The organism is Niastella sp. OAS944 (assembly GCA_024809215.1).
GTDB lineage: Bacteria > Bacteroidota > Bacteroidia > Chitinophagales > Chitinophagaceae > Niastella.
Genome location: JANUBW010000001.1, coordinates 1,326,445 through 1,384,115, shown reverse-complemented (window position 1 = coordinate 1,384,115; position 57,671 = coordinate 1,326,445). Strand labels below are relative to the sequence as shown.

The following is a 57,671-nucleotide window of genomic DNA, read 5'->3' as shown; positions in this document are numbered from 1 at the left end:
CTTTACCAAAGAACGTTTCGATCTCTTCTATCCCAGTTATGGCGATACCTATCCGTTATACAAAGGAGCCATTGGTATGACGTATGAACAAGGCGGCCATAGCCGTGGGGGCGCCGCCGTTATTAACCGTGATGGTGATACGCTCACCCTGTGGGACCGCTTATATCATCACTTTACCACCGGAATGAGCACCATTGAAGCCACTGCGCAAAATGCGCCAAAAGTGGTATCGGAATTTAAAAAGTATTATGATAAAGCGCGTACCACACCGCCCGGCGACTTTAAAGCGTATGTGATAAAGGCCGATGAAGGAAATAAGATCATGCGCCTAAAAGAATTGCTCGATCGAAATGGAATTCGATGGGCAGAAGCCAACAATGGCAGTTTAACCGGCATAAACTACTTCACCGGTAAAAATGAACCGGTTAAAACAAACAACAGGGATATTGTAATAAATGCCAATCAGCCCAATGCCAATTTGGTAAAAGTGCTTTTTGAAAGAAATTCGAGGCTCAGCGATACCGTAACATACGATATTACCGCCTGGTCGGTGCCTTTTGTTTATGGCCTCACTACATATGGAATGGCCAATTATATTACCGGTGTGGTTAACAGCCAGCCGGCCGACCGTGATACCCTGTTTACAACACCCAAAGAGTCGACCGTAGCATGGATCGTACGCTGGAATGGGTTGAACAGTGTACAGTTCCTGAGCACCATTTTGCAGCAGAAGGTAAAAGTGCGGTATGCCGAGCAGCCATTTAAATCGGGCAACGAAGAATTTGATAAAGGCACCCTCATTATTACCCGTACCAGCAATCAGGGCATTGCTTCTTCGCTAAACAAGATCATAAACGATGCTGCGCGTAAAGCGGGTATCGCATACACACAGGTTGCCTCTTCCTTTGTTGATAAGGGTTTTGATTTTGGGTCAGAAAAAGTACATGGCATGAAGGCGCCCCGTATAGGTTTACTGGCAGGTGACGGTGTTAATTCACTAGGCATGGGCGAAGTATGGCATTTCTTTGATGTGCAGATAGGCTATCCCCTGAATGTTATTTGGGCAAACGATCTTTCAAAAAACAACCTGCGCGAACTGGATGTACTTATTATGCCCGATGGCAATTATCGTTTTTTGGCCGATAAACAAATGAATGAAGCCCTGAAGGACTGGGTAACCAATGGCGGCAGGTTGATTGCCCTGGAAAGCGCCGTAGGGCAGCTATCCGCTGCGGATTGGGGCATTAAAAGCAAAAAAGGTGACGACGACAAGGATAAGGACGATAAAAAAGAAGATTATAGCGCATTGCGCCGCTATGAGAATCGCGAACGTGATTTTATTCCAGGCTATAACCCCGGGTCTATTTATAAGGTAGAACTGGATAATTCGCACCCCCTGGCATTTGGTTACGATGACGCATATTATACCCTCAAACAGGACCCTACCATATATGAGTTCTTTAAAGAACTGGGCTGGAACGTAGGCGTGATCAAAAAAGACAACCAGGTGGCCGGTTTTGTAGGCTCAAAGCTGAAAGATAAACTGAAAGATGGGTTGCTTTTTGGTGTTCAGGACATGGGCGAAGGCAACGTCATTTACCTGGCCGATGACCCGCTGTTCAGAAGCTTTTGGGAGAATGGAAAGCTGCTGTTTAGCAATGCGGTGTTTATGGTTGGACAGTAGATGTTAAAATTTATCAGCGGATTGGCACACTGCCCCGCATTGTGTTATTTTGCCCCCGGTTTCAGATCAAAACTATAAGAATGAATGATTTTTACTCCGGGCGATTACTGTTACTAATTGCTTTGCTATATGTATTGCCAGTTTCAGCGCAAACGCCTGCTACGAATACATCGGCCGATATTTTCCTGCAATTAAAAAAGCTCAAGGTGCTGGGATCGGTGCTGTATATGGCCGCCCACCCCGATGATGAAAATACACGTTTATTAGCCTGGCTGGCCCGGGAACGATTATACCGCACCGGTTATTTATCACTCACCCGTGGCGATGGCGGCCAAAACCTGATAGGTGACGAACAAGGTATAGATCTGGGTTTAATACGCACCCAGGAGTTACTCGCCGCCCGCCGTACCGATGGCGCCGAACAATTCTTTAGCCGCGCCTTCGACTTCGGGTTCAGCAAAAGCACAGACGAAGCCCTGGAAAAATGGGGTAAGGATAAAGTGTTAAGCGATGCCGTTTGGATCATTCGCAAATTTCAACCCGATATAATAATAACCCGTTTTCCTGAAGATAGCCGCGCCGGCCATGGTCACCACTCCGCTTCCGCAGTAATTGCCCATGAAGCATTTCGCGCAGCCGCAGACCCCACTAAATTTCCCGAACAGCTAAAAGATGGGGTTCAACCCTGGAAGGCCAAACGCATCTACTGGAACACCTTCAATTTTGGCAGCACCAATACTACCAGCAACGAGCAATTGAAAATAGATGTAGGCGGGTACAATGCATTGGTTGGTAAAAGCTATGGGGAAATTGCCGCCGAAAGCCGTAGTCAGCATAAAAGCCAGGGCTTTGGCGTACCAGGCAGCAGAGGCACACAACTGGAATATTTTTCATTTACAGAAGGTGACGCCGCCCAAAACGATATTATGGAAGGCGTGAACACCAGCTGGGCTAAAGTAGAAGGTGGCGCAGCCATTGAGGTAATGATCGATGATATTATGAAGAACTATTCCATTGCCAATCCGGAGAACTCAGTGCCTGCACTGGTTAATTTATATAAAGCATTGCAATCGCTGAAAGATGGATACTGGAAGAAACAGAAGATGGAAGAAGTACAACGCCTGATAGAAAACTGCAGCGGTTTGTTTATGGAAGCAACCACAGGTAATGAACAGGCTGTGCTGGGCGATTCAATAAGGGTTAATATCGTTATCAATAACCGCCTCGGTGCCCCCGTTCAGTTAAGTAAGCTCAACCTCGATGTGTTGGATACTACCATGGCGCTTAACCTCGATAAGAATCGCAACTTTAACCTGCAGCGCACCTTTTATGTGTTTACTACCAAGCCCATTTCGCAACCTTACTGGCTTGAGCGTAAAATGAGCGATGGTTCTTTTACAGTAAATGATCAGCAATTAATAGGCAAGCCACAAAACGATGCATCTTATCAGGCGCGTTTTGAACTGGTGATTGCAGGCCAGGCATTTACTTACATAAAGCCGGTGCAATACAAACATACCGACCCCGTAAAAGGAGAGTTGTACCAGCCATTGGTGGTAGTGCCATCTTCAACAGTAACTACCGATCCCAGCGTTATCATCTTCCGCAAAAACGAAAAACAAAGCGCTGAAGTGGCCGTTACCGTAACCGCCAATAAACAGTTTGCCGGTTATACCGCTAAGATCTCAAAGCGGCTTACATATGATAACAGTATAAAGACCGATTCCAATTTTAATTTACAGCCAGGCACGCAACGCCAGTATATTTTCAATATCGACAATGGCATGCTCAAGGATAAAGAAACAGATTTTGTACAGGCCTTTGTTGAATTGAAGAATGGCAAAGAAGAACAGCCGGCTTACCTGAACCTGAACAATATTCGCTACGACCATATTCCACACATCCATTATTTTTACCAGGATGCTATTAAAGTATTGAACATAGACATTAAGACCGTTGGTAAAAAAATAGGTTATATTGAAGGGGCGGGTGATAAGGTTACCATTGCACTACAGCAAATGGGGTATGAGGTTACCATCTTAAAAGAAAAGGACCTTACACCACTTACCCTGAAACAATTTGATGCTGTGATCACCGGCGTGCGTGCATACAATGTGCACAATTACCTGGAGGGAAAGTACGACGTACTGATGGATTATGTAAAGAATGGTGGCAACCTTATTGTTCAATATAACACCAGCAACAATATAAGCTCGGTAACTTCAAAAATAGGGCCCTATCCGTTTTCGATATCGCGCAACCGTGTTACCGATGAAAAAGCTACGGTAAACTTTCTGTTGCCCGATCATGCCGTTTTAAACTATCCTAATAAGATCACCGCAAAAGATTTTGAGAACTGGGTGCAGGAGCGGGGTATCTACTTCGCCGAGCAAACCGATGCCGGTTATGAAATGCCTTTGTCAATGGCCGATCCAAATGAGAAAGACCAGAAGGGCAGCCTTATCATCGCCAATTATGGTAAAGGAAAATTCGTATACACGGGGCTGGTATTCTTTCGTGAATTGCCTGCGGGCGTGCCAGGTGCATACCGGCTGCTGGCAAACATAATTGCATTAAATAAAAAGAAAGGATTTTAGATGTTATCAAAGCGTGAATGGTTTTTTATTATCGCTATAGGCATCGGAATTATTTTAGGCAGGCTGCTGAAGAAAATGACCATTGGACTGGCCTTAGGTGTACTACTGGCTATTATGGCGGTGATGATCGTTTCGAATAAAAGAAAGTAAACCATCAAAACAGCTACACATGTCAACAACTGATAATGAGCAGGCGCCTGTATTTAAAAAATGGCGGCACTGGTATTGGCTGGTGATCGGTTTTCTGTTTATACTAATGGTTTTATTTTATTGCTTCACTAAATACTTTGCATGAATTTTTCCCGGTTAGACTGGACGGTGCTTGTTGTCACCCTGCTACTTATAATAGTATATGGGGTGTACCGTAGCCGTACGTCAAAGAACCTGGAAGGATATCTGTTAAGTGACCGCCAAATGCCCTGGTGGATAGTGTTACTGAGCATCATGGGCACACAGGCCAGCGCCATCACTTTTTTAACCGTGCCGGGGCAGGCGTATAGCGATGGCATGCGGTTCGTTCAATATTATTTCGGACTGCCTTTTGCCATGGTAGTGGTGTGTATCATGTTTGTACCCGTATTTCATCGCCTGAAAGTTTTTACCGCTTACGAGTACCTTGAGCAACGGTTTGATGTAAAGACCCGCCTGCTTACTTCATTCCTGTTTTTATTATCACGTGGCATTTCAACTGGTGTAAGCATCTTGGCTCCTTCTATTGTATTACATAGCATGCTGGGTTGGGATATAGCAAGCACCAATTTGTTTATGGGTGGGTTGCTGATCATTTACACTGTAAGCGGTGGCGCCAAAGCGGTGGCCTATACCCAACAGTTACAACTTATAATTATTTACGCTGCCATGTTCCTGGCTGCCTGGTGGGCGGTTAAAATGTTACCCGAAGGAATTGGCTTTACCGATGCATTGCATATTGGCGGCAAATCGGGCAAACTGAACGTGATCACTTCTGGCTTTACCGATAAAGGGTTCGACTGGAAAGACCGGTATAATATCTGGAGCGGTGTCATTGGTGGTTTCTTTTTAGCCTTAAGTTATTTTGGCACCGATCAAAGCCAGGTAGGCCGTTATTTAACAGCCCGTAGTGAGCAGGAAAGCAAACTGGGATTACTGATGAACGGATTGGTTAAAGTACCCTTACAGTTTGGCATTTTGCTTATAGGCGTTTTATTATTTGCGTTTTACCAGTTCAACAAAACGCCGGCATTCTTTAATCTTGCCCAGGAACAAACCTTACGAAAAAGCGCCAATGCCGGTGAATTTGCCACTGCCGAACAAAAGTATCAGCAGGTGCAGGAGGAGAAAAGAAAAACGGTAGTGGCATTGGGCAATGCACTACATGCGAATAATGAAGCGCAGGTTGATCAGCTACGTACGCGGTTGCAACAACAACAGCAACAAACACAACAGGTGCGTGATTCTATTTCCAATATTGTAAAGAAAACCATTCCAGGCAGTGATGGCAACGATACCAACTATGTGTTCCTTCGTTTTGTTGGCGATTTCTTGCCGAATGGATTGGTAGGGCTTATTATAGCGATTATCTTTCTTGCATCGTGGAGCAGTATTGCTGCAGCTCTGCATGCATTGGCTTCCTGTACCATGATAGATTTTCATAAGCGGTTTACAAAGAAGGCGGCTACACCCCTGCAGGAATATCGCTGGTCGCAGGCTTATGTATTGATCTGGGGCGTATTTTCTGTTATCGTTGCGCTGTTCAGTTATAACCTGGGTAATAGTTTGGTTGAGGCTGTTAACATTCTGGGCTCCTGGTTCTATGGCACTATCCTGGGCATATTCCTGGTGGCCCTGTATTTAAAACGGGTTGGCGGCCATGCCGTTTTCGTTGGTGCTATTATTGCAGAAATAATTGTTATTGGTGTATATTATCTTAACCTGCTTTCTTTCCTTTGGTTGAATTTAATTGGCGCCTTGGCGGTAGTGATCTTCAGTTTTATAATACAGGTAATATTTTGCCGCAGGGCAGGTGCACTGAAAAATGAAAAAGCATTACAAGGGGTAAAGTTGTAATGCTTTCGATACTGAGTTAATTACTGTATTATTTGATCACCAGCTCCATTTGAATATTACAGCGTTCGTACGGCGTGGCATGACCTATTACTTTCTGAAAACCTAATTTGTGGTACAGGTTAATGGCAGGTTCCAGAATAGTATTGCTTTCGAGGTAGAGCTTTTTTGCGCCCAGCGATCTTGCTTTATCAACAGCTGCTTTTCCCAAAAGCCAGCCAATGCTTTTTCCCTGTACGGTGGGCGATACTGCCATTTTAGCCAGTTCATATTCGTAAACCGGATCATCCATTTTCAGCAACGCACAAACCCCAACAGGCTCGTTGTTATACAGGGCTACAAGAATGTATCCGCCTTTATCAATAATGCTTTTCTGCGGGTTATCCAGTGCTTTATGATCTGCCGCTTCCATTTTGAAATACTTCGATATCCATTGTTCATTCAGCTCCCTGAACGCTTGTTGATAGGCAGGGGTATAATCAACAATCTGCACATCGCGGCTTTCACGTAACTTCTTTTGCTCCTGTACCCGGCGCAACAATGATTTTTGATTTAACAAAAACTCCCATTCTTCAATGGCTTTCCACAGGTCGTGCCTGGTTTGCGACAGTGCTTCTTCAATAGCATTGGTAACATCCAGGTATTGCGGGGCAATAGCGTTTACCACTTCTTTTCCTTTTTTTGAAAGGGCTACCACTGTTTTACGACCATCGAGTTTGTCTTTTTTTTCAACCACAATGCCCTGTTTTACCATTTCTCTAATAATGGTGCTAACGGAAGGGTGTGAGTGGCCAATCTCTTCTGCTATGGCGGTTATGGTTTTATCCTGTCCCTGCGAAAGGGCATGAAAAACCGGGAACCATTTTGGTTGCAGCGATACATTGTACATTTTGTACACCTGGCCGGCATCTTCTGTTATCTGATCACTTAGGCGGCGCAGCCGGCTCCCCAGCGCCATTTTGCCAACATTGTTGTAAAAGTCCATTGTTTAAGCAATTATGTAATTGATTACGTAATTTAGGACGATTTCTGTTCCTGGCCAAAACTTTATGTGTGTTTAACATATTTGGTTAACAAGTTGACGAGTTAACACGTTGACAAGCAGTTGAAAAGGTGATAGAGGTGACAAGGTGATAGAGGAAAGGCAAAAATGAAAAGGGGGTGAGGCAGCTTACAAGTATAGGGGCCGCGGGTAAAAGAAAAGGGCTTCTGATTTCAGAAACCCTTCGCCTTTCAAAAAAAGTTACCTGGATATTACTTTAAAGTAGCCAGCAGCTTTTGGTTCAGGGCCACATAATCATCGTTCTTGGCTTCTTTTGCCAGTTCAATCGATTTGTTGGCCGATTCAATAGCTTCCTGTTTTTTGCCCAGTTTAGCCAGGCAGTTGGCTCTCTGGTGAAGTATCCAGAATGCTTTGGGATTTTGCTCTGCAGCTTTGTTGAACCAATCCAGTGCCTGATTCAGATCTTTACCGTTATCCATGTAGTACATGGCGGCGCCGAAATAAGGATGGCTCTTTTTATCTTCCTTTTTCATCAACTCATCGATCTGTGCCATTACTTTGGTTTCGATGTCGGTAGTGATGGGAAGAACTACATCTGTTTGATCCCACATTATATGCAATTCAATGCTGGTTGATTTTACATTGGCGAATTGCATAGTGAAGGTCTCTGCTTTTTTGATGCTTTGTGGTTTTGCCTGTACACGCACTACATCATTCTCTTGTTTATAAGCAGCGGGTGATGTAATATCCAGCTGCTTGGTGATGATGAGCGTCCACGCACTTTTGTCAGGAATTGACACTAAACCGTATTTACCAGCAGGTATTTTAGTACCGCCAATAGTTACCTCATCGGCAAAGGTAAGTGTGGTTGCCTGGTTGGCACCGGTACGCCATACTTTCCCAAAAGGCACCAGGTCGCCATATATTTTGCGGCCTTTGATGTTCGGGCGGGAGTACGACAGTTCAATGGAACCCAGACCAAAATCCTGTTTAATGGTTTGTGTACTGGAAGGCGCAGGTGTTTTTAATTGCGCTTTAGTAATAAAAGCAAATGCGAGCAAACATCCAATCATTATAGTCTTTCTCATGACGAACAAATTTGCGCGAAAGTAAGATATAATAGATTTGCGCGATAAGAAGTTGGGATGAACGGAACATTAAAATTTTACCATAACAGTAATACGGGCTTTGCGTCCGCTACGCAATTTCCAGGAGGGGCCTTGCTTAATTAGCCTGATGGCTTCTTCATCGTGTGCTTTTGATAGTGACTGTTCTATTTTATAGTCAGATAACGCACCTTTTTTATTTACTTCAAATGATACTATAACATTACCGGTAATATTTTCTGCACCAGCTGGTATTATTTTATTTTTTTCGAGATATTGCCCAAACGCTATCCATCCGTATGCAGGTTCTGCATCGTATAACATTACATTGGGAAACTTATAATTGTTTGCCAGCTGTTTTTTATTATTTATAGTTGCTGTTGGCGAATAATAATCATCTGAATAATTCGCGGGCTGTAACTGCAACTGGTTTAATGCCGCATTGTTCTGTAACGTAAAATTTTGAGTTCCATAACCACTTACGTTCACCGCAACATCTACCACCGAATCAGATACAGGTATTTTAAAGTATCCATATTTATCTGTAGTTAAATTATTAAGTAGATGATTGTTGGTAGCTTTTTGTAATTGTACCTGCACATATGCGTTAGCAACGGGATTATTAAAAGGATCAGTTACCTGGCCTTTTATAAAACCCGACAGGTTTTTATCTTTTGCGGCTGCTCTTCTTGATTTTACATCGCTTCGGGCAATAGTGATCAGCTCGGTTTCTGCTTCTCTATCCTCTTTTGCCTTTTCTTCAGCCATTCTTAAGGCCTTTGCCTTTGCCATAGCAACCGGTGGGGCAGCAGCAGGTGCGGGCTCGGTATTCTTATTAGCCATAACCTCCTTCTTTTCCGTTTGGGCGAAATAGGTAGAAGCATCATTTACCTGTGGGCTGGCTGCTGCGACAGGCGCTCTTTCTGTAGTAACGTTCGCGTTTTTATAAGACTCCTGCATTTTAGGTGCCTGAGCTTTGGGCTTTCCGGTAGCTATCTTATTTTCATTAGGGTGGGTATTCGCAGCAACTTCCGTTGTGCTTATTGAATCTTTATTAATGCCCGTTTTGTCACTATCGGCTAACGATGGCGCAGATTGTTGTTGAGGTTGTTCGGTCTTTGCAATAGCAACAACATCCGTTTGTTGCGAGGGTGCATTTTTATTAAGGCTGAACAGCCATACGCCGGTAATAATGAATACCACGGCAGCGGCTGCCGCTGCCTGCCAATACCGGAATGGCTTAAACGCTACAACCCTGGCAGTGCGATTGGTACGGGCATTGAACTGTTGCTGTAATTGTTGTATCTGCCCGGTAACAACATTTTCTTGTTCTTCGTCAAAAGCCTGTTGGTAACCTTCAATGGCATCGGCCAGGAACGGATCGTCAAGCGCCGCTTTTTCCATAGCGTGCATTTCTGCGGCAGATAATTTCCCCTGCACATATCGTTGAATATCTGCTGCCGAATACTGACTTATATGTTCCTTATGATCGTTCATGACTGGTAATGCCTGGTCATTCTTTAATATCTAATATTTTTTACGCCCACCTGTTCCGTTTCCGGCTCTTTCTCCATACATATTTTTAAATTCCGTCTGCCATTCTGAATAAAGCTGCGGACCTTATTCCATTCAATACCGGTGGCTTCTGCAATTTCCTTATAACACTTATTTTGCAAATAGAACAATTCCACGGCTTTCTTTTGCTCCGGGGAAAGGGTCTGCAAACAGCGCTCCAGCTTTTGCAGGTTCTCTTCCTTAACCTGTATGCCATTCAGATGCATTTCTTCCTCTAATTGCATACCGTCTGGATTAAATTCTGTTGTTTTCAGGTTTTTAGGAGTGCGTAACTGCATGAGACAGTAGTTCTTAGCCAGGGTATACAACCAGCTTTTAAAATTATCCACCTCATGTTTGGGAAGCTTGGCCACCAGTTCTTCAAAGATCTGCATTACAGCATCTTTGGCCGGTTCTGGCTGTTTCAGGTACTTCAGACAAACACCGTACAGGAGGTCCATATACCGTTGAAACAGCACTGCCAGCACCTCCATATTTCCGGATGTGCGAAACAGGCTGACCAATTCCCTATCGGGCAACTCGCTGGTTGGTATGTTCTTTAAAAATGCCACCGACGGTTAAAATTAACAAAAGATATAACAACTTGGTTGTGTAATTAATAAGACGGTATTCCTGCGCTTTGGTTGCAACCTTTTTGCCCGGGCCAACCGCCTGCTGAGCTTAGGTTTAAATATTTTTATTTAGGGGTTATGTAATTTTTTGGCCGGCTACATCAATATTCACAAATACGTACTTATGCCAAAATCTTTACAATTAAATATAGCCGAACCCTGCCATGAGAACTGGCAAAACATGACCCCACAGGAGCAAGGCCGTTTTTGCGGTGCCTGCCAAAAGACCGTAGTTGATTTTACCAAGATGAGCGACCAGGAGGTATTGAACTATTTCTTAAAAGCAGATCATAATGTATGCGGTCGTTTTGCCGATGATCAGTTAAACAAGGAATTAATAATAACAGAAAAGAAGAAACGCTTTTCCTGGGCGTATGTTTGGAATATTCTGGTGGCAACCTTGCTGGCAGTTAAAGCCGATGCGCAGGCGTGCCCACCTATAAAAAAGCCGGTTGAACCTGTAAAAGAAGTTCATATAAAAGTAGGAAAGGTGGCTTACGTACCGCCAGCAAACTCCGGTAAACCAGGTATAATATCTGGTACTGTGATCGATGAAACCAATAACCAGCCGGTTGGTGGAGTAAGCATTAGTATCAAAGATGCCGGCATTGTTAGCATCGCAAATACTACAGGAAAATTCAATTTGAAACTGGAAAACAAAGGGGGGCTGCAGCTCGAATTCAGCGCTGTAGGTTATGAAACAACAACCCTTGTTGTTGATGAGCTGGCCAATATGCAGGACCTGCAGATATCGTTGAAGCGTTCACAAGCTGAGCTAAAGGAAGTAGTGGTAGTTGCTGGCGTGGGGTATACACGAAAAGGCTATACAAATTGTGGTTATAGAATAACAACAGGCGAAAAAATACTAAGAAATTTACCCGCTGTACTTAAGAATGATGTAAAAGTATATCCCAATCCGGTTGTACGGGGTAATAGTATTACAGTGAGTTTGTCGTTGAAACAGGCAGGTGCATACAAGTTAGAAGTATTGAATGCCGCCGGACAGGTTATGCAGGTTCAACCGTTGTTGATGCAAACAAAAGAACAGGTGATCGATTTGCATACACAGGTTGCGTGGAGTGCCGGTATTTATTGGTTGCGCATTTCATCGCCCAATACAAAAAGTGTTTATCAAAGTAAGTTGTTGGTGAAATAAACGTTATGCCAAAAGCTGTCCAAATTCACATTCAGCAACCTTGCCATGAGAACTGGCAAAATATGACACCCAATGAACAGGGCCGATTTTGCAGTGCCTGCCAGAAAACGGTAGTTGATTTTAGTACCATGAATGATAAGGAATTGCTTGAGTTTATTACTACTATACCTGGTTATACCGCTTGTGGGCGTTTTTCAAAGGACCAGTTGAGCAGAGATATAAAAGAGGTTGATAAAAAACGGCGGTTTTGCTGGGCTTATATCTGGAATATTATACTGGCCACTTTTATGATAACAGAAGGGAATGCACAGGTATGTCCGAAAAAGAAAAGAGCCCTCGTGCCGAGCACAGTTATGAAACCCGATACGGTTAATACGGCGATCAGTACAAACGGTTATAAAGCCCAAATGAATGATGTAAAAGATAACGTTATCGAGCAACATCCTGTATTAAATCCTTTACTAGAACTAAGGGGACATGTAGGAGGTGTAACGGTTTTTGAAAGAACACCGGTAAAAGAAAAGGTAAGCAGGTTTGTAAATAGCTGTATTCCCACTTCGTTGAAAAAGGATGTAATCATATTTCCTAATCCAATAGTAAAAGGAAATATTGCTCTGGTAAAGCTGAAGTTGCCAATAGGTGATTATAAGCTGGAAGTATTGAGCACATCGGGACAAATAATCTTGATACAGCCATTATATATACAATCAAAAGAACAACAGGTTGAACTTTCTACACAGATTGCCTGGAGTGCCGGTATATACTGGTTGCGCATTTCATCGCCCAATACAAAAAATGTTTATCAAAGTAAGTTGTTGGTGAAATAAACGTTATGGAATTATACTGCCTCTGCATCTAAATACAAATAGCAACTATGTCAAGATCCGTACACATAAAAGTTCCAAAGCCTTGTCACGAAAACTGGAACAATATGACGCCCGATGAACAGGGAAGATTCTGTGGTTCGTGTCAAAAAGTAGTGGTCGATTTTACAGCAATGAGCGATCAGCAATTGCTCGATCATCTTTCCAAAACTGCCGGGCAACACGCTTGTGGGCGTTTTTCAAGCCATCAGTTAAACAGGAATATAAAAGCAATGGAGAAGAAGCGGCGTATTTCGTGGGCTTATGTATGGAATTTGTTACTGGCCACTTTTCTTGTTACCGAATCATATGCACAGGAGAAGCCGCAGATAAGCAAAAAGCCCGATGTACAATTACCCAGCCTGTCTCCAACGGTAGGCACATTTGCGGTGAAGGAGCCTGATACAATGCCTACGAAGGAAATTCGTGGCACTATCAAGGACCAGGATACGTATGAACCCATTGCCAATGCAACTATTACGGTAAAGGGTACTGCCATAGGAACGGTTACTGATTCGCTTGGCCGGTTTAAAATAATGGTAAATGACAAAAGCCCTATTACATTGGAAATAATGGGCCTCGGTTATGAACCCCAAACCGTTGTGATGAATAAAAAGAAGAACTGGCAAAATGTAAAAGTGACCATGAAGGGTAACGAAGCAATCGTTGTGGGATTAATGGTTTGCACGCCCGAAGAAAACTAAGCATAACCCAGGTTAAATAAACAATATGTCAAAAGTCTTACAAATAAAAGTTCCAAAGCCCTGTCACGAAAACTGGCACAACATGACGCCCAAAGAGCAGGGAAGGTTTTGCGGTTCCTGTGAAAAGGTAGTCATTGATTTTAGTAAGATGAGCGATAATGAAATGCTTGATTATTTTACTAAAACAGCCGGGCAATCAACCTGCGGTCGTTTTGCCAATGATCAGTTGAACAGAAAGGTAGAAGAAACAATAACCAAACCACGACGGTTTTCAATGGCTTATGTTTGGAACCTGTTGCTGGCATCGGTATTATTTTTTGAATCGTGTAATGAGGCTACAACAGGTGAAGTGGTATGCGAAAAGCCAGCCGTTCAACAAGCCATAACAGAGGAACCCCTTATGGGTATAGTAGTTGCTGAAGATACTACGGCCCAGCCCAAGCCGCAAGCTGAAATAAAAGGAAAGGTATTTAAAAGAGGAGATGAGGCGAGTTTAAAAGAGTTGCAATTCGAAGAAGCATATATAAAGGGCGAAATTGCTGTTGAGGATGTAAGTGGTAATAAGAAAGATTGTAAAAAAGAAAAATAATATTCCCTTTACTTTTTTTATACGGGTTCATCAGGAATTAAATGAGGTAGTGATCATTTCTATTTCATGGTTCTATACCGGCCGCAAGGCCGGTATTCTGTTATAAATGAAAAAGCCATCCTAACAATGTCGGGATGGCTGAATAAAATTGAAAAATCTTATCGTTTTAGATCGTCTAAGTTCAGCTGGGATAACACTCTATTGGCTTCCGCCAATTTCTCAGGGAAATGTACTTTTTCAGATGGCCTATCAAGGACGGTTAGGTTTAAGCCCAAGGAAGCGGCAAACTTAATGATCCGTTCCTTCTCTCGCTGTTGTTCCTCCTTGTTCATTTTCTGCTCCATAAAATATAAGTTTATATTTCAATTTAAAGTTAGGTCTTTTTGCCACGTGTGTGTATTACTCAACTACTTAAACGCCGGATGAAACTGTTGCAACGTATCGCGTAAGAACTCTCTGTCAAGATGCGTATATATTTCAGTGGTAGTAATGCTTTCGTGCCCCAGCATTTCCTGCACGGCACGAAGATCGGCGCCGCCTTCAACAAGATGTGTGGCAAAGGAATGACGAAAGGTATGTGGCGAAATATTCTTTGTAATGCCTGCTTTCTTTACAAGATCTTTTAACATTAAAAATATCATTACCCGCGTTAGCTTGGCACCGCGCCGGTTTAGGAATACGTAATCTTCATTTCCTTTTTTTACCGGCATATGCACACGAATATTCTTTTTGTATATCGTTATATATTTCACGGCGCTATCGCCAATAGGTACCAGTCTTTCTTTATCACCTTTACCTGTTACGCGTATAAAGCCAACGTCGAGGTACAGGGCCGATAGCTTCAGGTTTACTACTTCGCTTACCCGTAGGCCACAACTGTACATGGTTTCAAGAATGGCTTTGTTTCGCCCGCCCTCTGGTTTGCTAAGGTCTATTTGGGCAATAATGTTCTCTATTTCTTCAAACGTAAGCACATCGGGTAACGCACGTTTTAATTTGGGCGCTTCCAGCAGGGTAGTTGGGTCTTTTGTTACAATGTTCTCAATAAGGCAATACTTATAAAATGAGCGAATGCCCGAAATTATCCGTGCCTGTGAAGTCGGCGTCATGCCCAACTCGCTCACCCAGCGAATGAATTGCTGCAGATCGGGCAGGGTAACATTGGCCGGACTGGTAACATTGTTTTTTTCCTGCAGGAACTGGGTCAGCTTTTCAATGTCGCGCAGGTATGCCTCCACCGAATTATCGGATAGCGATCTTTCCAGTTGAAGGAAAGCTTTAAAGCCTTTTTTATACGGGTCCCACATAGTGTATGATTAAAGCAACATAAGGTTATGGCAACAAGGGCTGCAGGCCGTAACAAAATTTGCTATATTCGTTGCTCAAAAATAACGTATCCACATTATTGGCCACTTTTTAAATCAACTGTTCCCATGCTGCTTAGTCTAAGTAAGATGAAGAAAAAGATGCTCCTTAACCGGTCGCTTTTCAGAAGGTTCCTTACCAAACTGGAGAAAGATCCTCCTCGTGGGCTCGATAACCTGGCGGTAAAGACCGATAAGCTGGTATGGGCAGAAACCGATTGCCTGGCTTGCGCTAATTGCTGCAAGACCATGACCCCCACTTTCACCAACACCGACATCAAACGTATTTCGGCTCATCTTAACATGACCGAAGATGCATTTAAAAAGAAGTGGTTGAAAAAAGACCGTGCCGGTGACTGGATCAATACCAAACAGCCATGCCAGTTTTTAAACCTGAAGGATAATAAATGTTCCATTTATGATGTGCGTCCTAAGGACTGCTCAGGTTTTCCCCATCATACCCGCCGCCACATGGTTGACTATATTCATGTGTTCAAACAAAACGTGGAATACTGCCCGGCTACCTTCCGCCTTATTGAACGTATGATCGAGGGCACAACCGGTAAATCGGAAGTGGTTATTACCAAGTTGAAGGAAGAAGGTAAAGTTCAAAAGGCTAAGACCTCATAAGAAAACATCCTCAATAAAAAAATACTCCACCGGCTGCCCTGGCAGCATGGTGATCGATAAAATATTCAACTGAACCTGCTGCCATTGCGGGTTCTTATTCATATATGCCCTGGCCCCCCGAAGCAGGTTGTTTATTTTCTTTTTTGAAACGCTTTCTTCAGGGTGGCCAAACTGCAGGTTGCACCTCGTCTTTACTTCAATAATGTGCAGCAAATTATTGCGGGAAGCAATAACATCGATCTCATAATGGGCATAACGCCAATTGCGATGCAAAATGGTGAATTGCAGATTCTGCAGATAATCTACAGCCATGTCTTCACCTTTTTTACCGGTATCATGATGCTGATAGCTCATTGCATTTTTGTATCATTGCAAATTACTGAAGATATATGGCGAACAATACTAAAATATTCAAACTACAGGGCAAGGTTCAACATTATACATGGGGCGGGGCAGATTTTATTCCCGCTTTGTTGCACTTACCTAATACCGATAAAAAGCCTTTTGCCGAATACTGGATGGGCGCTCACGATAATGTGCCATCTGAAGTGGTGCTGCCAAACGGTAGCCTGCAACCGTTAAATGCTTTTGTAAAGCAGGAGGCTACAGGTGTATTGGGCAAAACCGTAAACGAACGTTTTGGCCGGCTGCCTTATTTGTTCAAGGTGCTCGATGTAAAAGATATGTTGTCTATTCAGGTGCACCCTACCAAAAAAGCGGCTGAGTCGGCCTTTGATGCAGAAAACAGAAAGGGTACTCCATTAAACGCGTCTAACCGTAATTATAAGGACGATAACCATAAGCCAGAGCTAATGCTGGCATTAAGCGATTTCTGGTTATTGCATGGTTTTAAATCGCCACAGGCGCTGGTGAGTATTCTTATGCAAACACCCGAGCTGCAATTCCTGGTGCCGGTGTTCGATGGTAAGAATTACCACGCTTTGTATGAAATGGTAATGACCATGGACCAGCATGAAGTAGATGATCATTTGCAACCGCTGCTCGATAGAATTGTACCTCTGTATGAGAAAGGATTTTTAAACCGTAGCGAGGAAGACTTCTGGGCTGCGCGGGCTGCTAAAACTTTTTGTGAACCCGATAAGATTGACCGGGGTATTTTCAGCATCTACCTGTTTAACCTGGTGAACCTGAAACCTGGTGAAGCTATTTTTCAGGATGCCGGAATTCCGCATGCCTATTTGGAAGGTCAGAATATGGAGTTGATGGCCAATAGCGATAACGTATTGCGCGGCGGGTTAACCAATAAATATATCGATGTTCCCGAGCTCATGCACCATACAAAGTTTGAGGCGGTGGTACCTGATATTTTAAAGGGCACCGATGGACCGGTAATGGGTGAAACCGTGTTTCTTACACCGGCTGCCGATTTTGAGCTGCACAGGCTTATTGTAAAGGCGGGTTCGCCGGTTACATTAACGGCTGCCACGGCTGAGATCTTTTTTGTGTACGAAGGCGTTGTAGCTGCCAACGATGGCAGTAATGAAATTAGCCTGGGTAAAGGCGAAACCCTGTTGGCAACAGCCGGTGCTACCTTTGAATTGAACCCATCGGAGGATGCAGTTGTGTTTAGAGCTACGGTACCCCTTTAGAAGGGTGCTTTTAGCATATGGTTTTTTTAGTACTGGAATTGAATTTCAATTTTTTTAGATAAAGAAGTAAGTAGGAGGTAAGAAGTAAGAAATACAGAAAGCCCGAATGTCAGGTTCTTCATACATCTTACTTCATACTTCCTTTCCCTGCACCTTGGTCTTGCCTTTGTGCTATGATATTTCTACTTTTAGATTAACTTTGTATATATTCTTTAGTTATGAAGATCAACAAATCAATCATCTGGTCGCTTATAGTAATGGTAGTGGTGACCGCCTTGTACCGGGTAATTCCTGGCCGCCCATTTGGGTTTGAACCACAAATTGCCTTGGCCCTGTTCAGCGGTGCGGTTATAAAAGATAAGAAACTGGCATTTTTGTTACCGCTGGTATCTATGTTTATTTCCGATGTATTGTACCAGATCCTATATAAAGCCGGCGTTTCGAGCATTTATGGCTTCTATCCCGATCAGTGGATCAATTACCTGTTATACGCTTCTGTAGTAGCGTTCGGGTTCTTAATAAAGAGAGTTCGTGTTGTAAATGTGCTGCTGGTTGCACTGGCTGCGCCTACTTATTTCTTCCTGGTGAGCAATTTCCTTACCTGGGCAGGTGTAGGTGGTTACGATATGTACCCTAAAACCGCGGCCGGTCTTTATAGCTGCTATATTGCCGCATTACCGTTCTACGAAATGGGCCTTATCAGCTGCGTTTTATTCAGCGCCGTTCTTTTCGGTGGCTGGTACCTCATCAACCGCCGGGCCCAAAAGCCGGTTGTTGCCGCATAGGTTTTAATTACACCAACATATTCTTAGCCCCGACGGTTCCGTCGGGGCTTTTTCGTGTCTGAGCTATACCTGGTTAACTATAACTATGTACTAAAAGCTTGCTAAAGCAGTACCAAGACCGTGTTTAACACGGACTTGGTACGGACTTGATGCGAACGAGGTATTAACCAGGTATTAATGAGGTTTTAATTAAACCGCCATGCAATGGTTATGAAATACCATAGCAGTTCAGGCTCTTGTAGGGAGCCTGTTTTATGTGCCCAGCATGTAACAGGTAATTTTGCCTCTACAGGTCTTCTTTGCCAAAGCCTACATCTTCCTGCAGGTTACCGCCGTCGGCGGCAGCGGTGGCCAGTTGATCGCAGCGGTTATTGAATGGGTTATCGGCATGGCCTTTTACCCAAACGAATTTGATCTGGTGTTTTTGCATCAACTTATAAAAGCGGGTCCAAAGGTCTTTGTTCTTTTTACCGCCTTTGAAATCTGTTTTGATCCAGTTTTTTAGCCAGCCTTCCATAACGGCTTTAACCACGTATTGGCTGTCGGAGTAAATGGTGATGCTAAGTCCTTCGCGGGTGAGGGCCTCCAGGGCGGCTATCACCGCCATTAATTCCATACGGTTATTGGTTGTGCGTTTATAGCCACCCGATAATTCTTTACGGCTATTGCCCCATTGTAATATGGCCCCGTATCCACCAGGGCCGGGGTTACCGCGACTTGCACCATCAGTATAAATTACCAGTCCTTTATTCTCAGAAGTTGCCAAAATGAAAACAGATTATTTATTGAACCGGCAATATACTATACCTGAATGACACCCGTATTAAAAGGTGGAATAATAGGATTGTTATTGGCTGCGGAAATACTTTCTGAAATAATGTTCCTGGTTTGTGCAGGGTCAATAATAGCATCAACCCATAAGCGGGCGGCTGCATAATAAGGCGTGGTTTGTTTTTCGTAGCGGCCTTTTATATCGTTCAGCAGCTTTTGTTCATCTTCGGGCGATACTTCGCTGCCTTTGGCCTTCATGGCGCTTACCTGTATTTGTAACAGTGTTTTGGCTGCCTGTTCGCCACCCATAACGGCGATCTTTGCGCTTGGCCATGCATAAATAAAACGGGGGTCGTAAGCTTTACCGCACATGGCGTAATTACCGGCGCCATACGAATTGCCTACAATGACAGTTATCTTTGGCACTACCGAATTGGCCACAGCATTCACCATTTTGGCGCCATCTTTTATAATGCCGGAATGTTCGCTGCGCGAGCCTACCATAAAACCGGTAACATCTTGCAGGAACACAAGGGGTATTTTCTTTTGGTTACAGTTCATGATAAAGCGGGCTGCTTTATCGGCACTATCGTTATAAATAACCCCGCCCATTTGCACTTCGCCTTTGGCGCTTTTTACCATGGTGCGTTGGTTGGCAACAATGCCTACAGCCCAGCCATCGATGCGGGCGTAACCGCACAGAATGGTTTTCCCATAATCCTCTTTAAATTGTTCGAATGTACTGTCATCAACGATGCACTCAATGATCTGCAGCATATCGTAGGGGCGGATGGCAACAGCGGGCATAATGCCATACATATTTTGCGGGTCTTTTTTAGGGGCCTTAGCTTTTATTCGATCGAACCCCGCTTTGGGTGTGGCGCCCAGTTTCGACATGATCTTTTTTACCTGGTCGAGGCACTCCTGTTCGGTTTGAAATTTATAATCGGCAATGCCACTGATGGCATTGTGAGTAACTGCACCGCCTAGTGCCTCAGCATCGATGGTTTCGCCAATGGCCGCTTTTACCAGGTAGGGGCCGGCGAGGAAAATGGAGCCATTGCCTTCTACCATTAACGTTTCATCGCTCATAATAGGCAGGTAGGCGCCGCCGGCAACACAGGCGCCCATTACGGCTGCAATTTGTGTAATACCCATGGCGCTCATGCGGGCATTGTTCCTGAATATTCTGCCAAAATGTTCTTTATCGGGAAATATTTCATCTTGCATTGGTAAGAAAACACCGGCACTATCTACGAGGTATATAACTGGTAAATGATTCTCCATGGCTATCTCCTGCAAACGCAGGTTCTTTTTGCCGGTAATGGGAAACCAGGCGCCGGCTTTTACTGTTTGATCGTTGGCAAGAATAATACATTGCCGGCCGCTTACATAACCTACGCCTGCTACTGTGCCCGCCGATGGACAACCGCCTTGCTCTTCATACATATCCCAACCGGCAAAAGCGCCGATCTCTATAAATGGGGTATCGGCATCGAGTAAATAACTGATGCGTTCACGCGCTGTTAACTTGTTTTTTTCTTTCTGTTTGGCAATCGCTTTTTTTCCACCGCCCAGGGCTACCTGCGCAAAACGCTGTTGCATTTCGCTAAGCGCCCGTTTCATTATGTCCTCGTTACGGTTAAATTCAATGTTTATATTACTCATGTAGTTTTGTCGTGATTAGTGAATCTTTATCGTGAATCGTGAAACGGCAAACGCGAAACGTGAAAGGCCCTCCTATATTCGGGATCGCCGCCTTTGTAGGCAGCATGCTTATTTGTTAGTATTTCCTTCCTCTGTATTCCATTATCACATTAGCTAATTATTTAACAACAGCAATAGCCATTCCATCATACTCCTTTACCCCAACCATTTGAAGAATGGTGGCGGTAACGGCGGAACTGGCGCCAAGTACTTTATTAAAACGTTGGGCGCCGTTTACAGCGGCATCGGTACTGTTTTCATCCAACACCTTTCCATCGCGTATTACATTATCAACAACTATAAGTGTGCCGGCACGCGATAATTTAAGTGCCCATTCAAAGTATTCGGCATAGGGTGGTTTATCGGCATCAATGAAGATCATATCAAACGGACCAGCGCCTTCGCTATGTAATTGTGGCAAGATGTCGATGGCTTTGCCGGTTTTTATTTGTACCTGACCGGCTACACCTGCCCGCTCAATATTCTTTTGTGCTACAGCGGCATGTTTGGGATCAAATTCAAGCGTTATAAGTTTGCCATCTTTAGGTAAGGCCCGGGCCATCCAAATGGTGCTGTAACCCGCCAGGGTTCCCAGTTCAAGAATATTTTTAGCATTGCATAATAAGGCAAGCACCTGTAAGAATTTGCCCTGGTTAGGCGAAATGCTGATGGCAGGCATGCCTGCCTCTTTTAATGATTTGGTGGCAGCGATCAGTGCATCGTCTTCATGACCCAGCAGGTTGCTGATATAATGGTCAACCGACTCAAAAATTTCATTATTCATTTTTGTTATCCGGAATTTTTTTAATGAATTCAACCAGTGTAATGATGTTATTATTCTGACGGTAATGTTTTAGTTTTTCCTGTATGGCGGGGAAGTCGGAAAAGAAGGGATACAGGTTTTGTTTGGCCTGTTCATATTTCTTTTCGTGCATTTTTGTCAATACAGGAAAGGCGGCATATTCCTGTTTGTCGTCTTTGGTCTTTTCAAAAATAATATTGGGATAGGTGTTTATACAACCCTGGCGGGCATCGAAGCCATAATACAGTACGTAGTAAATATTGATGGTGCCGGTATAAATGATTTGGGCGAATGATTGCGGAAGCATCGACAGCTTATTACGTAAAGCAAAGTCTTCACCATATACAGTTAAATTGGTGAGTGTTTTGAACTGCAGGCTATCGGTTGCAAAGCCCTGCAGATCGGCAATACCGAACTTTTCTTCCTGTTCCTCATTTTCTTTGAACCGGAGCTTTTCATTGGGTGAAGGGAACCATTTTATCAGCCCCTTTTTTTGAGTAGCATCATTCAATGTTATAGTACCGGGAACAAATTGTTTGGCAAACGGGTAGTTTTGCGCGTTTACAGACCAGGTTATGAATATACCAACAATAAAAAATAAACTTTTCATAGTAGTATTGTTATTGTGAATATAAAGAATAATGGGATAATGTGCTAATTTGCTGATGTGCTGGTGAATACAGGCTATTGGGAATTAGCACATTAGCCAATTATCACATTAGCAAATTAACAATATTATGTGGAGGAAAAAGTCTGCCTGGTTTGTACTATTAGGATTGGCAATTTGTATTAAAATCTTTTCTTTATTCCCCAATGCAGTGGAAAAGTATTATGCTTTGGGGATCTACCCTGTTATTTCAAAATTACAGCGTATACTCTTCGGCTGGGTGCCTTTTAGCGTGGGCGATTTCTTTTATGGTTTTGTAATTGTGTGGTTGATATATAAACTATATAACACCATAAAGCGCATAATAAAAAAGCAAACCAATAAAAAATACTGGCTGCATGCCCTGTTGCAAATAGGCTTTGCTGTGGTAGTAGTATATGTTTCGTTCAATTTATTATGGGGGCTGAATTATAATCGCCGCGGGGTGGCGTACCAGTTAGAGTTGAAAGTGCAACGCTATACAAAAGATGATCTGGAGCAAATGATGCAACAGATCGTTATTCGTTTAAATGCGCTTGATTCTGCTTCCCGGGTAAACCGTGAATTTATACAACGAAAACGTAATTTATTTGAGGGGGCGGCGGCAGCGTACGACCAGCTTGCACTTAAAGAAGCTGTTTTTACCTATTCGTTCAAATCGGTAAAGCCTTCTTTATATAGCTACCTGGGAAATTATCTTGGATATACAGGATATTATAATCCATTTAGTGGTGAAGCGCAGGTAAATACCACCGTGCCGTTGTTTGTACAACCCTTTACAACCTGTCATGAAATTGGTCACCAGTTAGGATATGCCAAGGAGAATGAAGCCAATTTTGCGGGATATCTTTCTGCCAAATCATCACAAAATGCTTTATTCCGGTATTCTGTGTACTTCGATCTGTACAGTTATTCAAGATATTACTTATATGCGCAGGATTCAGTGGCAGCCAAAAAGCTCGATGCCCAATTGCCATCAGGTATAAAGACCGATTATCGTGAGCTAAGGGAATTTGTGATAAAATACCGAAACCCTATTGAGGCCATCATCGATCATTTATACGGCCAGTACCTAAAAGCCAATAACCAGCCGAGTGGAAAGCTTACCTATAATGAAGTGGTGGCGTGGTTGGTGGCATACTATAAAAAGTATGGAGCCTCTGCTATATAAGTGTGCCTCGTTTAAAGTATTTATTATTACAGCAACGTAACAAATGTGCTAATTTGCTAATGTGCTACAGTAGCCTATATTCAATTAGCACATCAGCACATTAGCAAATCGGCACATTAGAATTTATTCTTCCACATCATGCTTTCAACCGGTTTATCGGGTTGACCGCTGTATTTGGCGTTCTTTTTCTCGTTGTATTTTACTTCAATTTCTCCTTCAACAGGGAAATAGATCAATTGACCAATGGGCATGCCTTTGTACACTTTTACGGGTTGTTTTACTGATATTTCCAGCGTCCAGTTGCCGCAAAAGCCAACATCGCCTTTACCTGCCGTGGCGTGAATATCAATACCCAGGCGGCCGGTTGATGATTTTCCTTCCAAAAAGGGCACATGGGCATGGGTTTCGGTATATTCTGCTGTTACGCCCAGGTAAAAAACATGGGGGTACAGAACGAAACCATCGTCGGGAATTTCGAAATACTCAATTTCATTGTGTTTTTTGGCGTCCAGAATATGTTCCCTATAGGTGGCCAGGTACTTTCCCAGGTGCACATCATAGCTGTTACTGCCCAGGCATTCACGTTTATAGGGTTCAATGCGGATGCTGCCTTTCTCAATTTCTTCCAGTATGCGTTTATCCGACAAAATCATGTGATGTGATTAGTTTATATTTGATTGTTGTTTTCCAGACTATTAGCTGCGGCCTGAAAATTGGTGCAATGTAAAATCTAAAACGCTACTGTGGCACTGTTTTATACACATAATATTAACGAACAAACTAAATTGGGCATCTGGCGAATAGAAGAGCCGGAAGCGTTTTACCTCGAAAAAGTTCCCCTGAAGAAGGGTGTAAGCCATCCGTACAAGCGGTTGCAGCACCTGGCGGGGCGGTTTCTGCTGCCAACTTTGAAGGAAGATTTTCCGCTGGAAGAGATACTGGTGGCTGATACCCGCAAACCCTTTTTGGAGAGCGAGAAATACCATTTTTCCATTTCTCATGGTGGAAATTTCGCCGCAGCTATCGTTAGCAGCACCAGCAGGGTGGGGGTTGATATTGAATTGGTTTCGTCGCGTATTGTGGCTATTTCCCATAAATTCCTGCACCACAGCGAAAAAGTGTTCCTGAACGACTGGCTGCATCTCACCAAAGTGCACCTGGAGCTAACCACTGTAATGTGGAGCGCCAAAGAGGCCATTTACAAATGGTATGGCCATGGCGAGCTCGATTTCAGGCAGCATATGCAATTATCCGGGCCTATTACCTTTAAGGCCGATGAAACCATTGTACTGCCGTTTGTGTTCAAAAAGCACGAGCCCATTCATGTTACGGTAGAGGCCCGGATCTTTGATCAACTGGCGCTGGCCTGGGTGATGACGGGGAGTTAGTTCACAGTTTTCAGTTCACAGTTCTGGTTTTTAACTCTTTGGTTCTAAGTTACTGGTTATCGAGTTGTTCAGTTATTCAGTTGCTGGCTAATTGCCTGGTTCGCTGTTGGGCCGAAAGGCCGGCTTGCTTCGCGAGCCGATGCCGAAAACTAATAGTAATCTGTGCCAGTAGCGAGCCTTTCACGTTTGCCGTTTCACGTTTCACGACTCGCGAGGCTATAATTTTCAGGAATCATTGCCGATTGCCGATTCACGATTGGTGAGACTTACTCCTCAACCAGCAAGGCATCTGTATCATCTATCAGATCCAACTGAATATTATCGTTACCCGCAATGCCTTCAATGGAGCCTTTGATATGGGCGGCGTTAAGCAATACTTTCTCCAATTGCTTTTCGCGCATCTTCCACAGCTTTTCCATGGCGTCGCGTTCCTTTTGAATGCTTTGTTTCATGGCCTGAAAGCCTTCCCTGATGGCATTCCATTGTTCACCAAACTCATTGCTGGTTAAATATGCATATAACATATGCATTTTATCGCCCTTATTTTCCTGTGTTTTGGTGGCCATGAATATTTTAAGAATGCTGTCGCGCAACACATGTACCAGGGCAAGGGCATCGCTGAATGAGCAGATCCAAATGCCGTCGAGCTGGCCAAAGGTGGGCACCTGGTCGGGCAGGGCTTGTGTAACAATAATACCAATATCTGCCGAGGTGCTGCGCATATCGGCTTTTAGCTTTTCAATCCAGTTCTTATCAAAGTGTTTGGTGCGTTTGCTTTCAAAAATGATCTTCCCGCATTCCTGTCCCAGGTTATTCCGGATGATCAAAATACAGTCGGCCCCACGCACCCCTTTACCCACTTCACTAACAAGGTCGAAGGGGAAACTGGCTTTCAGCATTTCTTCCAGAATAAGTTCCTGTACCTCACCCTGTAATTGCATGGAACCCTGTTCGGCCTTGCGGCGCATTTCCTCGGCCAGTTTTTTCTGATCGTCGAGTTGTTTTTCCAGTTCGCGTACGCGAAGCTGGTGTTCCATGTCCTTGGCAGCGGTCTTTTGTTCTTCGAGTTTGCGTAATTCTTCCGATAATTTCGACCGCTCTTCCTGTAGTTTGCGCTGTACAGAAAGTTCCAGTTCGGCTTCTTTATTTTTAAGGGCCTGTTCTTTTTGCAGAAATTCCAGTTCTTTTTGACGGGCCTGCACCAGTTTATCTTCCTGGTCTTTATTGGTTTGCTGCAGCAATTGCATTTTGGTCTCGAAATCGGCCGCAATGGTTTTGCGCAGATTCCCTTCTATGGAATGTTGCAGCTGGATCTTTTCTTCCTGCAACTTTTTGGCAAAATCCGCTTCTTTATTTTGAGCCAGTTGTATCAGTTCTTTTTCACGTTTTGCAAATTCATCTTCTTTCTGTTTTAGATAATGTTGCATTTTCTCCCGCAGTTCTTTCTTAATATCTTCAGAAACAGCATCTTCAATAGCAAACTTATGTCCGCAACTAGGGCATTTGATATCTGTGGCCATGCACGAAATTTGTGCGCAAGTTAAGAAAAAGAGAAGGGATGAAAACGGTTGGGCAGGGTTTGCTACTATAATTGGCTGTTAGTAAGAAGAAGTTACATATTGGAAGAAGTTAACATGGCCTGCCCCGATGAAGCCGGGATTGACGAGTAGACAAGGTATAGGATCTGGTAACTTCAACATATACCGTAAAACCCTTACCGTAAAACGACCACCTTTAGTCGTAACACTGATTTATTTTTCGATTCAAGAATCTTTTTACTACTTTCGTATACGCCTGCACAACAGTTCCCCGTGCAGGACCCCAACCAAATAGCGAAACAGAGATTGCCAATAATTCTATATCCCATCAGTTCGATGCAATCAGCCTTGTCCATGCAACATGTATTTTAAGTCATTCCTATTCGTACAATATGTTTACTACGGCGTTATGGCTTAGATACCACTGGTTTAAACCTCAATACATATTTAAAGAAAGTGGCACTGTTTTAAAAGATCAGGCAGCTCAAACATGAAGGTTGTTTCCCGAATTTACCAATGGATGTATGCGTAAGATAAAATTGTATTTGCACGTATAGTAACAAGTTATATCTAACGGTTAATCTTATTTGTGTATTAAACCCTTCGCCGTGGCTACGAACAGACATATTGCTGAGCTAATTATCAAACACCGTAAGAATTCGTTGAGCGCATATGAAAAAGAAGAACTTGAAACATGGTGTGACCATTCTGAAGAGAATCAGCTGCTTTTTGACAGATTGAGTGGACCAGGGTACGACAATATGGTGGAGTTGTATAACAGTTTAGCTACAACCGAAAATAATGTAGCGGTGTGGCAGCCGCAAAGAAAGCGTGTGGTTGTTGCCATGGTATATATGTCCATCATAATATGTTTACTATTTGCAGGCATGGCAGTGTATTCGGTCTTTAGCAAACAACGGGATAGGAATAAACGCAATACGTTGGTGCAACAAAAACCAACAGACGTTATAAATAACACCCAGGTTCCGGATGTGCGCCGGGTTCAGTTAAAACTGGCCAGTGGTGATATGATTTATCTTGATAGTAGTGTAAATGGTCACGTTGCCTTACAATACCGATCGGTAATATTTAAACGGGGCGATATGATACGGTATGAATGGTCAACCGGAGATGCGCAAACCGAACTGGAGTACAATACACTAATAACCCCACCGGCAAGGAGGTTTATGCTGGAACTGCCCGATGGCAGTAAAGCCTGGCTTAATGCTTCTTCAAGCATCACTTATCCTACAGCATTTATTGGTAAAGAACGCACCGTGCAGGTGACCGGTGAAGTATATTTTGAAGTGAACCATTACCCCGGTACGTTGGGAAGCCATGAAAAGAAACCGTTCATTGTGTATGTTAATTCAATGCCGGGGAGTATGGGGGTTGGCGCCAGGGTGGAGGTATTAGGAACACATTTTAACGTGAATGCTTATGACGATGAGCTGGTTATAAAAACCACATTGTTGCAGGGAAAGCTAAAAGTAAGTAATCAATTGCTACAGATAGCGGGCGCCGATAGAATTGTAAATGAACCGCAGTTAAAAATTGAAGATGAGCCGGCATTGAAAACAGTTGTTTTAACCCCGGGGCAACAGGCGCAGGTGAGTGGTAACGGTAAACTGGAAGTAATTAAGTATGCAGATATTCAGGAGACAATGGCATGGCATAAAGGCCTGCTGATCTTTAACGATCGGCCAATAAAACAGATCATGAAGCAACTTGCCCGGCAGTATGATTTTGATGTGGCGTTTAATGATGAGGTTGATGGGCATTACACCCTTACGCTTACTCAGGAAGCGCCACTGGACCAAGTGTTGCAGGTGCTTGAGTTTTCGGGCGGCGTGCATTTTAAAGTTGATGGTCGTAAGATAGTTGTTTCGCAATAAAGTGTAATTAGTTCAATAGGTAAAGCTGGTTGCATGTGTTGTAAGGATGTTGAATTATGCGAGTTGTTCCCGGACGGGGACAGGTAATTTGGTTTTTTATTAGTGTAATATTAGCGTTAAGCTAATCACAAAGACTAGGACATGAGTAAGATTTTTTCGTTAATGCTTTGTTTGCTGGCGTTTGTTGGGGTTTATGCACAATCGCAATATAATATATCGGCCGACAATGTTCCGGTTAGGAGAGTATTTAAGCAGATTGAGCGATATAGCGAGTATTACTTCACATTCAGGTCTGATGTATTACCACATGATACACGGGTTACGGTGCATGTAAAAAATGGTACTATTGATGATGTAATGAAACAGGTGTTGAAAGACCTGAAGTTAATTTACCGCATCTATGGTAATATGATAACCGTTGCCCGCGATACTAGTGAGGCACAAATTCAAAAACAGGAATTTTTGACTATATCCGGTAAGGTCCTCAACGAAGCCGGTGAACCGTTAGATAATGTATCTGTAATGGTAAATGGTTCCAAAGCAGGGGTTACCTCCCAAATAGACGGAACCTTTCATATTACTGTTAAGCCCAATACAGTATTAAGCTTTTCCAGTGTTGGTTATGAATCTGCCGATCGTTTTATAAAAGAAAAGGCATTTATTACCGTTCAAATGAAACACAAGGTAAGAGACCTTGATGAAACGCTTATTATTGGTTATGGCAAAACCTCTAAACGATACAACACTGGCTCCGTATTCAAAATAAATCAGGGTGATATTGCCCGTCAGCCGGTAAGCGATCCTTTAGGTACATTAGCGGGTCGCGTGCCGGGTTTGCTCATTACACAAAGCAACGGTGTTCCAGGTTCTACCTATAAAGTACAGTTACGCGGCCAAAGTTCTATTGGCATTAACCCCAGTCAATTACCACCTAATGATCCCTTATTTATAATTGATGGAGTACCCTATGCGCCCAATAATAATTCCATAATAGGCGTTACGTCTGGTTCTGCATTAGGCGATGCCGGTAGAAGCCCACTCTCTTTTATTAATATAGGCGATATAGATCATATTGAAGTATTGAAAGATGCCGATGCCACGGCTATTTATGGCAGCCGTGGATCGAATGGTGTAATACTTATCAGTACCAAAAAAGGAAAAGCTGGTACCCCTGTTTTTAACATGAATGTAAATACTGGGTGGAGCAGGATAACCCGCTATGCGGATATGATGAATACTGCCCAGTATGTGCTAATGCGTAAGGAAGCTTTGAAAAATGATAACCTGGATGTGGATATAACAAATGCGCCAGATCTGATATCCTGGGATACTACCCGATATACTGATTTCAAAAAGATGCTTATTGGCGGGCAGGCGGTATCAACTAATGTGCAACTCTCATTGGCTGGAGGAAGTAACCGATTGCAATATTATACAAGTGCAGGCTATCATCGTGAAACTACTGTATTTCCGGGCGATATCAAAAATGAACGTTTCTCTGGTCATGCAAATCTGCATTATCAAAGCAAGGACACGAATCTGAACATAACATTATCAATGATCAGTATGTACGATAGGAACTGGTCGATAGCTAGTGATCTTACCAACTATATAAGCCTGGCGCCGCATACACCGGTGTTATATGATTCAACTGGGAAATTAGTATGGGAACAGGGGGATTTGAATTTTACAAACCCATTATCATATCTGCAGCAGCCGTATGAATCAAAAGCAACCAACCTTTTAGGTAATCTTGATATCAGTTACCGCATCGTAAAGAATCTTACTTTCAAAATTAGTCTAGGGCATAATTGGTTACGATTTAATGATCTAAGCATTAGACCAAGCTACAGCCAACGTACATCTGGTGGAGTTGTTCCCAAAGGCCTGGCTAATTTTGGAATGGTAAAATATAATAGTTGGATAGCTGAACCGCAGCTGGAGTATAACCGATATATGGGGTTAGGAAAAATAAGTGGTTTGGTGGGTGCGACTATGCAGGTACAAAAGCATTCAGGTTCTACTATTGAAGCAAGTGATTTTTCCAGCGATGATGAGTTGCGTAATGTAAATGCTGCCGGTGTTCAGAAACCTGCATATTTAAATACAGAATATAGATATGGCGGGGTATTCGCCCGATTAACAAGTGTACTGTGTGACAAATATTTGATCAACCTTACAGGGCGTATTGATGGAAGCAGCAGGTTTGGCCCAGGTAAAGAGGTTGGAATGTTTTGGTCAGCCGGTGTGGGTTGGATTTTTTCTAATGAACCGTTTATAAAAAGTATACCCTTTATAAGTTTTGGGAAATTAAGAACCAGTTATGGCGTTACAGGAAACGATCAGATTGGGGATTATAAATACCTCGATAAATGGCAGGATATTACCGGTGCTGCTTATCTGGGCCGTACAGGAATTTATCCGTTTCAGTTGGCCGATAGCAATTACAGTTGGGAAGTAAGCCGAAAATTGGAAGCAGCTATAGAATTAGGATTATTCAAAGATCGCGTGATGATCACAGTAGCACACTACCGGAACCGAACCGGCAATCAATTGATCGCATACGTTTTGCCTAGTATAACAGGCTTTCCCAGTTACGCCGCAAAAAATTCGTCGGCCCTGGTGCAAAATACCGGCTGGGAACTGCAATTGCAGTTTAAAAATAAATTAAATGAACGTTGGAGATTGGATGGAAACTTGATGTTTACAATACCGCGAAATAAATTGATTGCATTTCCTAATCTTAAGTCTTCTACTTATGCGAGTTCTTTGGATATAGGTCAATCACTTTCTGTATTTAGGGGATATGCATATGCCGGTGTGAATTCTACAAACGGTCTATTCGAATTCATAGATCAGAATGGGGATGGAGATATTAACTATCCCGATGATTATCGCATACTCGGTCATGTTGATCCTAAATGGTATGGTTCTGTACAGGCCAATATACAGTATAAAGGTTGGCAACTCGATATATTCTGGGAGATCAGAAAACTTCGCGCCAAAAGTTATTTGTATTCCATGTACGCTTTTCATCCGCCCGGATTCATATTAGAAAATCAACCAGTAATGGCGCTGCACCGCTGGCCGGAATGTAATAATGGCTGTGCCATGCAACAATACACTACAGGCGTCAATGATGTTACTAAAGATGCTATTGTTCAATTTGTGGCATCTGATGGTTTTATCAAAGATGCATCTTTTGCCCGTTTAAAAAATATCGAACTTTCATGGCAGTTGCCGGCACAGTGGATGAAAAATATAGCAATCAGACATTGCCGGTTTTATATGCAGGGGCAAAATTTATTAACTATTACACGTTATAAGGGGTTTGATCCCGAAACGCGAAATGTATCTGCTTTACCGCCCTTGCGAACCATTGCCATTGGTGTTGAATTGGGCTTTTAAATATCGTGTATGAAAAGAATTTGGTTAAAATTTAGTAAATGCATTTGTCTTGCTGCTGTATACAGTATAATAACTGTTACCGGTTGTAAAAAGCTGGTACAGGTTGATGAACCGGATGATTCGCTTACTTCTGCGGCCGTTTTTTCCAATGATTCCTTGGCGCAAGCAGCAGTAACTGGCTTGTATATAAAAATATTAGGGAGCACAAAATTTTTACTGAATGGTGGTATGAGTCTGTTCCCCGCTTTGTCTTCAGACGAATTGGTCCGAAATATGAACACCATTTTTGAAGATCAGTTCAATGGGAATGCGCTCAATTCAAGTAATCCATTAGTGAATAGTAATTTGTGGAAGGCTGCATACGTGTATATATACCAATGTAATATTTGTATAGAAGGATTACAAAAATCAACCGGAGTTAAAACAGAAATAAAAAAGCGATTGTCGGGGCAAGTAAAGTTTGTGCGGGCGCTGTGTTATTATTATCTGGTGAATTTATTTGGCGATGTGCCCCTGGCACTAGGTACCAATGCAGATGTGAATGCGATGTTGTTTCGGGCCCCCGTTAACGACGTTTATAAACAAATGGAAACAGATCTTATAGCCGCCAAAGAAGCTTTAATAAATGAGAACGAAAATACTTCTCCAACTTCTTATGCAGCGCAAGCCTTACTAGCGCGGATATATTTGCATTTGAAAAATTGGGGGAAGGCGGAAGAAGTTGCATCAGCAGTTATCAATTCGGGGTTGTTTGTGTTACAAAGCGATCTTACAACTGTATTCAAAGTAAAAAGCAAAGAGGTCATTTTTCAGTGGGCTCCTGTTCAAAATCGAGTGAATGCTCCTGAAGGTTTTATGTTTGTGCCACCTGCCCCTAGTTTAAAGCCTGCTTATCTTATATCGTCAGAATTATGGAATGCTTTCGAAATGGGTGATCTGCGTAAGGCGAATTGGATAAAATCTGGTCCATTGGGTAACTACCCATACAAGTACACCACATATTTATCGGCAGCAGGTAGTTCACCTATTGAATACAATGTAGTATTAAGACTGGCCGAACAATACCTGATCCGGGCTGAGGCAAGGGTAAACCAAAATAGGATAGAGGAGGCGGCGGCCGATATTAATATAATTCGCACCCGGGCGGGGTTGTCTGTATTGGCAACAACTATCAACATAGAGCAATGTTTGCAAGCCATAGAACAGGAACGGCGCACCGAATTGTTTGCTGAATGGGGACACCGCTGGATAGATCTAAAGCGTACTAATAAAGCCGATGGCATGCTGGGGGCTATAAAAAGCAACTGGAGTCATAACGATCAACTGTATCCTATTCCGATTAGTGAATTGGAATCCGCCCCTAATCTTAAACAAAATCCTGGCTACGAGTAATGTTTATGTAAAAAGGCGTATCACGCCTTTACGTAACCAGCATTTATATTAAATATCATGCATGGACATACGTATTTAAACATGATACGCCCCGTTAGTGTGGGAAATCAGGGGTGTGAATAAAGCGCTTTATCGGGTGTTTGTGATAGAGGATGAGGAACACCCCATTGATCGATGGAACAATTGCTTGGGGCCCAGCCTTTTTCTACAAGCGTTTTAGGGTTGCCTGTACTTTCATCGAGACCTGTTAGTGCAATTTCATTGGCAACAGTGTTTTGGCGGCCAAGCCAGTTGCTTGCAGGGTCAAACCAATAATAATTAATCTGTTTGTTCATCGGATTGGATCCATAATTAGGTGTTACGGCTGATAGGGATGTCAGCATTATCACAAACGCCAACACGAACAAGGTTAGTTTTGTTTGTTTCATAATGTTGCTGCTTTTATTCTTCAAAAAGCAGGAAAAACATTGAGTGTATGTAATGATTATTGTACCCGAATAGTGCTGGGCATAGGTTTCCCGCTCCGCTGTTTAGCAGCAGAAAAAAATGTGATGGCAGTAACGCAATTGGAGACGTTTGTAAGGGTTCGGAACGAGAGAAAAAGGTTATGAAAGAATATGGCTTGCTTGAAGTGGTATAATGGGTACGTAGAGGTAAGTAAGGAAGGTTATTGAAGTGAATTCAGAGCATCAAATTCACTTTCGTTTCTTAAAGTTAACAGAAAGAGAATAGAAACTATAATAATATTTAATTATTGATTACTTGTTGATAAAAGACAAAATATGACTAAGGAAAATATTTAATGTCTACCTCCAAAACCTTCATTTCCCGCTTTTTTCTGTTTTGGATTTCTGGAAAGTATTACGCACAACCCGAAATTTAAATTGTAAACAGTCCTAATTAATTCAAAATCAACTAATATATAATTAGTTATCGTTGCAACTATTATAGATAAAATTTTTCTGTCTCTCCTTTAGTAAAAACGGGCATTATTGGTGTTTTATATAATAATGGAAAGTATTAGAAACTTTCCATCGCTTTTAGAAAGATCGCAGTTACAAAAATGGAATTTGTTTCACAACGGGAATGTAAAGCAAATTGATGCAGCATAATAGTTAACAGCTTACTCGATACCACATAAGCAACCGTATTATCACATGGAAGAACGCACCGGTTGTTTGGCCATAGGGCCTGCAGCCGGTCTTTTAAGGGAAACCTGTATCAACCTCCATATATCCGCTTAATGAAGCCATGATTAAGAACTTATAGCGACACTTCAAAAACTACATGATCATGAGGAATGCAGACACTCTTGCGAATGAGAAAAGCAAACGCCTTAAACAACAAAGATTACCAGAGTTCGAAAAAGTATTTCATTTATTCAATCCCGCTCTTTGTTTTTTTGCCCGCCGCCTGGTCAATGATTCCGCTATAGCCCAGGATATTGTTACCGATGTATTTGTAAAGCTCTGGCAAAAGCAATCTGATTTTAATACGGTATACGCGGTAAAAGCATTTCTGTACATCAGCACCCGCAATGCCTGTCTCAATCATAATCAACAGTCTTCATACCAGGCACGTGTTAGAGAAAACATTCGCCTGCAATCGAACGATATTGAAGCCGAGGTTATGAATGAAGCTATTCATGCCGAAGTATTACAACAGGTATATAAAATTGTAAATGAACTTCCCGAAAAATGTAAGGAAGTAATGTTACTCAGCTATACCAAAGGCCTCGATTGTCATGAAATAGCCCGCCAAATGCGACTTTCTGTTCATACCGTTCGCAATCAAAAAAGCAGAGGCGTTCATTTAATAAAAAACCGCTTCCGGTTTACCGAAGAGTTTGTTCCAATATTATAATTTTCAGCTTATCATTTATACATAAAAAATACCCATCATAATCTGAAAAGTTATGATGGGTAGTACTAATTATAATTGTTCCTTATTTTCTTCTTCTTCCTTCCAGTATTCGATAAAATGAGCGGCTTCGTATTTCATCGATGGTTAACCCCGTAGCGGTTGCTTCTTCTTCTGTAATAGCTCCACAGTTCATGGCTTTTAAAAAGAAATTAAGCAAGCCCTGTCCGGTTGCTGCATCATCGAAAATATCTTTGGTGAGCGTAGAAATGGCGGCACGTTCAACAAATGTCTTTAACCGAAACACGGCGTCGTCATAACTGTTTAAAAAGAAATTATACGTAGCTGCATATCGCATCGGCAATTGGGCGGGGTTCAAATCCCAGCCCTGGTAAAAACCATTGATGAGTGAATGCATTGTATGATGAAAACCGGTGCGCCAGGCCTGATGCACCGATTCGCGGTTCTCGGTCATTTGTTCATAACTTAGTTCATCGCCCCGGTGTGGGCCAATGGGCATTACATTGGTGGCACCGTCTGATAAAAAAATACCCGTACCGGCCAATGCCACCTTGGTCATGTGGTGGGCAAAATCACATACAGGATGCGCCATGGTTTGATATTTGGCCGTAATGCCGCATGATGCTGTATAATCATATGTTCCAAAATGCGCTGCTATACATCGTCCTTCGCTGGCTTTAATAATTCGTAACAATGGATTTCGGCCTTCATCATCCATAATGATCTGCGTAGCTTCTACCATGGTTTCCATTTTCAGAGAACCCGGCGTTAATTGATGCGCTTTTTCCAGTATTTCAAATAAACGCACAAGGGTCACTACTTGTTCCGGAATGGTAACCTTGGGCAACATAACGACAAAGTTGTTAGGCAAAATGCCGTTGGTTTGCCCAAGCAAGGTTGTAAGAAATATATCAAGTGTTCGTACGCCACGTAATTTAAGATCTTCTGTAAACGGCTTTATGCGAATACCAATAAATGGAGAAATAGTTTTATTCTTCATACCTGTTGCCAGTTCCTGCGCCGCCTGAACCGCAGTAGCGTCTTCCTCATCATCGGGCCTATTGCCAAACCCATCTTCAAAATCTATTCTAAAGTCTTCTACCGCTTCTTTTTGCAGTTTAGCAATGATCTTATTGTACACTGTATAGGCAAGCCAGGCAGGTTCCTGTTTGCGTAAGGCTTCGGGCATTAATGCCAGCTTACTTGTTAGCGCATCAATTTCGCTTTGATGTTTTGGTAAATATTCATGACCAGCCAGCTGAAGCACATTTGCCAGCACTACAAAATTGGGCGCGTAGGTTTGCAGGTTCTTCAATGCAATTTCACCCATCTTTACACAGGTATCTGCCTTAAAAAGGTTGGCGCCGCCATATACAGTATGTACGGGCTGCCGGTCGGGTTTATCGCCCGGATATGTTTGCTGAAATGTAAGATTAGCTGTTTGCAATTGGTAGAGCAGGGCCGACCTGTCTTTTTCCGGAATGGAAAATTTCATATAGTGTCTTTATTATAAAATGTCTTATGGTATATCATGAGCCTCTATAAGTGCTATACCCAAACGGATTTAATAACAGGGGTACATGGTAATGCGAAGTGTCAGTTATTGTAAATACCACTTCTACGAACGGATAGAATGAAGAGATCATTAATTGCTTATAATAATTGCCGGTTTCAAATTTCAGTTTATATAATCCGTGCGCCAGTAATTCATCTTTAGGTAGCCAGTCGGTAATACGGCCATCGTTATTGGTGAAGCCCCGAACGATCTCTTTCCAGTCGGTTTGGTGCTGTTGGTAAAGCGCAATTTCAACACCGGCGGCTGGTTTGCCCTGGGTAGTATCGAGTATATGGGTGGTTAGCTGGCTCATGTGTTGTATTGATTAAGTTGTAATGCCGAATAATTTTTCAAGCCTCAGTTTGGTGATCTTTAATTGTTCTTCCATTGCTACCTGTATTTCAACATCCGGATTGTTATACAATCGCTGGTTCAATAACATCAACATTTCATCGGCCGATTTGCCGGTGGCGCATACGATGAATATATAACCAAACCGTTCTTTGTATACCTGGTTGCCTTCTGCCAGTTGCTCCAACGTTTTCTCCGAGGCTTGCTGTACTGACGCCTGTTCTCCTGCTGCCCATTGGTCCGTGGCACCAAACTTTTCTTTTAATGAATCGATATCGCCAATTTGTGGGTGATGTGAAAATGCTTCCCGCCAGTCGGCTTCATGGCAGGCATACCATTGTTCCTCGGCTATTTCCAACAGATCGACCAGGTCTTCGGCTGGTAAGGCCGCTATCACATTATTTACCCAGGCGGTGCTGCCGCAACAGGTGTGCAGCAACTTCTTTTTCTCTTCTACATCAAGATGATCGAATTCGGCGATGGTCATAGTTATTGATTTTTGATGGTTGAGGAATGGTTACACCAGTGTTGGGAACCGGTTCACGTTTTTGTAGTAAATATAAACAGCCGGTTCTTTTCCCATAGCTGTGAACCATTGTTGACAATAGGGCGCCATCCAAATGGAATCGCCCTTTTTTATTGGGTACCACTGATGGTCGAGCATATACACGCCCTGCCCCTGCAAATACAGCAAACCATGTTCCATGATGTGCGTTTCTACAAACGGCAAATGCCCGCCGGAGTCATAAGTAAAAATATTCACCGCCATGTCGAACGATAAGTTGTCGGGCAACAATACCTGTAACCGCAATGCAGGATCATTTAAATAACTTGGGCCAGGCACTTTGGCTGCATCGCCAAACAGGGTCAAAGGCACCGGGGCTTCCTGTAGCGGCTCATATACTTTGTGAAAAGTAAGTATTTGGGTGCCGGGTGTTACTTCGTCGAATACATAATCTTTTTGAATGGGCACATATACAAACTGCCCGTTGGTCAATACCTGTGTTTCTCCACTAACAGTAGCCTTGCACTTTCCCGATATTACGTAAAAGAATATTTGTGATTGTTGGGTGCTGCCTGTAAGACTTCCTTCTTTTTGCAATGTGATCAACGTTTGACAAAGCCGGGCGCCCATTTGCTCGTTAATGATCACATTTACGGTGCAATTCGCCCAGCCCGGAACGTTGCTGTTAACATATCCATCGGGACAAATAACCGCATGATTGCTTTTTACTACCGATCTTGTTAGCGCTGAAATTTCCATGTTAACCCTTGTTATATTTTTGAATAAGCGAATTTATGAATGCGGCCGATACATCAACAGCTGCCGCCAGATCTTTTAGTTCTACATTTTCCAACGGGTTATGACTTATACCCTTATAGCAACGAACAAACAACATGGTAACGGGTGATATTGCTGAAACCGCTACTGCATCATGGCCCGCTCCGCTTACCAGGTTGATGACATCATAGCCCGTTTGGCGAATAGCATTGGCAAGCAGCCTGTTCATATTGGCATCGCAGTTTACCGGTTTTGATTCCTGTACCAGTTGCCAGTCGAAGGTGATCTTTCGCCGTTGGCAAATAGCTGAACCCAATTGCTCAAGATACGTGTAACACGAGTTTAACACCTGCTGACTGGGACTGCGGAGATCGAGGGTACAGCTTACTTCGCCGGGAATTACATTGCTGGCTGCATTAGGAATATTTAATGTGCCCACGGTTGCTACTACCTGTTGCATATGGCTGGCAGCAAACCTTTCTGCTTCCAGTATAAATTCCGAAGCGGCACAAAGGGCATCGTTTCGCATATGCATAGGCACAGTTCCCGCATGCCCTGCTTCGCCTTTAAATGTAAGGGCAATTCTTTTTTGTCCGGCAATGGCGGTTACAATACCAACGGGAATATGTTTTTCATATAACACGGGTCCCTGTTCAATATGGATCTCAAAATAGCCCAACCAATTAGCGGCTGTAATGGCATCATTGGACAACAGGTCGGTATTACCACCCATTGCTTTTATTACATCGCCGAGCGTATTGCCGGCAGCATCCTGTTTGCCAAGCAGGTTGTTGTCGAATTGGCCGGCCACTACTTTACTTCCTAAATAAGTAGTATGAAAACGGCAGCCTTCTTCGTCGCTAAAGCCAATAAGCTCAATATGAAATGGCAGTGTTTTCTTTTGTTCTATCAGTTGTTCAATAAGGACGAGGCCTGTGAGCACGCCCAGTGGCCCATCGAACTTACCGGCATTAAAAACAGTATCAATATGCGAAGCAATAACCAGTGTTTTGGCGCCGGGGGTAGGGCATGGCAGCCTGCCTCTTACATTGCCAATGTTATCAATGTGGGTTTGCAAACCCGCCTGTTGCATCCATTGAGCAACAAGTGAGCGGCCTTTTATAAATGCTTCTGTGCCAAATGTGCGCGTAATGGCGCCGGTGACTTCGCTTATGGAAGCCAGTTCATCAATCCGTTGCAGGATAACGGTTGCCAGTTGTTGGTTATGGGGTATCAAGTGTAACTATTTTTCCTTTGTTCAATAAAGGGAAGTTCCCGTGATCAAAAACCAGTTTTCCTTGCAACCAGGTTTGTTCTACCACACCATACAGTTGCTGGTTGAGGTACGGAGTTGTTTTATGTTTGTGATGCAATTGTTCTGCAGTAACGGTGAATTTCTTATTGGGATCCCATACAACGAGGTCTGCATCATATCCCCGCGCTATCTTACCTTTTGACCTGTTCAAACCTGGCAGCAGTGCCGGGTTGGCGCTAAGCCATTTGGCCATATTCATAACCGGTATATCCCGTTTACGTGCGGCCGTCCAGAGTATTGGTAATGCCAGCTGCAAAGATGCAATGCCGCCCCAGGCCTTTATTAGATTTCCCGATGATGATTCTTTCATCTCGGGCGGGGCCGGCGAGTGATCGGTTGCAACAAAATCAATAATACCTTCCTGCAAAGCCTGCCATAGTTGTTCGTTATTTGCTTTTTCACGAATAGGGGGTGCACATTTATAAGCGGTTTGCGCATTGGGTATCTCTTCCGCATTAAAATACAAATAATGCTGCGCTGTTTCAACAGTAATGGGTAAGCCTTTTTCTTTGGCCTGCTTTATTGGTGCAATTGAGTTGGCCGATGACAGGTGCACAATATGTACACGACAATTGTATAGCTCACACAATCGTATCATTAGGGCAATGGCTTTATCTTCCCAGTCTTTGGGCCGGGAAGAAAGGTAATGCAGGTAAGAACGTTCATCGCCACCTGGTACCAGGTTGGTGCTAATTTCACAATGTACCAGCAACGGCAGGTTATGCCTGGCAATAATGGGCATGGCTTTTTGCAGATCATCCCCGGTAATATTAGGAAATTCATCTATGCCGCTATGTGTAAGAAATGCTTTAAATCCCAACACACCTTTATCTATCAATGGCTCAATCTGTGTATGATTGCCGGGGACTACGCCACCCCAGAAACCACAGTTTACCTGCAGCTGTCCTTCGGCTGCTTTGGCTTTTTGGTCAAAGGCGGCGGCTGTAGTGGTAACGGGTGAACAGTTCAGCGGCATATCAACCAGCGTGGTAATGCCGCCGGCTGCAGCAGCGCGGGTGCCTGTTGCAAACCCTTCCCAATTGGTACGCCCCGGTTCGTTGAGATGCACATGCGGGTCAACCAGCCCTGGCATTAGGAAGGAATCGCCAATATCTATGACCTCGCGACTGAGGCTTGGGGATAGATTTTCGGCTACATCAGAAATAAGGCCATTCTGTATCATTACATAGCCTGCCCTGATCCCTTCAGGGGTGCATATGTTTTTACCTCTGATACACAGAATGTCCATAGGTTAATAATTGAAGTCTCTACTAAAATAGACAATTAATTCTTTAAATTGAGTATACATTAACCAAAATACGCTGCTATGTCTATTAAACTGGGAAAGAATACGTATGGTAAAAATGCTGTAAACCTTTCAAAGATCATCCGGCACCCCGAATACCACGAGTTCAGGCAGATCTCTGTAAATGTAGTGCTGGAGGGCGATTTTGAAACAGCGCATACTAGGGGTGATAACACTAAAATTCTTCCTACCGATACGCAAAAGAATACGGTGTATGCCCTGGCAAAGGAACATTTTGTTTCGTCTATTGAATCGTTTGGATTGTACCTGGCCAATTACTTTGTTAGCAATAACCGGCCGGTTTCCCAGGCCCGTATAGAATTAACCGAACACAGTTGGAAACGGATGCACTTTGAAGGCAAATATCATCCGCATGCTTATTGCAGCGGCGGCACTGAAAAGCATACTGCCGTTATTGTTCAGAATGAAAATGGTATCGAAGTCACTTCTGGTATTGCCGATCTGCTGATCCTTAAAACTACTGACTCGGCTTTTGAGAATTATATCAAAGACCAGTATACCACATTAAAGGAAACCAACGATCGTATTCTTTCCACCCAATGCGAAGTAAGCTGGACCTATAATTCATCTAAAGTTCTTTTTGTTGAATTGTTTAATGGCATACGAACTACATTACTGCAAACATTTGCCAATCATCAAAGCCTTTCTGTGCAGCATACTTTGTTTGCCATGGGCGAAGCCGTGTTGGAGAAATACGGAGCAGTGAACGACATCACTTTAAAAATGCCTAATAAACATCATATTCTTTTTAATCTTGAGCAGTTTGGAGTTGATAATAAGAATGAGGTCTTTATTGCTACCGATGAACCATATGGCTATATTACGGGTACAGTAGTTCGTGAGTAATATTTACCAGTCTAAGAACACCATTCCGGCGCCACAGATAAAAATGCTTAACCCTCCCAGTACGTGAACATATTTCTCCAGTTTTTCTGTTTTCAGGAAGGAGATGCCGTAATATCCCAGTATAACCATTATCAGCATGGTGATTAGCGTGCAGCAGGTATACACGGTGATCAGCAGGATCATACTCCACCAGTTATTTTTAGCAGCAGGAAAATACAGTAATGGTATCATTGGTTCGCAGGGACCTAATAAGAAGATGATAAACATAACCCAGGGAGTTACTTTATATCTTTCTTTGGGTAGAACCGCCACGCTATGTTTATGTTCACATACATAAATGGAACCATCTTCAACAGTATCAAAATGTTTATGCTTTTTATTTTGAAAAACCCTTACCCAGCCCCAAATGCCATATATCAGTCCAAAGAGTAATAACACCCAGCCCGCCATACCACCGCGAATATTTTCCAGCCAACTGATCTTTGCAATTGACCAGCCAAGAGCGGCGCCACCCAATCCTAAAAGCACGGAACTCCATACATGACCACAGCCACAGATGACTGTCCACATAAGTGTTTTGCCAAATCGCCAGCCCCTGGCTTTGGAAAGCGCAATGAATGGTAAATAGTGGTCGGGACCGGTAAGCGTATGTAAACAGGCGATGCCTATAGCCGTTATTAGTAATATTTGTAATTCTGTTATCATGTATGCACCTGGTTTGAAGGTATCATTGCTGCAATCCGGTTCAAACATGTGAATAGTTGTTCAGCCTTGTAGCCTAATATTCGTACAATTAAACCTTTATACGGCAAAGTACTGATGCCAAAGGTTATTTGTGGTTGCTGCAATAAGAATTGGTTAAGGGCATCATAAAACTGCAATGCATCTTCTTTTATAATTATAAGGCTGGCCTGGTGTGTATAGCCTTCCCATTGCCCAATAACCTGCATATTGGTGATACCAGGTTGTACAAGCCAGTTTTCTTTAATAGCCAGTCGGCTATTTATGTATACATCTGTTATGCTATGATATTTGATAAAGTCAAAATGTTCTCCGTTTAATTTACGGCCGCAGGTTAACAGTTCGCCCCACATTAGTAGATTATTCTCTTGCAAATAGATCTCATTATGAGAAGAAAAAATCGATTGCCGGTGCGGCACGGCGGGATGGGGAATGTATATAAGCGATGCATTTTTTTGAAGATACACTTCCTGCTTTTGCCGCGCGCCCTGTTTCATATTGAACAGGCGCTGGTATGATTGCGTGTGAAGATGGAGGTGGGCATTTTCTTCAATGTTGATCTTTAACTGATAGTCGTCGCCGTCTAAAATGCCCGGGGAGGAACACATCAGCATCAGGTGTAACGGCCCTGCCTTTTTATCTTCAGTAATATTGGCCACTTTAAAAGGCGGCGTATAATAGCTTTGTTTAAGGTAGCTTATACCATGGCGTTCGGCTGTTTGTATGTGTAAATGTGATATCAACGGTAAAGGGTTGGTTCTTCTGTTTCTTCCAATAGGGCGTATTTCTTTATCCAATTGATCACATGGGGTAAGCCTTCATCACTCATTAGGTTGGTAAATACAAAGGGCTGGCCATTGCGCATTTTGCGGGCATCACGTTCCATTACCTCAAGGCTGGCATTTACATATGGGGCAAGATCAATTTTATTGATCACCAGCAGATCGCTGCGGGTAATGCCGGGACCGCCTTTGCGGGGAATTTTATCGCCTTCTGCCACGTCTATTACGAATATGGTTAGGTCGGCCAGGTCGGGACTGAAAGTAGCTGATAAATTGTCGCCACCGCTTTCAATAAAAATTATTTGCACGTCACTAAAACGCGCAGCCATTTCCTCTACAGCCTCCAGATTCATACTGGCATCTTCGCGAATGGCTGTGTGGGGGCAGCCACCGGTTTCTACACCAATAATTCTATCAGCCGGCAGCGTACTGTTTTTGGTAAGAAATTCTGCATCTTCTTTTGTATAAATATCATTCGTAATAACGCCAATGCTGTAAGCGGGAAATAACCTTCGCGTCAAACGCTCTATCAATGCCGTTTTACCTGAACCAACAGGACCGGCGATGCCTATCTTTATATACTTTCTTTCCATATCAGTATTTTTTGCTGCCGCGCGGGCTTACAGCTAACAGCTTGTAGCTTGCGGCTGTTTTACGATATATACAATCTGGAATACAATTGCTCATGTTGCATGCTGCGAATATCAAAACCCGGGCAACATACACCGAGCAGGTCTTTATTGGCCCGTACATTTTTTTGAACAAGCCCGGTTATCAGGGGCTGTAATGCAAACAATAGCTCCTGTCCGGTTTGCTGGCTTAACGGAACCAGCTTTACACTGTTGGTGACAAACCCTGCTGCTGCATTGTAATAAAAGCCTGTAAGCGCATCTGTTTTTAATATTTGCAAAGCATGCGCAATTATTCCAAACGCAATACAGTAATTGCCCTGCAATTCTTTTGCATTAACAGCGGCTGCATAGCAACTTAGCCAGATGTTATTACACAGTGGTTGAAAGATCTTAATAAGCCGCGCGCCTAATTTTTGACTGGCCATTCGCATTTCTTTAGGCAGTTTAACTGCCGTGCACAGGTCATCGAGTTGTTTTAATTCATTGATGTCATTGGCTATTATTGCATCATATACAAGGGAAACAATGGCCGCATCTGTATAATGAATATTCTGCGATAACATACCGGTAACAAAAGCTTTTGCGGTAGCAGCGTCTTTTACAATTCCAAGTTGCACATACGTTTCCAAACCGGCAGAATGCGAGAACCCGCCAACAGGTAATGCAGGGTCGCAAAGTTGAAGCAGACGTAGCAAGGCTGAATTCATTCGGTAGCGTTTGTTAATTGCATGATCTTTGAAAACAAGCTGCCGTTATTGTGCGCATGAGGTGCAACCGTTGATCTCAATGGGTGAAGTAATTTTCTTTTATCCTGTTTTATGGCATATCCCTGAGCTGATAACTGCCTGAATAATGGCATTTCAAAAGGAACAAGCAGCTCGTTATTATCGAGGAATAGCGGCAGATGTTTATTGCCGATCTCGTAACAAACGGAAGCCATTTCGAACGGGTTAGCAGGTTGAATAACCAATACATCGCAGGGTAGGATCTCAACAGCAATGATGAGCGAATCGCTTACATACAATACATCTCCCTGGGTGAGTGCCGGGTTCTTATCGGGGAACTTTAAGGAAATGTCATTGCCCGCCAGGGTTTGCCTGCGTAATATCCGTTTGCCGGCTTCGTACCATTGCAGCTGCAACCAGTCGATATTACGGTTGTTGATATCGATAGCGTTTATGTTATCTAATTTTTGTTGAATTAACATCGTGGTTGGTTTAGAACAAAAAATATCGTTGGGCCAGCGGCGCTACAGCAATTGGTTCACAGGTTACCGGTTTGCCATCTACTGTTACTTCATAGTTTTCGGGATTTACTTCTATCACTGGTGTAGCATTGTTATGCACCATATCTTTTTTTGAAATGGCGCGACAGTTCATTACAGGCAAGATCATTTTTTGCAGTGCGTATTGTTGAACAATATTTCTTTCAAGCGATAGTTTAGAAACAAACGTTGCGGACGTAGCATGTAATGCTTTTCCATAGGCTCCAAACATATGCCGGTATATGACAGGTTGTGGGGTAGGAATGGATGCATTGGGATCGCCCATTCTGCTGGCAATGATCATCCCGCCTTTGATGATCATTTCAGGTTTGGCGCCAAACAACGCTGGTTTCCATAAAACCAGATCGGCCAGTTTACCAGCTTCCAATGAACCTACATAAGATGAAATTCCATGAGTAATAGCCGGGTTAATGGTATACTTGCTTACATATCTTTTTATGCGATAATTATCGTTGCCTTTACCCTCATCTTCGGGTAAGGCGCCGCGCTGCACTTTCATTTTATGAGCGGTTTGCCAGGTGCGGATGATCACCTCACTCACGCGGCCCATGGCTTGTGAATCGGAACTCATCATACTAAATACACCAAGGTCGTGCAGAATATCTTCAGCTGCAATTGTTTCAGGGCGTATTCTTGAATCGGCAAAAGAAACATCTTCAGGCACTGATTTGTCGAGGTGGTGACAAACCATCAGCATATCGAGATGTTCATCGATCGTATTTACAGTGAACGGTCGGGTGGGGTTAGTTGAAGAAGGAAGAATATATTGATACATGGCCGCCTTGATAATATCGGGAGCATGTCCGCCCCCGGCGCCCTCGGTATGGTATGTATGTATCGTTCGTCCATTTATTGCATTGATCGTATCTTCCAGAAAGCCGGCTTCATTTAATGTATCTGTATGAATGGCAACCTGAACATCATACTGATCAGCTATGCGAAGCGAAGCATCGATGACGGCCGGCGTACTGCCCCAGTCTTCGTGGATCTTTAAACCTAAGGCGCCGGCTGCTATTTGTTCTTCTAACGGCGGTAATGCTGCGCAGTTACCCTTACCTGAAAAGCCCAGGTTCATGGGAAAGGCATCAGCCGCTTCCAGCATCTTTTGAATGTTCCAGGCCCCGGGTGTTACGGTGGTGGCGTTGGTGCCATCTGCCGGGCCCGTACCACCACCTATCATAGTCGTAATGCCGCTGAACAACGCATGATCTATTTGTTGCGGACAAATGAAATGAATATGCGTATCGATACCGCCGGCAGTTGCAATAAGACCGGCGCCACCATGTACTTCGGTTGATGCGCCAATGATCATATCGGCATCCACGCCATCCATAGTGTCGGCATTGCCCGCTTTACCAATACCTACTATCTTTCCATCTTTTATTCCAATGTCGGCTTTCACAATACCCCAGTGATCGATGATCATTACGCTGGTGATCACAAGGTCCAGTACACCCTCATTGCGCGTTGCGCGAGCCGATTGTGCCATGCCATCCCTGATGGTTTTACCGCCGCCAAATTTGGCTTCATCGCCATAAACGGTAAAGTCTTTTTCAATTTCAATAAACAATTCAGTATCTCCTAAGCGTACTTTATCGCCTGTTGTAGGGCCATACATATTGGCATATTTGATGCGATTGATGTGCAGGCTCATGAGATATTACCATTTACCAGTTTATTAAATCCGTATATTTTTTTATCGCCTCCATATGATACCAGGTGCACTTCTTTTTCTTCACCGGGTTCAAACCGTACGGCTGTGCCTGCCGGTATGTTTAGTCGCATGCCATAAGCTGCCTGCCGGTTAAATTGCAGCTGACGGTTTACTTCAAAGAAATGAAAGTGAGAACCTATTTGAACGGGACGGTCGCCGGTATTGACAACAACAACTGTAGCGGTTGTGCGGCCGGCATTGGCAATGATGTCATCTTGTTGTAAGATATATTCGCCTGGGATCATGCAATATAGTTTATTGTTATCTGATAGGATCGTGTACTGTGACCAGTTTGGTACCATCGGGGAATGTGGCCTCAATTTGAATTTCAGGGATCATTTCGGGTACACCTTCCATAACGTCATCGCGGGTTAAAATGGTGGCGCCATATTGCATAAGTTCGGCTACTGATCTGCCATCGCGGGCGGCTTCCTGCAGATGGCTGCTGATAAGGGCGATGGCTTCGGGGTAATTCAATTTCAATCCACGCGCTCTACGTTTTTCAGCCAGTTCACCGGCTAAAAACAATAATAGTTTTTCCGATTCTCTTGGTGTCAGATGCATAGATAAATATGAAAATTCAGTATGTAATAATGGAAATACTCAATGGCAGGCAATTATTTAAGTTAAGCAAAAAAACGATACAGATCAGTGGCACAGGTAAATAAATTTAGTCGTGTGGGTTTAAAAGTGCAGTGAATCTGTTGTAGTGTTGGTTGATGATTTGTTTGTGATCAAGAAGAAACGGGATAAGCGTTTGTTGTCGGATAGGAGAGGGGTGTATTGGATATATTTGGTGATGAAGAAGTATGAGATATACGAAGAAGTGGATATTGACGCAGAATTTAGCTCTTTCGAGTTTATAAGTGTTGGACAGAATGGTAGGATTCGAAAACGGGTGTTATTTACACCTACCTTCAAACCTGGTATATTTAATCTAGCTTTTGGAGACATTAATAACTATGGTGAGCTGGATGATTTAACTATTAGTAATAATGGCGATCGGAATAAGATATTAGCAACTATATTAAATGTTGTTGATAGGTATACAAATAGATTTCCTGATAGGTATGTTTTTTTCGCAGGTAGCACAGCGCATAGGACAAGGCTTTATAGAATTGCGATCAGTTTGCACTTAGAGGAATTGTCAGAGATGTTTGATATTTTAGCCGATGTTAATGGGGATTGGGAATTCGTCCGGTTTCGGAAGGGATTGAATGTCAAGGCCTTTTTAGTTAAGAGAAAAATTCATTATATTTGAAATATGAAAAAGAAAACAAAGTTTTACAGTAAGCTTTTTAAAAGAGAGTTTACATTTACAATTGATGACAACATGAAACCTGCAAAACCAACAGGCGCAGTTGCCCGTAAAATAGCCGAAGCAAACGAGCATTTGTCTAAGATTAAGAATTTGGACGAAATCCTCAAACGCTATTCTTCTCCCGAATAATTTCCGCCGCAATACTAATGGCAATTTCTTCCGGGGTTTGGCTGTGAATTGAAATACCCATTGGCGCATGAATTGGTTGTAATAAAGAATCAGCTATTCCTTCGGCACGATAATCAGTAAACATTTTCTCTATCTTACTCTTACTGCCCAACACGCCAAAATACCTAAACTGTTTATTCCAAAGCGCTCTAACTACAATATCATCGGTTCTATAGCCTGCTGTCATCACAACTATATATTGGTTATTTCCATCCGGGATCAATGCTGCTGTTTCTTCGTAACCATCTATCACTTTCTTCTCGTGTACATAATTGTTCTCATTGAATGTTTTCAAATCGCTTCGGTCATCGTACAAATGAATAAAGAACTCCATTTCCTGCATCAGCCGGCAAAGAGCCAATGCGCAATGACCCGCGCCAATAACGTGCAGGTGATTTTTATAGCCTGTCTTTTCCCTGTATACCCAATCTGTTTCTGATGTTATAGTGAAATAGAAATCATTGGCAGGTGCCTTATGATTGAATTGTAAACCGGCAGGTGATAATTGTAATGTACCATTGGAGTTTTGCTCAAGGCTTTTTATGATCTGTTCTATGGCCGGGCCATCCTGGTACATTATCCGGTACAGTAAAATCGTTTGCTCACCAGAACAGATCATGCCGCTTTGATTAGCCGTAGCCGATTTATTATGTATCTGTTTTTTGATGATGAATTGCGGTGTAACAGTATAAACATTGCGCAGGTCAGAGAATGTAAGATGTACCGCTTCTTTTAATTGGTCTTTTGCAGTTTCAATAAACTTATGTTCCATAATACCGCCACCAATGGAACCTTCAATTTCACCGGCTGTATTCACGGCCATAAAAAAGCCCTGGCGGCCCGGACTGCTTCCTTTACTTTCCAGCACATACAACAACATAACCGGCACCTCTTGCTGCAGACTTTTATTTATCAACTGCCAAATACTTAATTGTTTCTTCATGGGTTTGAACAGCTCCTTCCGTTGGTATTTGATATAATGCCATTAAAACTTTCTCGGGCGTCATAGGGGCGGAAAATGGAAATTGCCCGTTTTTATTAAAGGCACGTACTGCATTCCGCAATGCGAAATAAGCGCCAATACCGTACATCAGCGGCGGTTCGCCTACCGCTTTTGATTTAAATACGGCCAGGTTATCGTTGGGCGTTTGCAGAAAATCAACAGCTATTTCTTTCGGTACCGAATAAATATCGGGTACCTTATAAGTGGAGAGTGCATTGGAGCGCAGTTTACCTTTTTCATCATATACCACTTCCTCCATGGTCATCCAGCCAATGCCCTGTACAATACCGCCTTCTATCTGGCCCAGATCAACAGCTGTATTCATGCTGGTACCAAAATCATGTACCACTTTTACTGTGTCTATTGTATAGGTTCCGCGTATACAATCAACCGTTACTTCAACCAATGCAGTTCCGTAAACATGGTATGCAAACGGATGGCCCTTCTCTTTTGTGGCGTCGAAATGGATCTCGGGTGTGGCATAATGCGCATGCTCCGAAAGCCCAATACGTTTTATATGTCCGGCCATTACCAGCGATTGCCAGTCGCGATCGGTTCTTTCACCATTAACCCAAACATATTCATCTTTTAATGTAATGGTTTCTGCATTTATATTCAGTTCTTCTGCAACCATTTTCTTTAACCTGTTTGCTATGGCGGTGCAGGCAAGTAGGGTAGCTTTTCCGTTTAGGTCGGCAGTGGCGCTGGCTGCAGAGGGCGAAGTATTGGCGATCTTAAAAGTATTGGTAGTGTGTATTTTTATTTTGTCGGGTTGAATAGAGAATACCTGTGCTGCCACCTGTAATATTTTTGTATTCACGCCCTGACCCATTTCAACGGCGCCGGTAGTTATGCCAACGCTGCCATCGGTATACACGTGTACCAATGAACGGGCCTGGTTCATGAGGGTTTTGGTGAACGATATTCCAAAACAAACCGGCATACAGGCCAGTCCTTTCTTATGCCATTTGTTGGCAGCGTTAAAGCTTTCCACTTTGTTACGCATGGCGGTAAGATCATAGATAGCCCTGGCCTTATGCCAACACTCAGGCGCCTCACTTTGGGCTTTTTGTCCATAAGGAAATTCATCACCGGTTTGTAACAGGTTCTTCTCCTGGATGGTTGAAGCCTCCACGCCCAGTGTTTCCGCTGCTTTTGTAATAGCAGCTTCAATCATAAACATACCTTGCGGGCCGCCAAAACCGCGAAAAGCGGTATTAGGTGGTAAATGCGTACGGCAGCTATAAGCAGTTGCTTTTACATTAGGAATAAAATAGGAGTTGGTGCAATGGAACAAGGTACGTTCCAGCACAGCAGGTGATAAGTCGGCTGCAGCGCCGGCGTTTTGATAGAACGTTACTTCGTATGCAATGATCTTCAGTGCATCATTAAGGCCTATCTTAAAGTCGGCAGAATAGGGATGGCGTTTACCCGTCATAGCCATATCTTCCATGCGATGCAGGGAATATTTGACCGGACGTTTTAAATGATGTGCCGCCAGTGCACACAACGCAGCCCATGTATTTGCCTGATCTTCCTTGCCGCCAAAGCCGCCACCCAACCTGTTCACTTCTACTTCAACAAGGTGCATGGGCAAACCAAGTACACGGCATGCTGCCCGTTGCACAGCTGTAGGCCCTTGTGTTGATGAATATATTTTTATGGCGTTATGCTCCTGCGGAACGGCATATGCACCCTGGGTTTCAATATATAGGTGTTCCTGGCCGTTGGTATCGGCCCTGCCTTCGAAAATGTGGGTACATTGTTGCCAGCCTTCTGTGGTATTACCCAATTGAAATGTGCGGGCGGGAACAATCAATTCGCCTAATGCCTGAGCTTCGCGTGGATCTGTGATCACATGGAAAGGATCGATGGTAACTTTTATTTTCTTTACAGCAGTGCGGGCCGCCTCAACTGAGTCGGCAACAACAAATGCTACCGGCATGCCGCAGAAATGTACTTCATGATCGGCCAGCAGGGGCTCATCTGGAACAATACCACCGATCTGGTTCTCTCCTGGGATATCTTTATAAGTGAAGATACGCACCACACCCGGAAGGGCAGCCGCTTCGCTGGTATCCAGCTCGCTGATGGCGCCATGTGCTATGGGAGAACCAAATGCAGCGCCAAACAAAGTGCCTTGTATTAAAGGGATATCATCCAGGTAAATGGATTCGCCCCGCAGGTGTGTATATGCATCTATATTCTTCATAACAGGTAACGTATTGCATTTTCAGCTACTGTTATAAAATGGGCTTTTATCAATTGGCTTAAAAGCAATCGCTTGTATTCATCTGTGCCCCTTGCATCGCTGATGGGTGATATCTCTGTTTGTGCAATCGCAATTGCTTCAGCAATCGTTGGGTCGGTTACTAACTTACCTTTGAGAAATGCGTTTGTTTTATCAAGTAATTTAGGAACAGGTGCCACGCCACCGGCTGAAATACGAACGTGCTGAATGATGTCGCCTTGCATGGTTAAACAAATAGCGGTATTCACACTGGCAATATCGAGGTTGGTTCGTTTACTTACTTTTTCAAAATTGAAATAAGTGTTAACGCCTGGCAGTTCAAACGAAATTGATTCCAGGTGTTCCTCCGGTTGTTTATCGAGTGTTTTATAACCTTTGTATAATTGTCTTAATGGCAGCTCATGTGTTTGTTCACCATTGCTGAATACCAGTGTAGCATCCAGGGCCAATAAGAAAATGGTAAGGTCGCCAATGGGCGAGGCATTGATGAGGTTACCGCCTACAGTAGCAATATTACGGATTGGGGTAGATGATACCAGTTTTATATGCTCAGCCAGCCGGGGAAAATAATGTTGCAATACCGGCGACTCGCTTAATTCAGTTACAGTGGCGGATGCACCAATAATGCATCGGTTGTCTTTTTGCGTAATGCCTTTCAATCGTTCATCATGTAACAGGAACCTGATATCAGCGCTCTGCATAACGTCGTGCTTTTGCACGTACACATCGGTGCCGCCGCCCACCCATTCTGTGGCAGGCGTGGTATGAAGTTGTCCGTTCAATTCGGTTTGTAGCGCATATAACTTTTGTTTGATGGTTGCAAACCAGTGGGGCAATATCTTTTGTTCGGCAACAAAAGTTGCGGGTTCTTCCTGATGCCTTGTCTGCATTAATTGTGCTACTTTGCCCGCGGCCCTTTCAATAGATTTATAACCGGTACAGCGGCAGATATTTCCGTCAATGTGTGCAACGGCATTTTGTGCAGTGGCTGTTTTATTGCTTAAGCAAAAGCCGGCCAGGGACACTACAAAACCGGGTGTGCAAAATCCACACTGCGTTGCTGACTCATCATACATGGCCTGCTGTATTGGGTTCAGTCCCTCCATGTTCAACCCTTCAATAGTCACCACATGTTTGCCATGTACATTCCCTAATGGCGTAAGGCAGCTGGTAAGGGAGCTGTACTGTAATTCATTATTTTTCAATTCACCGATCAACATGGTGCAGGCGCCGCAATCGCCTTCATTACAACCTACTTTGGTGCCGGTTAAATGTTGGTGATAACGAACAAAATCCAGCAACGTCATCCCTGGGGGAGCACTGGTTTCAATGTTCTTATTATTGAGAATGAATTTGATCAATGGCTAACCGGTTTCTTTAAAGTTAACGAAAATAGGGCAAAATGTAAGGGGGCAAGACCGTTCCTGGTTCGTATTTCGTATACCTCTTAGCTACCTGAAAACTACTAAAACACTACCCCTGTGCTACCCCTTTCGCTATGACAGGGGGTAGTAAAAGGGTAGTAAAAAGGGTAGTGTTTCACTGGTAAAAAGGTAGTGCGGGGGTAGCAAATGGGTAGCCAAAAGGTATTCTTGGAACGAACCAGGTACGAAGATGAACCAGTGCTGAAGTAATTCAAAACAGGCTAAAATCGCGACAAAAGCGTCAGAAAGGGATAATTATTGGTAAAACAAGGTATAATAAGGTCAAAACAGGTTATTCAAGGTGATTGCAGGATAGGTCATTTTTAACCGTTGTATGTTTGCTGTAGATATCAAAAGCTCATTGACATAGTTGTTAGTTGACGGGGTGATACGTTGACGAGTTGACGAGGAATACAAAAAGTAATCAGAGTTTCAGGTTTTGAGTTACCTCAACAGCGGACAGCGAAGCGCGAAGCTGTATTAGCCTTCGGCTTTAGGCTTTTAGCTTTCAGCTGTATTCGGTAGATGGGTTTATAGTTCCTGGTTTATTGCAGCCAGGAACTATAAACTAAATATTGGTGGCTTATTTCAATAAGTTCAGGTCGGGCTGTGCGTATTTGTATACTTTGAAGTACAGCGTGGTCTTTGTTTGATATACGCCCTCAATTTTAGAAATGTCATTAACAAATTCAACCAGGTGATCATTATCGCGGCACATTACATCTACCTCTAAATCATAATCGCCCGATGTCATGGCCAAAAAGCTCACCTCGGGCCGTTTAGATATTTTTTGGGCAACTTTTTCCTTAAAGGTAGCGGGCCGTACAAACACAGCAATATGTGCATAGGCCCTGAACCCAACTTTGTCGGGATTTACACGCCCAATAATGTTAATGGTGCCTTCTTCAATTAATTTATTCACGCGGGTACGAATGGTGCCAATAGATACATTCAATTTTTCTGCAATAACGGTAAACGACATCCGGCCGTCCTTTTGCAGGCACGATAAAATTGAAAAATCCAGCTCATCAAGGGGGGAACCATTTTTCTCCATACAATACAAAGATGCTACAAAAATAAAAATATTGCTTGTTTTTTGGTACAGTACTAAATTATTTTTAAATTACTATCCATCTTTCTGCAAATTATGTAGTTATAAAATTTACCGCTCATGAAGTACGCACCTGTTCAAAATTACATCAATGGACAGTTTGTGAATGCGTCAACTGACCAAACACTGCCCGTTATATCACCGCTCGATGGTACAGTATTGTCTGCAGTGCCTCTGTCGGCCCCCAAAGACCTCGATGCAGCGGTGCGTGCAGCCAAAATAGCTTTTCATGGTTGGAGCCATACGCCTATTAAAGAAAGAGTACAGGTATTGTTCAGGTACCGGCATTTGCTTGAAAAGCATTTACAGGAGCTGGCTGCACTGGTTAGTGAAGAAAATGGCAAAACGATTGGCGAGGCCGTTGCCGAAATAGAAAAATGCATAGAGCTTACAGAGTTTGCCACTTCGCTTCCGCAACTGGTTACCGGTGAAATACTTGAGGTAAGCAAGGGCGTTGAGTGCCGCACCGAACATGCACCGCTGGGTGTGGTTGCTTCTATTGTGCCATTCAATTTTCCCAGCATGGTGCCTAACTGGACCATCCCAAATGCCATTGCTCTTGGTAATTGCATGATCATAAAACCTTCTGAAAAAGTGCCGTTAAACGTGGGCCGGCTGGCCCAATTGTTAAAAGAAGCCGGTTTGCCCGATGGTGTTTTCAATGTAGTGAATGGCGACAGCTCCATCGTAAATGCTATTTGCGATCATCCGGGTATTGCAGCCGTGTCGTTTGTTGGCAGCACCAAAGTGGCTAAGATCGTTTATCAACGTGCTACGCATCATTATAAAAGATGTTTGGCCCTTGGCGGCGCCAAGAACCATTTGCTTGTTCTGCCCGACGCCAAAGCCGACATGACCGCACAAAACGTTGCGGCCTCTATGAGCGGTTGTGCCGGACAACGTTGCATGGCTGCTTCGGCTATGGTGGCCGTTGGTAATGTTGATCATATCATTCAAAAAATATGTGAGGAAGCAAAGAAGATAGTGCCGGGCGAAAACCTGGGTGCCGTGATCAATAAGGAATCGAAGGATCGTATTGAACATTATATTTCGGAAGCGGAGGCCCAGGGCGCAAAAATATTGCTCGATGGCCGGCATACAACAGTGCCCGGTAAAGAACAAGGCACCTATGTGGGACCTACCGTTATAGATTATGTGAAACCCGATATGGCGGTGGCCAAAGAAGAGATCTTTGGTCCGGTAATAAGCATCATGCGTACAGATACCGTTGATGAAGCCCTGGCCATTGAAAATGCAAATCCTTATGGTAATGCTGCATCAGTGTTTACCCAAAACGGCGGTATGGCGCGGTATGTGATCGATAGGGCCAGCGCCGGTATGATAGGTGTAAATGTAGGCGTGCCCGTACCTCGCGAACCTTTCTCTTTTGGCGGCTGGAATGAAAGCAAGTTTGGCGTAGGCGATATTACCGGAAAAAGCTCCATAGAATTCTGGACGAAGTTGAAGAAGTCGACGGTGAAGTGGAATCCGGAGGCGGGGGTTAATTGGATGAGTTAGAACAATGTGATAATGTGATAATTTGCTAATGTGATAATGAAAGGCAGGTTGATGAAGTTGATAGAGGTGATAAAGATGATAAAAAAGTTGACAGGTTAACCAGTTGATGAGTTGACTTGTGGTTGACAAGTTGAAATGTTGACAGGTTAACAAAGGTCAGAGAAAGGGCTGGGGTGCCGTTTCACTATTAGCGAGGCCTGAAGTTTCGGGTATTATTGCCGATTGCCGATTCACGATTGCCGTCTAAAGGCGAACCTTTAAAATGAGCGACCCTTTCACGTTTGCCGTTTCACGTTTCCCGACAACCACACTCATATTGATCAAGCTTCAATAACTGAAATATGTCAAACACTGAGACCATATCAGAAACCCAGGAGATCATTCAGGATAATCTTGATTACACCCTCTTTTCATGGAGTAAGCAAAAAGGTATTGCGCCCATTGCGGTTAAATACGCCAAAGGCGTTTACTTATATGATCATGATGGCAAGCGATACATCGATTTCTCGTCGGGCCTTATGAACGTGAACATTGGTCATGGCAACCAACGAATAACACAGGCTGTTATGGAGCAGATGCAACAGGTAAGTTATGTAACACCCAGTTGCGTTACCAAAGTGCGTGGTGAGTTAGGTAAGAAACTGGCATCGGTAACACCCGCCGGATTAAACAAAACCCTGTTCACAGTTTGCGGCGCTTCTGCTATTGAGAATGCCATCAAGCTCGCTCGTTTATATACCGGCAGGTATAAGATCATTGCACGTTATCGTGCATTTCATGGCGCTTCTTATGGGGCTATGACAGCCGGCGGCGATCCGCGTAAACTGGCTTCCGATTCGCAACAGGTGCCGAATGTTGTTCATGTAGAAGATCCTTATTGCTATCGTTGCCCCTGGGGCAAAGAGATCACTTCGTGTAGTCGCGAATGTGTAAGCCATATTGAGCGGGTTATTGAATTTGAAGGGCCCGGTAATATTGCTGCAATAATAATGGAAGGCGAAAGCGGTACATCCGGTTGTATTAAATACCCGCCCGATTATTTGCAAAAAGTACGGGCGCTGTGCGATAAATATAATATTCTGCTAATTGCCGACGAGGTAATGAGCGGCTTTGGCCGCACCGGTAAATGGTTTGGGGTAGATTATCATGGCGTGGTGCCCGATATTATTGCTACAGCCAAAGGTTTAACGGCCGGTTACCTGCCACTGGGGGCATTGATAGTAAGCGATGCCATTGCCGAGCATTTTAACGACCGAATGCTGTGGCTTGGTTTAACATATTCGGCACACCCCGTAAGCTGTGCGGCAGCACTGGAAACATTGAAAATATATGAGGATGAAAATTTGTTAGAGAATGCCGCCACTATGGGGCATTATATTGATGAACAGGTAGCGAAATTGAAATTGAAACATCCCAGTATTGGCGATTTCAGAAATACCGGTTTGCTGGGGTGTATTGAATTAGTGAAGAACCGCACGACAAAAGAGCCAATGGCGCCCTATAACGCCAAACCCGAGGAAATGGTTATAATGAACAAGGTGGCGGCGAAACTGAAGGAATTGGGGCTATACACCTTTGTTCGCTGGAACTATATTTTCCTTGCTCCACCATTAAGTATTACAAAAGAAGAAGTTGATGAAGGGCTGGCCATAATAAGTGAGGCTATTGCAATTGCCGATGAATTCGTAAATTGAAGAACGTACCTGCCCTTTTACTCCGTCCCCAAGCTTTCCTGAACCTAGCAGCTATTGCCATATGGAATAACCACATTATGGATATGAATAATAAGTCGCTATACAGTGAAGACCTTGCCCCTGTTCCGGTAACCAACCGAAAATGGAATACCTGGAACTATGCCGCGCTATGGATCAGCATGAGCCTTTGTATTCCTACGTATATGCTGGCCAGTTCGCTTATAGGCGGTGGTATGAATTGGTGGCAGGCCATTCTCACCATATTTTTAGGAAATACCATTGTATTGATACCGATGATCCTTAACGGACATGCCGGTGCGAAGTATGGTATTCCCTTTCCCGTTTTTGCCCGTGCCAGTTTTGGCGTACGTGGTGCTAATATTCCCGCAATACTGCGGGCAATTGTAGCCTGTGGATGGTTTGGTATTCAAA

At 43.4% G+C, this 57,671-nt stretch carries 56 protein-coding genes (2 of these 56 only partly in view); 24 read left to right on the top strand and 32 right to left on the bottom strand.

The genetic code is table 11. The features are described 5' to 3' along the window. The 5 genes from GGD38_RS05355 to GGD38_RS05335 form a co-directional block, all read left to right on the top strand. Nucleotides 1–1,684 carry the 3' portion of a M14 metallopeptidase family protein gene (locus tag GGD38_RS05355; protein ID WP_375299048.1) on the top strand. Its footprint begins 851 nt before the window's first position, so only the last 1,684 of its 2,535 coding nucleotides appear in the window; its start codon lies beyond the left edge, outside the window; its stop codon occupies nucleotides 1,682–1,684. 80 nt (nucleotides 1,685–1,764) lie between these two features. Continuing rightward, the gene (locus GGD38_RS05350; RefSeq protein ID WP_375299049.1) at nucleotides 1,765–4,281 is read left to right on the top strand and encodes a PIG-L family deacetylase; all 2,517 of its coding nucleotides are present in this window, start codon (nucleotides 1,765–1,767) and stop codon (nucleotides 4,279–4,281) included. After that, nucleotides 4,282–4,431, top strand: coding sequence for a hypothetical protein (locus tag GGD38_RS05345; protein WP_375299050.1), 150 nt, complete (start codon nucleotides 4,282–4,284; stop codon nucleotides 4,429–4,431). Between the two features lie 19 nt (nucleotides 4,432–4,450). Next, nucleotides 4,451–4,576: a hypothetical protein gene (locus GGD38_RS05340; RefSeq protein WP_375299051.1), complete on the top strand. Its 126-nt coding sequence runs from the start codon at nucleotides 4,451–4,453 to the stop codon at nucleotides 4,574–4,576. After that, the gene (locus tag GGD38_RS05335) at nucleotides 4,573–6,327 is read left to right on the top strand and encodes a sodium:solute symporter (RefSeq protein ID WP_375299052.1); all 1,755 of its coding nucleotides are present in this window, start codon (nucleotides 4,573–4,575) and stop codon (nucleotides 6,325–6,327) included. Before GGD38_RS05340 ends, GGD38_RS05335 begins: the two co-directional genes overlap by 4 nt. A gap of 28 nt (nucleotides 6,328–6,355) precedes the next feature. Here GGD38_RS05335 and GGD38_RS05330 read toward each other — a convergent pair whose 3' ends face one another. From GGD38_RS05330 to GGD38_RS05315, 4 genes are all read right to left on the bottom strand, one after another. After that, on the bottom strand, nucleotides 6,356–7,309 hold the full coding sequence (locus tag GGD38_RS05330; protein ID WP_375299053.1) for a GNAT family N-acetyltransferase: 954 nt from the start codon (nucleotides 7,307–7,309) through the stop codon (nucleotides 6,356–6,358). A 269-nt stretch (nucleotides 7,310–7,578) separates the two neighbouring features. Next, entirely contained in the window at nucleotides 7,579–8,415 is an 837-nt protein-coding gene (locus tag GGD38_RS05325; RefSeq protein WP_375299054.1) for a DUF2911 domain-containing protein, read from the bottom strand. A gap of 69 nt (nucleotides 8,416–8,484) precedes the next feature. Next, nucleotides 8,485–9,930, bottom strand: coding sequence for a carboxypeptidase regulatory-like domain-containing protein (locus GGD38_RS05320; RefSeq protein WP_375299055.1), 1,446 nt, complete (start codon nucleotides 9,928–9,930; stop codon nucleotides 8,485–8,487). Nucleotides 9,931–9,953: 23 nt separating this feature from the next. Beyond that, nucleotides 9,954–10,559 (bottom strand): RNA polymerase sigma factor, encoded by a 606-nt coding sequence (locus tag GGD38_RS05315; protein ID WP_375299056.1) that lies wholly within the window; start codon nucleotides 10,557–10,559, stop codon nucleotides 9,954–9,956. 184 nt (nucleotides 10,560–10,743) lie between these two features. On the opposite strand from GGD38_RS05315, the gene GGD38_RS05310 reads away from it, so the two are divergent. Genes GGD38_RS05310 through GGD38_RS05295 form a run of 4 tightly spaced genes read left to right on the top strand, consistent with a single transcriptional unit; the run spans nucleotide 10,744 to nucleotide 13,931 of the window. Next, complete coding sequence (locus GGD38_RS05310; RefSeq protein ID WP_375299057.1) at nucleotides 10,744–11,775, top strand: carboxypeptidase-like regulatory domain-containing protein; 1,032 nt, start codon at nucleotides 10,744–10,746, stop codon at nucleotides 11,773–11,775. A gap of 5 nt (nucleotides 11,776–11,780) precedes the next feature. Next, entirely contained in the window at nucleotides 11,781–12,602 is an 822-nt protein-coding gene (locus tag GGD38_RS05305; RefSeq protein WP_375299058.1) for a T9SS type A sorting domain-containing protein, read from the top strand. 47 nt (nucleotides 12,603–12,649) lie between these two features. Next, nucleotides 12,650–13,342 carry a carboxypeptidase-like regulatory domain-containing protein gene (locus GGD38_RS05300; RefSeq protein WP_375299059.1) on the top strand — a complete coding sequence of 231 codons (693 nt, stop codon included), beginning with the start codon at nucleotides 12,650–12,652 and terminating at the stop codon, nucleotides 13,340–13,342. A 25-nt stretch (nucleotides 13,343–13,367) separates the two neighbouring features. After that, nucleotides 13,368–13,931, top strand: a complete 564-nt coding sequence (locus GGD38_RS05295) for a hypothetical protein (RefSeq protein WP_375299060.1) — start codon at nucleotides 13,368–13,370, stop codon at nucleotides 13,929–13,931. Nucleotides 13,932–14,089: 158 nt separating this feature from the next. Here the strand turns inward: GGD38_RS05295 and GGD38_RS05290 are convergent, their stop codons facing one another. After that, complete coding sequence (locus GGD38_RS05290) at nucleotides 14,090–14,275, bottom strand: hypothetical protein (protein WP_375299061.1); 186 nt, start codon at nucleotides 14,273–14,275, stop codon at nucleotides 14,090–14,092. A gap of 63 nt (nucleotides 14,276–14,338) precedes the next feature. Beyond that, a complete protein-coding gene (gene xerD, locus GGD38_RS05285; protein WP_375299062.1) occupies nucleotides 14,339–15,238 on the bottom strand; it encodes a site-specific tyrosine recombinase XerD in 900 nt (299 codons plus the stop codon). 126 nt (nucleotides 15,239–15,364) lie between these two features. On the opposite strand from xerD, the gene GGD38_RS05280 reads away from it, so the two are divergent. Further along, entirely contained in the window at nucleotides 15,365–15,925 is a 561-nt protein-coding gene (locus GGD38_RS05280) for a YkgJ family cysteine cluster protein (RefSeq protein ID WP_375299063.1), read from the top strand. On the opposite strand, the gene GGD38_RS05275 is transcribed toward GGD38_RS05280, so the two are convergent. Next, entirely contained in the window at nucleotides 15,920–16,279 is a 360-nt protein-coding gene (locus tag GGD38_RS05275) for a YraN family protein (RefSeq protein WP_375299064.1), read from the bottom strand. The two genes, GGD38_RS05280 and GGD38_RS05275, sit on opposite strands and share 6 nt — an antisense overlap. Before the next feature lie 35 nt (nucleotides 16,280–16,314). Here GGD38_RS05275 and manA point away from each other — a divergent pair, with 35 nt between their 5' ends. Next, entirely contained in the window at nucleotides 16,315–17,535 is a 1,221-nt protein-coding gene (gene manA, locus GGD38_RS05270; protein ID WP_375299065.1) for a mannose-6-phosphate isomerase, class I, read from the top strand. Nucleotides 17,536–17,753: 218 nt separating this feature from the next. Continuing rightward, nucleotides 17,754–18,320, top strand: a complete 567-nt coding sequence (locus GGD38_RS05265; RefSeq protein ID WP_375299066.1) for a DUF6580 family putative transport protein — start codon at nucleotides 17,754–17,756, stop codon at nucleotides 18,318–18,320. 286 nt (nucleotides 18,321–18,606) lie between these two features. Here the strand turns inward: GGD38_RS05265 and rnhA are convergent, their stop codons facing one another. The 4 genes from rnhA to GGD38_RS05245 all read right to left on the bottom strand — a co-directional run bounded on the left by rnhA (nucleotide 18,607) and on the right by GGD38_RS05245 (nucleotide 22,210). After that, the gene (gene rnhA / locus GGD38_RS05260) at nucleotides 18,607–19,086 is read right to left on the bottom strand and encodes a ribonuclease HI (protein WP_375299067.1); all 480 of its coding nucleotides are present in this window, start codon (nucleotides 19,084–19,086) and stop codon (nucleotides 18,607–18,609) included. 35 nt (nucleotides 19,087–19,121) lie between these two features. After that, complete coding sequence (locus GGD38_RS05255) at nucleotides 19,122–20,759, bottom strand: acyl-CoA carboxylase subunit beta (RefSeq protein ID WP_375299068.1); 1,638 nt, start codon at nucleotides 20,757–20,759, stop codon at nucleotides 19,122–19,124. Nucleotides 20,760–20,916: 157 nt separating this feature from the next. Further along, the gene (locus GGD38_RS05250) at nucleotides 20,917–21,582 is read right to left on the bottom strand and encodes an O-methyltransferase (protein ID WP_375299069.1); all 666 of its coding nucleotides are present in this window, start codon (nucleotides 21,580–21,582) and stop codon (nucleotides 20,917–20,919) included. Beyond that, nucleotides 21,575–22,210: a hypothetical protein gene (locus tag GGD38_RS05245; protein WP_375299070.1), complete on the bottom strand. Its 636-nt coding sequence runs from the start codon at nucleotides 22,208–22,210 to the stop codon at nucleotides 21,575–21,577. Before GGD38_RS05245 ends, GGD38_RS05250 begins: the two co-directional genes overlap by 8 nt. Before the next feature lie 127 nt (nucleotides 22,211–22,337). Here GGD38_RS05245 and GGD38_RS05240 point away from each other — a divergent pair, with 127 nt between their 5' ends. After that, nucleotides 22,338–23,417, top strand: a complete 1,080-nt coding sequence (locus GGD38_RS05240) for a DUF3810 domain-containing protein (protein WP_375299071.1) — start codon at nucleotides 22,338–22,340, stop codon at nucleotides 23,415–23,417. Nucleotides 23,418–23,533: 116 nt separating this feature from the next. Here the strand turns inward: GGD38_RS05240 and dcd are convergent, their stop codons facing one another. Next, nucleotides 23,534–24,070 (bottom strand): dCTP deaminase, encoded by a 537-nt coding sequence (gene dcd / locus GGD38_RS05235; protein WP_375299072.1) that lies wholly within the window; start codon nucleotides 24,068–24,070, stop codon nucleotides 23,534–23,536. A gap of 90 nt (nucleotides 24,071–24,160) precedes the next feature. Here dcd and GGD38_RS05230 point away from each other — a divergent pair, with 90 nt between their 5' ends. Next, on the top strand, nucleotides 24,161–24,805 hold the full coding sequence (locus tag GGD38_RS05230) for a 4'-phosphopantetheinyl transferase family protein (RefSeq protein WP_375299073.1): 645 nt from the start codon (nucleotides 24,161–24,163) through the stop codon (nucleotides 24,803–24,805). A gap of 266 nt (nucleotides 24,806–25,071) precedes the next feature. On the opposite strand, the gene GGD38_RS05225 is transcribed toward GGD38_RS05230, so the two are convergent. Beyond that, nucleotides 25,072–26,325 carry a DUF2130 domain-containing protein gene (locus GGD38_RS05225; protein ID WP_375299074.1) on the bottom strand — a complete coding sequence of 418 codons (1,254 nt, stop codon included), beginning with the start codon at nucleotides 26,323–26,325 and terminating at the stop codon, nucleotides 25,072–25,074. A 626-nt stretch (nucleotides 26,326–26,951) separates the two neighbouring features. Between GGD38_RS05225 and GGD38_RS05220 the strand changes: the two genes are divergently transcribed. The 3 genes from GGD38_RS05220 to GGD38_RS05210 all read left to right on the top strand — a co-directional run bounded on the left by GGD38_RS05220 (nucleotide 26,952) and on the right by GGD38_RS05210 (nucleotide 33,038). Continuing rightward, the gene (locus GGD38_RS05220; RefSeq protein ID WP_375299075.1) at nucleotides 26,952–28,238 is read left to right on the top strand and encodes a FecR family protein; all 1,287 of its coding nucleotides are present in this window, start codon (nucleotides 26,952–26,954) and stop codon (nucleotides 28,236–28,238) included. Between the two features lie 141 nt (nucleotides 28,239–28,379). Then, a complete protein-coding gene (locus tag GGD38_RS05215; RefSeq protein ID WP_375299076.1) occupies nucleotides 28,380–31,646 on the top strand; it encodes a SusC/RagA family TonB-linked outer membrane protein in 3,267 nt (1,088 codons plus the stop codon). Between the two features lie 9 nt (nucleotides 31,647–31,655). Then, complete coding sequence (locus GGD38_RS05210) at nucleotides 31,656–33,038, top strand: RagB/SusD family nutrient uptake outer membrane protein (RefSeq protein ID WP_375299077.1); 1,383 nt, start codon at nucleotides 31,656–31,658, stop codon at nucleotides 33,036–33,038. Nucleotides 33,039–33,145: 107 nt separating this feature from the next. Here the strand turns inward: GGD38_RS05210 and GGD38_RS05205 are convergent, their stop codons facing one another. Further along, complete coding sequence (locus GGD38_RS05205) at nucleotides 33,146–33,373, bottom strand: hypothetical protein (RefSeq protein ID WP_375299078.1); 228 nt, start codon at nucleotides 33,371–33,373, stop codon at nucleotides 33,146–33,148. Between the two features lie 958 nt (nucleotides 33,374–34,331). Here GGD38_RS05205 and GGD38_RS05200 point away from each other — a divergent pair. Next, complete coding sequence (locus GGD38_RS05200; RefSeq protein WP_375299079.1) at nucleotides 34,332–34,901, top strand: RNA polymerase sigma-70 factor; 570 nt, start codon at nucleotides 34,332–34,334, stop codon at nucleotides 34,899–34,901. A gap of 82 nt (nucleotides 34,902–34,983) precedes the next feature. Here GGD38_RS05200 and GGD38_RS05195 read toward each other — a convergent pair whose 3' ends face one another. From GGD38_RS05195 to allB, 6 genes are read right to left on the bottom strand one after another with little or no spacing between them, the layout of a single operon-like run. Beyond that, complete coding sequence (locus GGD38_RS05195) at nucleotides 34,984–36,414, bottom strand: phosphoenolpyruvate kinase (protein ID WP_375299080.1); 1,431 nt, start codon at nucleotides 36,412–36,414, stop codon at nucleotides 34,984–34,986. 34 nt (nucleotides 36,415–36,448) lie between these two features. After that, nucleotides 36,449–36,787 carry a hydroxyisourate hydrolase gene (gene uraH, locus GGD38_RS05190; RefSeq protein WP_375299081.1) on the bottom strand — a complete coding sequence of 113 codons (339 nt, stop codon included), beginning with the start codon at nucleotides 36,785–36,787 and terminating at the stop codon, nucleotides 36,449–36,451. A 12-nt stretch (nucleotides 36,788–36,799) separates the two neighbouring features. After that, nucleotides 36,800–37,312, bottom strand: a complete 513-nt coding sequence (gene uraD, locus GGD38_RS05185; protein WP_375299082.1) for a 2-oxo-4-hydroxy-4-carboxy-5-ureidoimidazoline decarboxylase — start codon at nucleotides 37,310–37,312, stop codon at nucleotides 36,800–36,802. A gap of 30 nt (nucleotides 37,313–37,342) precedes the next feature. Beyond that, nucleotides 37,343–38,089 (bottom strand): (S)-ureidoglycine aminohydrolase, encoded by a 747-nt coding sequence (gene allE / locus GGD38_RS05180; protein ID WP_375299083.1) that lies wholly within the window; start codon nucleotides 38,087–38,089, stop codon nucleotides 37,343–37,345. A 1-nt stretch (nucleotide 38,090) separates the two neighbouring features. Beyond that, the gene (locus tag GGD38_RS05175) at nucleotides 38,091–39,344 is read right to left on the bottom strand and encodes an allantoate amidohydrolase (RefSeq protein ID WP_375299084.1); all 1,254 of its coding nucleotides are present in this window, start codon (nucleotides 39,342–39,344) and stop codon (nucleotides 38,091–38,093) included. Then, a complete protein-coding gene (gene allB, locus GGD38_RS05170; protein ID WP_375299085.1) occupies nucleotides 39,331–40,671 on the bottom strand; it encodes an allantoinase AllB in 1,341 nt (446 codons plus the stop codon). The genes GGD38_RS05175 and allB overlap by 14 nt, the downstream gene beginning before the upstream one ends. 78 nt (nucleotides 40,672–40,749) lie before the next feature. On the opposite strand from allB, the gene pucL reads away from it, so the two are divergent. Next, nucleotides 40,750–41,595, top strand: coding sequence for a factor-independent urate hydroxylase (pucL, locus tag GGD38_RS05165; RefSeq protein WP_375299086.1), 846 nt, complete (start codon nucleotides 40,750–40,752; stop codon nucleotides 41,593–41,595). Between the two features lie 3 nt (nucleotides 41,596–41,598). Here pucL and GGD38_RS05160 read toward each other — a convergent pair whose 3' ends face one another. Genes GGD38_RS05160 through ureA form a run of 8 tightly spaced genes read right to left on the bottom strand, consistent with a single transcriptional unit; the run spans nucleotide 41,599 to nucleotide 47,313 of the window. After that, on the bottom strand, nucleotides 41,599–42,300 hold the full coding sequence (locus GGD38_RS05160) for a hypothetical protein (protein WP_375299087.1): 702 nt from the start codon (nucleotides 42,298–42,300) through the stop codon (nucleotides 41,599–41,601). After that, nucleotides 42,297–43,079 carry an urease accessory protein UreD gene (locus GGD38_RS05155; protein ID WP_375299088.1) on the bottom strand — a complete coding sequence of 261 codons (783 nt, stop codon included), beginning with the start codon at nucleotides 43,077–43,079 and terminating at the stop codon, nucleotides 42,297–42,299. The genes GGD38_RS05160 and GGD38_RS05155 overlap by 4 nt, the downstream gene beginning before the upstream one ends. Beyond that, nucleotides 43,076–43,711, bottom strand: a complete 636-nt coding sequence (gene ureG / locus GGD38_RS05150) for an urease accessory protein UreG (RefSeq protein ID WP_375299089.1) — start codon at nucleotides 43,709–43,711, stop codon at nucleotides 43,076–43,078. The genes GGD38_RS05155 and ureG overlap by 4 nt, the downstream gene beginning before the upstream one ends. A gap of 59 nt (nucleotides 43,712–43,770) precedes the next feature. Continuing rightward, nucleotides 43,771–44,457 carry an urease accessory protein UreF gene (locus tag GGD38_RS05145; protein ID WP_375299090.1) on the bottom strand — a complete coding sequence of 229 codons (687 nt, stop codon included), beginning with the start codon at nucleotides 44,455–44,457 and terminating at the stop codon, nucleotides 43,771–43,773. Continuing rightward, nucleotides 44,454–44,957 carry an urease accessory protein UreE gene (gene ureE, locus GGD38_RS05140; RefSeq protein ID WP_375299091.1) on the bottom strand — a complete coding sequence of 168 codons (504 nt, stop codon included), beginning with the start codon at nucleotides 44,955–44,957 and terminating at the stop codon, nucleotides 44,454–44,456. The genes GGD38_RS05145 and ureE overlap by 4 nt, the downstream gene beginning before the upstream one ends. Nucleotides 44,958–44,967: 10 nt before the next feature. Continuing rightward, nucleotides 44,968–46,689, bottom strand: a complete 1,722-nt coding sequence (ureC, locus tag GGD38_RS05135; RefSeq protein WP_375299092.1) for an urease subunit alpha — start codon at nucleotides 46,687–46,689, stop codon at nucleotides 44,968–44,970. After that, nucleotides 46,686–46,994 carry an urease subunit beta gene (locus GGD38_RS05130; RefSeq protein ID WP_375299093.1) on the bottom strand — a complete coding sequence of 103 codons (309 nt, stop codon included), beginning with the start codon at nucleotides 46,992–46,994 and terminating at the stop codon, nucleotides 46,686–46,688. The genes ureC and GGD38_RS05130 overlap by 4 nt, the downstream gene beginning before the upstream one ends. Nucleotides 46,995–47,010: 16 nt before the next feature. Next, entirely contained in the window at nucleotides 47,011–47,313 is a 303-nt protein-coding gene (gene ureA, locus GGD38_RS05125) for an urease subunit gamma (RefSeq protein WP_375299094.1), read from the bottom strand. A gap of 235 nt (nucleotides 47,314–47,548) precedes the next feature. Between ureA and GGD38_RS05120 the strand changes: the two genes are divergently transcribed. After that, a complete protein-coding gene (locus GGD38_RS05120; protein WP_375299095.1) occupies nucleotides 47,549–48,010 on the top strand; it encodes a hypothetical protein in 462 nt (153 codons plus the stop codon). A 3-nt stretch (nucleotides 48,011–48,013) separates the two neighbouring features. Next, complete coding sequence (locus GGD38_RS05115) at nucleotides 48,014–48,199, top strand: hypothetical protein (RefSeq protein WP_375299096.1); 186 nt, start codon at nucleotides 48,014–48,016, stop codon at nucleotides 48,197–48,199. On the opposite strand, the gene GGD38_RS05110 is transcribed toward GGD38_RS05115, so the two are convergent. From GGD38_RS05110 to GGD38_RS05095, 4 genes are all read right to left on the bottom strand, one after another. Then, nucleotides 48,174–49,181 carry an XdhC family protein gene (locus GGD38_RS05110; protein ID WP_375299097.1) on the bottom strand — a complete coding sequence of 336 codons (1,008 nt, stop codon included), beginning with the start codon at nucleotides 49,179–49,181 and terminating at the stop codon, nucleotides 48,174–48,176. The two genes, GGD38_RS05115 and GGD38_RS05110, sit on opposite strands and share 26 nt — an antisense overlap. Next, complete coding sequence (locus tag GGD38_RS05105; protein ID WP_375299098.1) at nucleotides 49,144–51,453, bottom strand: xanthine dehydrogenase molybdopterin binding subunit; 2,310 nt, start codon at nucleotides 51,451–51,453, stop codon at nucleotides 49,144–49,146. Before GGD38_RS05105 ends, GGD38_RS05110 begins: the two co-directional genes overlap by 38 nt. Further along, the gene (locus GGD38_RS05100; RefSeq protein ID WP_375299099.1) at nucleotides 51,450–52,853 is read right to left on the bottom strand and encodes an FAD binding domain-containing protein; all 1,404 of its coding nucleotides are present in this window, start codon (nucleotides 52,851–52,853) and stop codon (nucleotides 51,450–51,452) included. Before GGD38_RS05100 ends, GGD38_RS05105 begins: the two co-directional genes overlap by 4 nt. 646 nt (nucleotides 52,854–53,499) lie before the next feature. Further along, nucleotides 53,500–53,970, bottom strand: coding sequence for an Lrp/AsnC family transcriptional regulator (locus GGD38_RS05095; RefSeq protein WP_375299100.1), 471 nt, complete (start codon nucleotides 53,968–53,970; stop codon nucleotides 53,500–53,502). A gap of 117 nt (nucleotides 53,971–54,087) precedes the next feature. Here GGD38_RS05095 and GGD38_RS05090 point away from each other — a divergent pair, with 117 nt between their 5' ends. The 3 genes from GGD38_RS05090 to GGD38_RS05080 all read left to right on the top strand — a co-directional run. Continuing rightward, on the top strand, nucleotides 54,088–55,545 hold the full coding sequence (locus GGD38_RS05090) for a CoA-acylating methylmalonate-semialdehyde dehydrogenase (RefSeq protein ID WP_375299101.1): 1,458 nt from the start codon (nucleotides 54,088–54,090) through the stop codon (nucleotides 55,543–55,545). A gap of 341 nt (nucleotides 55,546–55,886) precedes the next feature. After that, the gene (locus tag GGD38_RS05085; RefSeq protein WP_375299102.1) at nucleotides 55,887–57,239 is read left to right on the top strand and encodes an aminotransferase class III-fold pyridoxal phosphate-dependent enzyme; all 1,353 of its coding nucleotides are present in this window, start codon (nucleotides 55,887–55,889) and stop codon (nucleotides 57,237–57,239) included. 83 nt (nucleotides 57,240–57,322) lie between these two features. Then, nucleotides 57,323–57,671, top strand: partial view of an NCS1 family nucleobase:cation symporter-1 gene (locus tag GGD38_RS05080; protein ID WP_375299103.1) — the beginning only. Its footprint extends 1,136 nt past the window's final position; 349 of the gene's 1,485 nt are visible here — the first part of the coding sequence; it begins with the start codon at nucleotides 57,323–57,325; its stop codon lies beyond the right edge, outside the window.

Bases quoted from the DNA above. Each gene is read 5' to 3' on its own strand.
- GGD38_RS05350 (WP_375299049.1), top strand. From the start codon at position 1,765: ATGAATGATTTTTACTCCGGGCGATTACTGTTACTAATTGCTTTGCTA.
- GGD38_RS05345 (WP_375299050.1), top strand. From the start codon at position 4,282: ATGTTATCAAAGCGTGAATGGTTTTTTATTATCGCTATAGGCATCGGA.
- GGD38_RS05340 (WP_375299051.1), top strand. From the start codon at position 4,451: ATGTCAACAACTGATAATGAGCAGGCGCCTGTATTTAAAAAATGGCGG.
- GGD38_RS05335 (WP_375299052.1), top strand. From the start codon at position 4,573: ATGAATTTTTCCCGGTTAGACTGGACGGTGCTTGTTGTCACCCTGCTA.
- GGD38_RS05330 (WP_375299053.1), bottom strand. From the start codon at position 7,309: ATGGACTTTTACAACAATGTTGGCAAAATGGCGCTGGGGAGCCGGCTG.
- GGD38_RS05325 (WP_375299054.1), bottom strand. From the start codon at position 8,415: ATGAGAAAGACTATAATGATTGGATGTTTGCTCGCATTTGCTTTTATT.
- GGD38_RS05320 (WP_375299055.1), bottom strand. From the start codon at position 9,930: ATGAACGATCATAAGGAACATATAAGTCAGTATTCGGCAGCAGATATT.
- GGD38_RS05310 (WP_375299057.1), top strand. From the start codon at position 10,744: ATGCCAAAATCTTTACAATTAAATATAGCCGAACCCTGCCATGAGAAC.
- GGD38_RS05305 (WP_375299058.1), top strand. From the start codon at position 11,781: ATGCCAAAAGCTGTCCAAATTCACATTCAGCAACCTTGCCATGAGAAC.
- GGD38_RS05300 (WP_375299059.1), top strand. From the start codon at position 12,650: ATGTCAAGATCCGTACACATAAAAGTTCCAAAGCCTTGTCACGAAAAC.
- GGD38_RS05295 (WP_375299060.1), top strand. From the start codon at position 13,368: ATGTCAAAAGTCTTACAAATAAAAGTTCCAAAGCCCTGTCACGAAAAC.
- GGD38_RS05290 (WP_375299061.1), bottom strand. From the start codon at position 14,275: ATGGAGCAGAAAATGAACAAGGAGGAACAACAGCGAGAGAAGGAACGG.
- xerD (WP_375299062.1), bottom strand. From the start codon at position 15,238: ATGTGGGACCCGTATAAAAAAGGCTTTAAAGCTTTCCTTCAACTGGAA.
- GGD38_RS05280 (WP_375299063.1), top strand. From the start codon at position 15,365: ATGCTGCTTAGTCTAAGTAAGATGAAGAAAAAGATGCTCCTTAACCGG.
- GGD38_RS05275 (WP_375299064.1), bottom strand. From the start codon at position 16,279: ATGAGCTATCAGCATCATGATACCGGTAAAAAAGGTGAAGACATGGCT.
- manA (WP_375299065.1), top strand. From the start codon at position 16,315: ATGGCGAACAATACTAAAATATTCAAACTACAGGGCAAGGTTCAACAT.
- GGD38_RS05265 (WP_375299066.1), top strand. From the start codon at position 17,754: ATGAAGATCAACAAATCAATCATCTGGTCGCTTATAGTAATGGTAGTG.
- GGD38_RS05255 (WP_375299068.1), bottom strand. From the start codon at position 20,759: ATGAGTAATATAAACATTGAATTTAACCGTAACGAGGACATAATGAAA.
- GGD38_RS05250 (WP_375299069.1), bottom strand. From the start codon at position 21,582: ATGAATAATGAAATTTTTGAGTCGGTTGACCATTATATCAGCAACCTG.
- GGD38_RS05245 (WP_375299070.1), bottom strand. From the start codon at position 22,210: ATGAAAAGTTTATTTTTTATTGTTGGTATATTCATAACCTGGTCTGTA.
- GGD38_RS05240 (WP_375299071.1), top strand. From the start codon at position 22,338: ATGTGGAGGAAAAAGTCTGCCTGGTTTGTACTATTAGGATTGGCAATT.
- dcd (WP_375299072.1), bottom strand. From the start codon at position 24,070: ATGATTTTGTCGGATAAACGCATACTGGAAGAAATTGAGAAAGGCAGC.
- GGD38_RS05225 (WP_375299074.1), bottom strand. From the start codon at position 26,325: ATGGCCACAGATATCAAATGCCCTAGTTGCGGACATAAGTTTGCTATT.
- GGD38_RS05215 (WP_375299076.1), top strand. From the start codon at position 28,380: ATGAGTAAGATTTTTTCGTTAATGCTTTGTTTGCTGGCGTTTGTTGGG.
- GGD38_RS05210 (WP_375299077.1), top strand. From the start codon at position 31,656: ATGAAAAGAATTTGGTTAAAATTTAGTAAATGCATTTGTCTTGCTGCT.
- GGD38_RS05205 (WP_375299078.1), bottom strand. From the start codon at position 33,373: ATGAACAAACAGATTAATTATTATTGGTTTGACCCTGCAAGCAACTGG.
- GGD38_RS05200 (WP_375299079.1), top strand. From the start codon at position 34,332: ATGAGGAATGCAGACACTCTTGCGAATGAGAAAAGCAAACGCCTTAAA.
- GGD38_RS05195 (WP_375299080.1), bottom strand. From the start codon at position 36,414: ATGAAATTTTCCATTCCGGAAAAAGACAGGTCGGCCCTGCTCTACCAA.
- uraH (WP_375299081.1), bottom strand. From the start codon at position 36,787: ATGAGCCAGCTAACCACCCATATACTCGATACTACCCAGGGCAAACCA.
- uraD (WP_375299082.1), bottom strand. From the start codon at position 37,312: ATGACCATCGCCGAATTCGATCATCTTGATGTAGAAGAGAAAAAGAAG.
- allE (WP_375299083.1), bottom strand. From the start codon at position 38,089: ATGGAAATTTCAGCGCTAACAAGATCGGTAGTAAAAAGCAATCATGCG.
- allB (WP_375299085.1), bottom strand. From the start codon at position 40,671: ATGGACATTCTGTGTATCAGAGGTAAAAACATATGCACCCCTGAAGGG.
- pucL (WP_375299086.1), top strand. From the start codon at position 40,750: ATGTCTATTAAACTGGGAAAGAATACGTATGGTAAAAATGCTGTAAAC.
- GGD38_RS05160 (WP_375299087.1), bottom strand. From the start codon at position 42,300: ATGATAACAGAATTACAAATATTACTAATAACGGCTATAGGCATCGCC.
- ureG (WP_375299089.1), bottom strand. From the start codon at position 43,711: ATGGAAAGAAAGTATATAAAGATAGGCATCGCCGGTCCTGTTGGTTCA.
- GGD38_RS05145 (WP_375299090.1), bottom strand. From the start codon at position 44,457: ATGAATTCAGCCTTGCTACGTCTGCTTCAACTTTGCGACCCTGCATTA.
- ureE (WP_375299091.1), bottom strand. From the start codon at position 44,957: ATGTTAATTCAACAAAAATTAGATAACATAAACGCTATCGATATCAAC.
- ureC (WP_375299092.1), bottom strand. From the start codon at position 46,689: ATGAGCCTGCACATCAATCGCATCAAATATGCCAATATGTATGGCCCT.
- GGD38_RS05130 (WP_375299093.1), bottom strand. From the start codon at position 46,994: ATGATCCCAGGCGAATATATCTTACAACAAGATGACATCATTGCCAAT.
- ureA (WP_375299094.1), bottom strand. From the start codon at position 47,313: ATGCATCTGACACCAAGAGAATCGGAAAAACTATTATTGTTTTTAGCC.
- GGD38_RS05120 (WP_375299095.1), top strand. From the start codon at position 47,549: ATGAAGAAGTATGAGATATACGAAGAAGTGGATATTGACGCAGAATTT.
- GGD38_RS05115 (WP_375299096.1), top strand. From the start codon at position 48,014: ATGAAAAAGAAAACAAAGTTTTACAGTAAGCTTTTTAAAAGAGAGTTT.
- GGD38_RS05110 (WP_375299097.1), bottom strand. From the start codon at position 49,181: ATGAAGAAACAATTAAGTATTTGGCAGTTGATAAATAAAAGTCTGCAG.
- GGD38_RS05105 (WP_375299098.1), bottom strand. From the start codon at position 51,453: ATGAAGAATATAGATGCATATACACACCTGCGGGGCGAATCCATTTAC.
- GGD38_RS05095 (WP_375299100.1), bottom strand. From the start codon at position 53,970: ATGGAGAAAAATGGTTCCCCCCTTGATGAGCTGGATTTTTCAATTTTA.
- GGD38_RS05090 (WP_375299101.1), top strand. From the start codon at position 54,088: ATGAAGTACGCACCTGTTCAAAATTACATCAATGGACAGTTTGTGAAT.
- GGD38_RS05085 (WP_375299102.1), top strand. From the start codon at position 55,887: ATGTCAAACACTGAGACCATATCAGAAACCCAGGAGATCATTCAGGAT.